Source organism: Acidobacteriota bacterium, assembly GCA_016208495.1.
Lineage (GTDB): Bacteria > Acidobacteriota > Blastocatellia > Chloracidobacteriales > Chloracidobacteriaceae > JACQXX01.
Genome location: JACQXX010000056.1, coordinates 115,344 through 173,014, shown reverse-complemented (window position 1 = coordinate 173,014; position 57,671 = coordinate 115,344). Strand labels below are relative to the sequence as shown.

45 protein-coding genes and 1 tRNA gene (2 of these 46 cut by a window edge) are annotated in these 57,671 nt (G+C 50.2%); 28 read left to right on the top strand and 18 right to left on the bottom strand.

Features of this window, described 5'->3' with window-relative positions; translation table 11 throughout:
• Positions 1–138 carry the 3' portion of a molybdopterin molybdotransferase MoeA gene (locus HY774_10420; protein MBI4748892.1) on the top strand. 1,116 nt of this gene lie to the left of the window's left edge, so only the last 138 of its 1,254 coding nucleotides appear in the window; its start codon lies off the left edge, out of view; it ends in the stop codon at positions 136–138.
• A 237-nt stretch (positions 139–375) separates the two neighbouring features.
• On the opposite strand, the gene HY774_10415 is transcribed toward HY774_10420, so the two are convergent.
• Complete coding sequence (locus tag HY774_10415; GenBank protein MBI4748891.1) at positions 376–1,365, bottom strand: ABC transporter permease; 990 nt, start codon at positions 1,363–1,365, stop codon at positions 376–378.
• Between the two features lie 248 nt (positions 1,366–1,613).
• On the opposite strand from HY774_10415, the gene HY774_10410 reads away from it, so the two are divergent.
• From HY774_10410 to HY774_10395, 4 genes are all read left to right on the top strand, one after another.
• Positions 1,614–3,752: a DnaJ domain-containing protein gene (locus HY774_10410; GenBank protein MBI4748890.1), complete on the top strand. Its 2,139-nt coding sequence runs from the start codon at positions 1,614–1,616 to the stop codon at positions 3,750–3,752.
• Positions 3,753–3,924: 172 nt separating this feature from the next.
• The gene (locus HY774_10405) at positions 3,925–4,902 is read left to right on the top strand and encodes an NDP-sugar synthase (GenBank protein MBI4748889.1); all 978 of its coding nucleotides are present in this window, start codon (positions 3,925–3,927) and stop codon (positions 4,900–4,902) included.
• Positions 4,903–5,163: 261 nt separating this feature from the next.
• The gene (locus tag HY774_10400) at positions 5,164–5,931 is read left to right on the top strand and encodes a glycosyltransferase family 2 protein (protein MBI4748888.1); all 768 of its coding nucleotides are present in this window, start codon (positions 5,164–5,166) and stop codon (positions 5,929–5,931) included.
• A gap of 395 nt (positions 5,932–6,326) precedes the next feature.
• The gene (locus HY774_10395) at positions 6,327–7,946 is read left to right on the top strand and encodes a cytochrome c biogenesis protein ResB (GenBank protein MBI4748887.1); all 1,620 of its coding nucleotides are present in this window, start codon (positions 6,327–6,329) and stop codon (positions 7,944–7,946) included.
• Positions 7,947–8,252: 306 nt separating this feature from the next.
• Here HY774_10395 and HY774_10390 read toward each other — a convergent pair whose 3' ends face one another.
• Positions 8,253–9,035, bottom strand: coding sequence for a guanylyltransferase (locus HY774_10390; GenBank protein ID MBI4748886.1), 783 nt, complete (start codon positions 9,033–9,035; stop codon positions 8,253–8,255).
• Positions 9,036–9,341: 306 nt separating this feature from the next.
• Here HY774_10390 and HY774_10385 point away from each other — a divergent pair, with 306 nt between their 5' ends.
• On the top strand, positions 9,342–10,688 hold the full coding sequence (locus HY774_10385) for an outer membrane protein transport protein (GenBank protein ID MBI4748885.1): 1,347 nt from the start codon (positions 9,342–9,344) through the stop codon (positions 10,686–10,688).
• 124 nt (positions 10,689–10,812) lie between these two features.
• Here HY774_10385 and HY774_10380 read toward each other — a convergent pair whose 3' ends face one another.
• The 4 genes from HY774_10380 to HY774_10365 all read right to left on the bottom strand — a co-directional run bounded on the left by HY774_10380 (position 10,813) and on the right by HY774_10365 (position 15,504).
• A complete protein-coding gene (locus HY774_10380; protein ID MBI4748884.1) occupies positions 10,813–11,100 on the bottom strand; it encodes a hypothetical protein in 288 nt (95 codons plus the stop codon).
• Between the two features lie 124 nt (positions 11,101–11,224).
• Positions 11,225–11,668 (bottom strand): AAA family ATPase, encoded by a 444-nt coding sequence (locus HY774_10375; GenBank protein MBI4748883.1) that lies wholly within the window; start codon positions 11,666–11,668, stop codon positions 11,225–11,227.
• Positions 11,669–11,738: 70 nt separating this feature from the next.
• Positions 11,739–14,282: a hypothetical protein gene (locus tag HY774_10370; protein MBI4748882.1), complete on the bottom strand. Its 2,544-nt coding sequence runs from the start codon at positions 14,280–14,282 to the stop codon at positions 11,739–11,741.
• A gap of 121 nt (positions 14,283–14,403) precedes the next feature.
• A complete protein-coding gene (locus tag HY774_10365; protein ID MBI4748881.1) occupies positions 14,404–15,504 on the bottom strand; it encodes a WGR domain-containing protein in 1,101 nt (366 codons plus the stop codon).
• A gap of 616 nt (positions 15,505–16,120) precedes the next feature.
• Between HY774_10365 and HY774_10360 the strand changes: the two genes are divergently transcribed.
• Positions 16,121–16,810, top strand: coding sequence for a noncanonical pyrimidine nucleotidase, YjjG family (locus HY774_10360; protein ID MBI4748880.1), 690 nt, complete (start codon positions 16,121–16,123; stop codon positions 16,808–16,810).
• A gap of 117 nt (positions 16,811–16,927) precedes the next feature.
• Here HY774_10360 and HY774_10355 read toward each other — a convergent pair whose 3' ends face one another.
• Positions 16,928–17,800 (bottom strand): SEC-C domain-containing protein, encoded by an 873-nt coding sequence (locus tag HY774_10355; protein MBI4748879.1) that lies wholly within the window; start codon positions 17,798–17,800, stop codon positions 16,928–16,930.
• Positions 17,801–18,484: 684 nt separating this feature from the next.
• On the opposite strand from HY774_10355, the gene HY774_10350 reads away from it, so the two are divergent.
• Positions 18,485–19,630 (top strand): ImmA/IrrE family metallo-endopeptidase, encoded by a 1,146-nt coding sequence (locus HY774_10350; GenBank protein MBI4748878.1) that lies wholly within the window; start codon positions 18,485–18,487, stop codon positions 19,628–19,630.
• An 11-nt stretch (positions 19,631–19,641) separates the two neighbouring features.
• Positions 19,642–20,145, top strand: coding sequence for a DUF4411 family protein (locus HY774_10345; GenBank protein MBI4748877.1), 504 nt, complete (start codon positions 19,642–19,644; stop codon positions 20,143–20,145).
• 97 nt (positions 20,146–20,242) lie between these two features.
• On the opposite strand, the gene HY774_10340 is transcribed toward HY774_10345, so the two are convergent.
• Positions 20,243–20,318: transfer RNA gene (locus HY774_10340), tRNA-Phe, on the bottom strand.
• 82 nt (positions 20,319–20,400) lie between these two features.
• Between HY774_10340 and HY774_10335 the strand changes: the two genes are divergently transcribed.
• The 5 genes from HY774_10335 to HY774_10315 all read left to right on the top strand — a co-directional run bounded on the left by HY774_10335 (position 20,401) and on the right by HY774_10315 (position 27,601).
• Positions 20,401–21,411 (top strand): hypothetical protein, encoded by a 1,011-nt coding sequence (locus tag HY774_10335; GenBank protein MBI4748876.1) that lies wholly within the window; start codon positions 20,401–20,403, stop codon positions 21,409–21,411.
• A 126-nt stretch (positions 21,412–21,537) separates the two neighbouring features.
• Entirely contained in the window at positions 21,538–21,771 is a 234-nt protein-coding gene (locus HY774_10330; GenBank protein ID MBI4748875.1) for a zinc ribbon domain-containing protein, read from the top strand.
• A 42-nt stretch (positions 21,772–21,813) separates the two neighbouring features.
• Positions 21,814–24,126 carry a sulfatase-like hydrolase/transferase gene (locus HY774_10325; protein ID MBI4748874.1) on the top strand — a complete coding sequence of 771 codons (2,313 nt, stop codon included), beginning with the start codon at positions 21,814–21,816 and terminating at the stop codon, positions 24,124–24,126.
• A 100-nt stretch (positions 24,127–24,226) separates the two neighbouring features.
• Positions 24,227–25,441, top strand: coding sequence for a delta-aminolevulinic acid dehydratase (locus HY774_10320; GenBank protein ID MBI4748873.1), 1,215 nt, complete (start codon positions 24,227–24,229; stop codon positions 25,439–25,441).
• A gap of 159 nt (positions 25,442–25,600) precedes the next feature.
• Positions 25,601–27,601: a hypothetical protein gene (locus HY774_10315; protein ID MBI4748872.1), complete on the top strand. Its 2,001-nt coding sequence runs from the start codon at positions 25,601–25,603 to the stop codon at positions 27,599–27,601.
• Here HY774_10315 and HY774_10310 read toward each other — a convergent pair.
• Entirely contained in the window at positions 27,594–27,878 is a 285-nt protein-coding gene (locus HY774_10310) for a hypothetical protein (GenBank protein MBI4748871.1), read from the bottom strand. The genes HY774_10315 and HY774_10310 overlap by 8 nt on opposite strands.
• A gap of 590 nt (positions 27,879–28,468) precedes the next feature.
• Complete coding sequence (locus tag HY774_10305; protein MBI4748870.1) at positions 28,469–28,747, bottom strand: hypothetical protein; 279 nt, start codon at positions 28,745–28,747, stop codon at positions 28,469–28,471.
• A 368-nt stretch (positions 28,748–29,115) separates the two neighbouring features.
• Here HY774_10305 and HY774_10300 point away from each other — a divergent pair, with 368 nt between their 5' ends.
• The 5 genes from HY774_10300 to HY774_10280 all read left to right on the top strand — a co-directional run bounded on the left by HY774_10300 (position 29,116) and on the right by HY774_10280 (position 35,552).
• The gene (locus HY774_10300) at positions 29,116–30,552 is read left to right on the top strand and encodes a hypothetical protein (protein MBI4748869.1); all 1,437 of its coding nucleotides are present in this window, start codon (positions 29,116–29,118) and stop codon (positions 30,550–30,552) included.
• A 148-nt stretch (positions 30,553–30,700) separates the two neighbouring features.
• Positions 30,701–32,851 (top strand): MFS transporter, encoded by a 2,151-nt coding sequence (locus HY774_10295; protein MBI4748868.1) that lies wholly within the window; start codon positions 30,701–30,703, stop codon positions 32,849–32,851.
• A 144-nt stretch (positions 32,852–32,995) separates the two neighbouring features.
• Entirely contained in the window at positions 32,996–33,592 is a 597-nt protein-coding gene (locus tag HY774_10290) for a hypothetical protein (protein MBI4748867.1), read from the top strand.
• Between the two features lie 68 nt (positions 33,593–33,660).
• Complete coding sequence (locus HY774_10285) at positions 33,661–34,092, top strand: carboxymuconolactone decarboxylase family protein (protein ID MBI4748866.1); 432 nt, start codon at positions 33,661–33,663, stop codon at positions 34,090–34,092.
• Between the two features lie 182 nt (positions 34,093–34,274).
• Positions 34,275–35,552 (top strand): tetratricopeptide repeat protein, encoded by a 1,278-nt coding sequence (locus tag HY774_10280; GenBank protein MBI4748865.1) that lies wholly within the window; start codon positions 34,275–34,277, stop codon positions 35,550–35,552.
• Positions 35,553–35,649: 97 nt separating this feature from the next.
• Here the strand turns inward: HY774_10280 and HY774_10275 are convergent, their stop codons facing one another.
• Both HY774_10275 and HY774_10270 read right to left on the bottom strand, forming a co-directional pair.
• A complete protein-coding gene (locus tag HY774_10275) occupies positions 35,650–37,026 on the bottom strand; it encodes a PEGA domain-containing protein (GenBank protein ID MBI4748864.1) in 1,377 nt (458 codons plus the stop codon).
• 84 nt (positions 37,027–37,110) lie between these two features.
• Positions 37,111–39,348: an SUMF1/EgtB/PvdO family nonheme iron enzyme gene (locus tag HY774_10270; protein MBI4748863.1), complete on the bottom strand. Its 2,238-nt coding sequence runs from the start codon at positions 39,346–39,348 to the stop codon at positions 37,111–37,113.
• A 216-nt stretch (positions 39,349–39,564) separates the two neighbouring features.
• Here HY774_10270 and HY774_10265 point away from each other — a divergent pair, with 216 nt between their 5' ends.
• Together HY774_10265 and HY774_10260 are read left to right on the top strand one after the other, a co-directional pair.
• Positions 39,565–39,801, top strand: a complete 237-nt coding sequence (locus HY774_10265; GenBank protein ID MBI4748862.1) for a hypothetical protein — start codon at positions 39,565–39,567, stop codon at positions 39,799–39,801.
• Between the two features lie 63 nt (positions 39,802–39,864).
• A complete protein-coding gene (locus HY774_10260; GenBank protein MBI4748861.1) occupies positions 39,865–42,081 on the top strand; it encodes a diguanylate cyclase in 2,217 nt (738 codons plus the stop codon).
• Positions 42,082–42,459: 378 nt separating this feature from the next.
• Here HY774_10260 and HY774_10255 read toward each other — a convergent pair whose 3' ends face one another.
• The 3 genes from HY774_10255 to HY774_10245 all read right to left on the bottom strand — a co-directional run bounded on the left by HY774_10255 (position 42,460) and on the right by HY774_10245 (position 45,800).
• Positions 42,460–43,275: an ABC transporter permease gene (locus tag HY774_10255; protein ID MBI4748860.1), complete on the bottom strand. Its 816-nt coding sequence runs from the start codon at positions 43,273–43,275 to the stop codon at positions 42,460–42,462.
• 79 nt (positions 43,276–43,354) lie between these two features.
• A complete protein-coding gene (locus tag HY774_10250) occupies positions 43,355–45,121 on the bottom strand; it encodes a B12-binding domain-containing radical SAM protein (protein MBI4748859.1) in 1,767 nt (588 codons plus the stop codon).
• 451 nt (positions 45,122–45,572) lie between these two features.
• On the bottom strand, positions 45,573–45,800 hold the full coding sequence (locus HY774_10245) for a hypothetical protein (protein MBI4748858.1): 228 nt from the start codon (positions 45,798–45,800) through the stop codon (positions 45,573–45,575).
• Between the two features lie 108 nt (positions 45,801–45,908).
• Between HY774_10245 and HY774_10240 the strand changes: the two genes are divergently transcribed.
• Together HY774_10240 and HY774_10235 are read left to right on the top strand one after the other, a co-directional pair.
• Positions 45,909–46,445: a CarD family transcriptional regulator gene (locus tag HY774_10240; GenBank protein MBI4748857.1), complete on the top strand. Its 537-nt coding sequence runs from the start codon at positions 45,909–45,911 to the stop codon at positions 46,443–46,445.
• A gap of 74 nt (positions 46,446–46,519) precedes the next feature.
• Positions 46,520–47,845, top strand: coding sequence for an HlyC/CorC family transporter (locus HY774_10235; protein ID MBI4748856.1), 1,326 nt, complete (start codon positions 46,520–46,522; stop codon positions 47,843–47,845).
• A gap of 17 nt (positions 47,846–47,862) precedes the next feature.
• On the opposite strand, the gene HY774_10230 is transcribed toward HY774_10235, so the two are convergent.
• Positions 47,863–48,996: a transglutaminase domain-containing protein gene (locus HY774_10230; protein ID MBI4748855.1), complete on the bottom strand. Its 1,134-nt coding sequence runs from the start codon at positions 48,994–48,996 to the stop codon at positions 47,863–47,865.
• 213 nt (positions 48,997–49,209) lie between these two features.
• Entirely contained in the window at positions 49,210–50,697 is a 1,488-nt protein-coding gene (locus HY774_10225; GenBank protein ID MBI4748854.1) for a hypothetical protein, read from the bottom strand.
• A gap of 438 nt (positions 50,698–51,135) precedes the next feature.
• Between HY774_10225 and HY774_10220 the strand changes: the two genes are divergently transcribed.
• Both HY774_10220 and HY774_10215 read left to right on the top strand, forming a co-directional pair.
• Positions 51,136–53,019, top strand: coding sequence for a HAMP domain-containing histidine kinase (locus tag HY774_10220; GenBank protein ID MBI4748853.1), 1,884 nt, complete (start codon positions 51,136–51,138; stop codon positions 53,017–53,019).
• Complete coding sequence (locus HY774_10215) at positions 52,988–53,680, top strand: response regulator transcription factor (GenBank protein MBI4748852.1); 693 nt, start codon at positions 52,988–52,990, stop codon at positions 53,678–53,680. The genes HY774_10220 and HY774_10215 overlap by 32 nt, the downstream gene beginning before the upstream one ends.
• Before the next feature lie 172 nt (positions 53,681–53,852).
• Here the strand turns inward: HY774_10215 and HY774_10210 are convergent, their stop codons facing one another.
• A complete protein-coding gene (locus tag HY774_10210; GenBank protein ID MBI4748851.1) occupies positions 53,853–54,449 on the bottom strand; it encodes a GTP cyclohydrolase I in 597 nt (198 codons plus the stop codon).
• 92 nt (positions 54,450–54,541) lie between these two features.
• On the opposite strand from HY774_10210, the gene asnS reads away from it, so the two are divergent.
• The 3 genes from asnS to HY774_10195 all read left to right on the top strand — a co-directional run.
• Positions 54,542–55,855, top strand: a complete 1,314-nt coding sequence (asnS, locus tag HY774_10205) for an asparagine--tRNA ligase (GenBank protein MBI4748850.1) — start codon at positions 54,542–54,544, stop codon at positions 55,853–55,855.
• 92 nt (positions 55,856–55,947) lie between these two features.
• Entirely contained in the window at positions 55,948–56,937 is a 990-nt protein-coding gene (locus HY774_10200; GenBank protein MBI4748849.1) for a hypothetical protein, read from the top strand.
• A 626-nt stretch (positions 56,938–57,563) separates the two neighbouring features.
• A protein-coding gene (locus HY774_10195) for an RNA polymerase sigma factor (GenBank protein ID MBI4748848.1) crosses the window boundary here: on the top strand, positions 57,564–57,671 show its start. The gene runs 657 nt beyond the window's last position; only the first 108 of its 765 coding nucleotides appear in the window; it begins with the start codon at positions 57,564–57,566; its stop codon lies beyond the right edge, outside the window.

The window sequence follows — 57,671 nt, the reverse complement described above, 5'->3', positions numbered from 1 at the left end:
ATGGCTTCCCAGGGATCAGGAGTTCTCAGTTCAATGCTGGGGGCTGAAGGTTTGATTTTTCTGGAAGAGGGCACGTCAGTGGTTGCAACTGGCCAAACCGTGCCGGTGTTGCTCATTCGCAATCCGTTCCGGTTTTAGGTTCCGTCAGTAGTCAGTAGTCAGTAGTCAGTAGTCAGTAGTCAGTAGTCAGTAGTCAGTAGTCAGTAGTCGAGTGTTGGGATTTTGGAATTTGTGTCAAGTCTTTTTGGTTCTTATTAAATCATTTCTTTTCAAGGTCTTTGCAAACTGAAATATCTGGGTTTGGTCTACTGACTAATGACTTATCAACTACTGACTACTGACTTATCAACTACTGACTACTGACTTATCAACTTCTCAAGAAACCTTAATTCGTGGATCAAACAGCCGATACAGGACATCGGTCAGGGTGTTGACCACGACGTAGGTCAAAGCAATGATTAACAAGTTTCCCTGGACCTGTTGATATTCACGCTCATTGATTGATTTGACGGTCAAATCTCCCAATCCGGGCCAGGCAAAAATGGTTTCGGTAATGATGGCCCCGGTGAGCAACACCCCAAATTGCAACCCGATAATGGTAATCACTGGAATCATGCCGTTTTTCAGGATGTGCTTATAGAGAACAACCCGTTCCGGCAACCCTTTGGCGCGTGCGGTTCGAACATAATCCTCGTTGAGTTCTTCGAGCACACTGGAACGGACCAGGCGGGTCAGGATTGCGGCCAGTGCGGCTCCAAGCGTAACCGACGGTAATACCAGATGGTCCAGACTTCCGGTTCCGGATACTGGTAGCCAGCCAAGTTCGACCGAAAAAATCAGAATTGCCAGTGGGCCGAGCACAAAATTGGGAAGTGCAATTCCCAGTAACGACCCGGCGGAAATCAGACTATCTGTCCAGGTGCCGCGTCGAACAGCCGAGGTCACTCCCAATGGAATCGCAATCAATACCGCCACAACCATCGCCGCCAGGGCCAACTGCAAAGTGGACGGGTAGCGTTGCACAATTTGGGTGGTGACGCTTTTTCCAGAAAACGTCTGGCCAAAATCACCCCGGAGCAACCCTCGACTCTGGTCAACAGCACCACCTGGGCCAGGTGAGGTTGAGCGCGCACCAAACCAGAGGCGTAAATACTGTTGTCCCAAAGATAAATCCAGACCATGCTGGTGGCGCATTCGCTGAACTTCTTCAGGACGCGCATTGTCTCCCAAATACATCAAAACCGGATCGCCAGGTACCAGGTGGATTAACAGAAACACCAATGTCACCACCGCCCACATTACAGGGACAGCAATGAGCAATCGGCGGCCAAGGGTCAATACAAAAAACTTGAGCAGTGGTGTCATGAAAGCTCGGATCCAGGCAAGTAAGTATATCTTTTTGAAGAGGTTACACAGAATTTCCAGCAAATGCGCGAACAGCAGTGTACTGCGGATGACAGGTTCTGACAACCAGTCCACTGGTTCGGCAACCAGGGTTTCTCGTCAAGCGGAACGGATATAGAAGGTTTCATTGACAGTCAAACAGGCGGTCGTTAGAGTTTGAGAACGACACGTCACAATGCTCCCCTTTCAGTCCATTTGGAATTAGTTGTATGAATGGTAATTTCAGCCGAATTTCATTCCCCGACGTCATTCGCGAACTCCATCTCAAACGCCGTACAGGATTGCTTCGGCTTGTTCAAGATAAAACGTTGCGCGCCATTTTTGTCGAAGAAGGCAAACTGGTGTTTGCCCTTTCCAATTTGCCACAGGAACGACTGGGAGATTTCCTGTTGCGTGAAAACCGCATTTCCCGCGAACAGTATGATCAGGCACTGCTCCATCCCAACAGCAAACAGCGCATGGGGAAAGTCCTGATTGAACTTGGGTTTCTGAGCCCAGAGGAAGCCGATTTTTATACCAAACGCCAGATTACCGAAATCATCCTGGCCAATTTTGGCTGGAGCCAGGGTGAGTTCACCTTTGAAGAAAATACCCGTGCGGCACACGATGTCAAACTCGATTTGTTGACGCCAAATATCATCTTGATGGGAGTGCGAACCATCACGGATGAAAATTTGATTCGTGGTGCCGTGGGCCCAGTCGCTCAGAAAGTTCAAATGTCGATGGAGGCGCCACTCCAACTCATGCAGGCCACACTGGACGGCACCGAAGGGTTTTTACTCTCGCGCATCACAGATTCCCATTCGCTGGACGAACTGGTCACCATGTGCGGCTTGCCCGAAGCCATGGTGTTGCGAGTGATTTATGGTTTGATCTGCGCCGGCATTTTGGACAGTGATTATCCACGCCCAATGATGGATGGCAGCCGCCCGGCGTCAATCCATTCGCAGGCGGCTCCGGCGAGAGCGACACCACCACCGCCACCGTCAAAATCAAGTGCGGCTGCCACGATCCCCGTCTCTGGCCCAAACACCGCTTCACAGCCCCCACTCTCGACACCTTCATCGGCTGAACCCGTGATGGCGGAAAAGGATGCACGTGACGACCTGAAAAAAATCCAGTACATCAATTCGCTCAAGACCACGACCTACTACACGGTGCTTGGGGTTGATCCGTCGGCCCGTGAAGCTGATATCAAAAAGGCATATTATGCCCTGGCTAAGAAATATCACCCAGATCGGTTTCGTCAGTATGGGGCGCCAGATATTTTGACGGATGCCGAGCAGGTCTTTGCCAAGATCGGCGAAGCCTATGAAAAGCTGAAAGATCTTGATTTCCGCCGTCGCTATGATGATTTTCTGGGTGTTGGGGCAAGTAGCGTCACCTCTAGCATGTCGTCGGCTCCGCCACCGCCGCCAACACCATCAGCAACGCATAATCCTTACAAAGCGGCATCATCCGCCCCGAGTAGCCCGCCCCCAACCACTTCAAGTTCCGGTCATGGGTCAAGCGGTTTTGGAAAGCCGATGTCACCACCTCCCGCAGCGTCAAGTTCCGGTCATGGGTCAAGCGGTTTTGGAAAGCCGATGTCACCACCTCCCGCAGCGTCAAGTTCGGGTCATGGGTCAAGCGGTTTTGGAAAGCCGATGTCGCCGGCACCGCCACCTGCCAGCAGCGACGCATCGAGAGTTGGGCACAGTACGAGCAATCAATCCCGGCCAGAAGGTGGCCCGCCCACCAGTAATATGCCCAAACCCAATTTGAGCCCAGCCCCGAGCAGTCCGCCGACCGGAAACATGCCCAAACCTGATTTCGGTTCAACCACAGGTGGGGGTGTCGGGTTTACTTCAGGTTCCGGAACTCCAGTGGCCCCGATGAGCCCACTGGAAGTTGCCCAGCGCAATTACAACTATGGCCGGGCGGCTCTGGAGCGAAAAGACTATCTGCTGGCGACCAAATATCTGCGCGAAGCCATCAAGTACGCCCCTGAGAACGTGTCATATCGCCTGCATCTGGCCGAAGTCTGTTCACAAAATCCAAAGCTTCGAAAAGAAGCTGAAGAGCATTTGCTGCAAGCCGTCAGGATTGATCCACGAAATGTTGATGCGTTGTTGCTGCTTGGAAAAGTCTACAAAAACGGTGGCCTCGATAAGAGTGCCAAAACGCAATTTGAAGCCGTCTTGAAAATTCAACCCAACCACCCGGCTGCCCTTCAAGCTTTAGGCCGCAATGCTGATGAAGAACCAAAGGCTGAAGCTCCGAAACAACCAGGCCCCGAAGCCAAACCAGCCGACAAGCTCAAGGACATTTCAGGCTCGTTTCTCAATCGGCTGTTCCGCAGAGGGTAACGTCTATTCCGGCTGAAGACGTCAGGCTCAGGGCTTGGGGCTCAGGGCTGAAGAAATTGGTTTTATTTCATCCCTCATCCCTTCTTTTGCTCCGAGCTTGCGAGTCTTCAGCCCTCAGCCCTCAACCCAAAGTGGCATTACATTCCTTCCAAACCTCAACTCCTTACACCTTATGCATGCCATGATTTTAGCGGCTGGATTCGGAACTCGCCTCTGGCCGCTCACCATTGATCGCACGAAACCGGCCATTCCCGTTTTAAACCGCCCGCTCATTACCTACACGGTTGATTATCTTCGACAGGCTGGGATTCAGGACCTGGTGGTGAACCTGCACCATCAAGGCGAATCCGTCAGCGAAGCGCTGGGTGATGGCAGCCAGTTAGGATGTCGCATTCAATATAGCGATGAAGCCGATCAAATCCTGGGGACTTCCGGGGCGCTTGACCATGCCCGCCATCTACTGGAACACGATCACTTTGTTGTCATGAACGGCAAGGTGATTACCAATATTGACTTGCGACCAGCCATTGACCTTCATTTCAGCCAGAAAGCACTGGCGACGCTGGTGCTCCGGCCAAATACCAGCCGCGAGCGATTCAGTATGGTTGAAGTTGACCAGCGTGGATGGGTCACCCGATTTGCCGGGTTTCCAGCCCCAAATGACGGAATTGAAGAACCGCTGATGTTTACTGGAATTCAAATCCTGGATCCAGCCATCTTTGAGTTGATTCCACGTGGTGTTTTTTCGCACTCCACCACTGATGTTTACCCCAAAGCCATTGCCCAGGGATTGCCAGTCATAGGCTATGTTTCCCGCAATCCGCACGAATACTGGTATGAATTCAGCACCCTGCGCCGCTATCTCGATCTCAGCCTGCACTTGCAACGTCCGCACAACCAAACCGCTGTCACGGGTGAGGGCTGCCGGATTGACCCGTCCGCCCACATTACTGATTCAGTTATCTGGAAACATGTCCAGATTGGACCAGGCTCCAAAATCCACCGCTCAATTATTGGGGACGATGTCGTGCTTCCGGCTGAGACCAATCTTGAACAGGTGGTCGTGGTAAGAGCTGACAAATTAACGCCCGAAGAATTTGAAAAACACCAGTCCCAAATTCTCCACGGCAACCTGATGATTGAGTTTTAAGTGGAAGAAAAGCGAGTCGCGCACAATAGCGAGTAGCAAGTAGCGAGTAGTCAATCAATCACTGGTAGAATTCGACCTTACCCATTCGAATTCTCAACGCTTAAAAGAGTAATTCTCCTAAATACTTCAAACTAGAAGAGATTTGCTTCATGCCTCATTCTGTCTGATTACTGGCTACTCGCTTTTGTGTGTTATCTGACTACTCGCTCTTGCTTCTGGATTGACTACTCACTACTCACTACTCACTACTCACTCTTCTTCATGCTGTCAGTCACCATCATCACCCACAATGAAGCTCAAAATTTGCCGGACGCACTGGCATCCGTGGCCTGGGCGGATGAAATTGTGGTGGTTGATTCGGAAAGTACTGACCAAACGGTTGAAATTGCCCGTGCGGCTGGCGCCAGAGTCACCATTCATCCGTGGCCAGGGTATGCCGAGCAAAAAAACTTTGCGGAAACTCAGACCAGTCACCCCTGGATTTTGAATCTGGATGCCGATGAGCGCGTCACCCCGGAACTCAAAGAACTGATCTATCAGGTTATCAAGGCTGCAACTCCGACGCATCAGGCATTTTATGTTCGACGGCGTAACTGCTATCTGGATCGGTGGTTACGCCATTCTGGCTGGTATCCGGACTATCAACTCCGGCTCTATCAACGTGGGAGCGGCAAGTGGCGCGGCGATTTTGTTCACGAATCGTTCCACCCACATCAGAAAGCCGGGTATCTGGAAGCGGACCTGTTGCATTATTCGATTCGGTCGCTGACAGAACATCACGAACGACTGGGCCGCTATACCACACTGGCGGCCCAACGTCTCAAAGCAGAAGGAAAACGCGTCTCAATCAGACACATTGCCTTGCTTCCAGCCCTTACCTTTTTCAAATCTTATTTCCTCAAGCTTGGAATTCTGGATGGATTGGCCGGTCTATATGTCAGCTATTTTGCGGCCTACTATGTGTTTTTGAAATATGCCAAACGGTGGGAAGACCAGAGGAATGAGCGAAGTAGTAAAGTAGTGAAGTAGCGAAATAGTGAATAGTCAGACCAAAACGAGTGGCAAGTCATCACCCTGTCACCTGGTCACCTGGTCACCCTGTCATCCTGTCACCTGGTCACCCTGTCATCCGATAAGACCGTGGGCTGCGCACCACGGCTATTAAACGACGACCCTCCGGGCCTGAAATCCTTATCCTGGCGCTTAGGTTCTGTCACCTTGTTCACCTGGTCACCCTGTCATCTGGTCACCCTGTCACCTGGTCACCCTGTCACCCTGTCATTCCACCATATAGGACATCTGTCTTGATCTTCTGACTTCCAGACGTCAATAATCAAATTTCCCCAGGTCCTCAATGTGCGTCCAATGCGTGGAAAGTCCTATCTCGACACGTTCTCATCACTTTACATCAGGTCATTTGTCTTATGTCATCACCAGCCGATACGCTTCCTTCCGTAGACGATCCGAATGAAACACAGCTTGATCTGGAAGGGCCTAAAAAGGCCCAGACCAAAAAAACATCAGGGAAAAGCCCGATTGATGTGTTCCTTGATTTCCTCAGTTCCGTGAAAGTTGGGGTCACCCTGCTCACCATCCTGATTTTGTCCACGGCGATTGGGACCTTTATCATTCAAAAAGGCACAAGTGGGTTTCGCGAGTACTATCAACAACTGTTGCCGGCTGAAAAAACGCTCTATACCTTTCTTGGGTTTTTGGACATTTACCACACCTGGTGGTTTAACCTGCTGCTCTTGACGGTGAGCTTGAACATCATTTTGGCTTCGATTGATTATTTTCCGGCAGCCTGGCGGTATGTGAAAAAACCGGTTCTGAAAATCAACCAGGCGTTTATCAATCGTCAACCCTGGAAAGACTCCGTGGTGGTACCGACTGCATCGGTTGACCTCAATAAAATCAGAGATGCGTTCGAGCATGTTCTATTACCTGGTTGGGCGAAAGGACCGCTCCGTTACCTTTCGAGTATGCGGCTGTATGTCACTGAAAATCCGCATACTAAGAGCACGACGATCCTGGCTGAGCGAGGAGTTTGGAATCGGCTGATGCCGTATGCTATTCACGTGGCCCTGCTCACGATCTTTATTGGCGCTTTTATTGGCGGACAACTTGGCCGCAAAGGTGTGATTCGGCTGGCGCCAGGCGATACAACCAATCGGTTCATTACCCAGAGTCCGGATCCGGCCATTCCGGATGATGAATTCGAAATGCCCTTCACGCTGGTCTGCACGGACATTCAACAGGACCTGCTCAATCCCAAGAAAAACGATCTGAGTGCTCCCAACACACTCGACTGGCACACGAAAGTCCTGTTTCAGTATAAAGGCCAAAATTATGCCGGCCATATCCACCTCAACACGCCGATTGATTTTCGTGGGTATCGGTTCTTCCAGGCCAGCTTTGACAATATCGCCAGCGCTCGCGAAGTTACCTTGTCGCTGACTCCAACCACTGGCGGCACGCCCCAAGAAGTCAAAATCAGCCGTGAGGCGACCAAAGTTCCTGGTGTCGGGACGTTGCGCCTGTCTGATTTTTACCCGGATTTTATGTTCAGCAACGGGCAGGTCGGCACCCAGTCAGGCGATTACAACAACCCGGTGGCTGAACTGGAATGGATCCCGGAATCGGGCGGTGCACCGAGTCTGGTGCTGGCTTTCAACGAAGAAATGGCCAAACAAGTCGAGAACTTACCGGTTGGGAATCGAACACTGGCGGGAAATGTGCGGACCGCGCTCAAGGATTTTGAAAAAGTCTCTCGGGCCCACGTGCTTCAGGTCCAGTATGACCCTGGCGTAGACACCGTCTACATCGGCTCCGCCTTACTGACGCTCTTTCTGTGGATGGTGTTTTTCTTCTCGCACCAGCGTGTTTGGGTTCTGGTTGAATCACGCCCGGATGGCACCAGCCTGATTTCCATTACTGGAAATACCAACCGAAATCGCCCACTCTTTGAACGCACCTTCACCAGGCTGGCGAATTACCTGACAGGGAAAACCACCACACTGCAACCACAACCCGAAGCTGAGTGATGACAGAGTGACAAGGTGACAAGGTGACAAGGTGACAAGGTGACAAGGTGACAAGATGGTAACTTGATGCACACGCTCCTGGATTGACGACTCGCTATTTCGCTATTTCGCTATCTCGCTTTGCCTCATAAGCGCCAGAATAAGGATTTGAGGCCCGCAGGGTCGTTGTTTAATAGCCGTGGTGCGAAGCCCACGGTCACGGCCAGGACGAGCCCCAGGCCCAACGACAGTATCATTCAATACCAACGGAAAAGACACAAGGTTTCTTATCCTGGCGCGTATCTCGCTTTGCCTGGCGATGTCACATTAAACCCGCTCTTTGGGTCCTTCGCTGGCGGCAATTAAGCGTTGCAAAAGCCTGATATAATTGTCTTTCAAAGGCAGATCCAGTTCGACTTTGAGTCGCTGGCGCTCGGCCTGGGCTGGTTCACCGGTGATTGGATTCAAGCCTTGTTTTTGGTAAGTCTCCCAATGAACTCCGACACCGCGCTTTTGCCAGGCGGGAATATCATTGAAATTCACACCGCGCTCAAAGAGGAGTTCGTTCTTTTCGGGTACTGACATCCCAAACAAAGTTTTGGCGGCAGCTTCCGGAGTTTGTCCTTCTTTGCGCAACAGCCAGTAGCAATGTCCGTTGAGCGCGTTGCGATGGGCATCTTCGCTCCGCCAGAGAAAATAATCATACACCTGCTCAAGCCCTGGGAGTTGAGAGACCCGGCAATCGAAACATCCGATTTGCCCGAGCAAAATCGAGAATTTGGCGCTGGCTTCCCCAGCCAGCACGGAGTTGTACTTGCGAAGCTTGCGCTGAAACACATCGGTTTCGCGATGAAAGAGCAATGAAATCTCGTCGCTTTGGGTGTAGCCATAAATAATGCGAAAGCCGCACTGCATCAAATGCTCAACCGTGGCGGTCATCATATCGCGAAAGCGCACATCAAACGGAGCTTCAAAATCACACAATTCGCGAGTCAGACGGGTAAAATTCCGCCCATCCAATCGCGCGACCATAAACAGTCCCGGCAAAACGCAATGGTCGTGGGCTGTTTCAAAAACCCGCATCCTGGTATCCAGCTCATCAAATTTCATTGGCTCAAATTCCTCATCTTTCTGACTTCCACTGCCTTATTTGTCTCACGTTCACCTTCAAAGTGTACTCTCTTTGTTGATTGAACCGCGACCATTCTCAGGGTTATCTTCAACAAACTTCTGGGTGTCACCCTCCTTTCTTCTCAATCTCAAAAAATAGACTTTTTGTGGAATGCGCATTGCTCTAATATCAGTGTCTTGTTCCTGTCAGGGGATTTCCACACATCCTTCCTGCCTGTTTGTCCCCTTTATTCCCAGGAACGGAGTTAGCCATAATCCTTGTGTTGCATTCCGTGGAGAAAAAAAATGAATTCAACTTTTTGTCCTCTTCTGTTGCACAACAAGATCAAACTCTCGATCTTGTTCGCGGGGTTAGGAATACTGCTCTTCCTGGGTACAGGTGAGCAGATCCTGGCTCAAGGTATTAACTACCCGGTGAGTAATCCAGCCGGTACCAGCGGTACCGGAAATGCCCGAACCGATCCAGATAACTTGTTTATCCGCAACAACATTGCGGGCATGACCGAAATTTCAGTCAATGACACCGAAGAAGCCGATGGAAAACTCGGCGATTCCGGCAAAGGTGGCTGGCGGTTCCTGGGTGAATTACAAGGCGCCTATTTTCGATATGAACGAGAGCGAAACGCCGGGCCGCTCCAGGGCGTCAAGAGCAATGCGACGATCTATCCGCCAGGGCTGGCGGGTGAAGTGACCTACACCAGCGGAAATCACAAATATGCATTTGGCGTTGGGGTGTATTCAGTATTTGCCTTCCAAAGCAAAGTCGTAGACCCAGACAGCCTGGGTTCACGCGCCCTGTTTTTTGATTCCAAGGTCGGTTCAACCGATGTGGCTTTTGGTGCGGCGGCTCGACTCAACAAATATGTCTCCGTCGGCGGTAGTTTTATTTTCGGGCGTGGGTTTGTTGACCTCAAAGCCCCAAACGCCGATCTGTTACGGGCTGGAATTGTGCAGGATAGCCGGGTGGATGTGACCGATATCGGCGCTCCTGGATTTAGCATTGGCGTGCATCTTCGCCCAACAGAGAAAGTCAATTTTGGGTTCAACTACAAAAGCCGACGTGAATATGACATGACGGGTGATTTGACAACCGCCATTCCTCGCCCCACCACTGGAGGACTGCAATTGATCCCGTTCACAACCAACATCACAACCCAGTTTAAACTCCCTCAGGTGGTTGAAAGCGGTGTCCAGTTCAAAGCCACCAAGAACTTCACCTTCGTGGCTGACTATCGGTTCTATGATTATCCAAACGCATTGGAAACCGTCGTGGTGAAAAGCGAGCAAAGCGGGCAGCCGCTCCTGTCACAGACGATCAATGCCAAGAATGTGCATTCCGTGCGTTTTGGCTCAATCTACACCGTCAATGACACCACCCGCCTCAATTTTGGGTTGGCGTTTACCTCGGATGGATTCCGTGATCAGTTTATCAATCCTGGATTGATCAATACTGGTGGCATTGATGTCAGCGGCGCCATTTACAAAAAGCTTTTTGGACAATGGTTCAATGTTGGCATCGCTGGTCTCATTGGCCGTGAACGTATTGTCGAACCTCAAGTAAACCCGGCATTTAGCGGAGCTTACCGAGGACATGGCATTATGATCAGCCTTGGGATGCGCCTGCGCAAGTAACCAATTGGGCTGAAGACAGAGGGCTGAGAAAACCAGGGCTGAGGGCTTGGGGCTGAGGGCTGAAGAATTGGTTTTATTTCATCCCTCATCCCTTCGATTGCCCCGAGCTTGCGAGTCTTCAGCCCTAAGTACAAGTCCTCATAAATGGGGGATGGAATTTCGGTGATTCCCAATTGGCTTCCGCCCGGATGGGCGCCGGACAATAGCCGGTGGTTTGCCGCTTTGGGCATACCACCGGAGCTTCGGTCCGCAGTGGTTCGCGCCCGGATGGGCGCTGGAAGCTGGTTTGGGTCCCGGTTTTCGTCGAAGTTTCGGCTGCTGGCTCACGACTCCTGTTCCAGCGCCCATCCGGGCGCGAACCCGTGATGGCGGCTCTGTCCGGTGGCCGCGTATCCAAAGCGACACTTGCCACCGGCTATTTTCCACCGCCCATCCGGGCGAAAACCAATGTTTCTGCTAGCGAGTGGTCGAATTTCATCCCCTATTTATGGGGACTTATACTAAGCCCTGAGCCCTGGTATTTTCAGCCCCAAGCTCTACCCATCTCTCCACGGTTCAACCACAAACCCGCCGTTTTCAATCCTGACAAAAGAGAGTTCATCAAAGCCTTCGGCCAAACTGGGAAGTTCTAATCGTCTGGCGGTGCCGCCAATGCCCTTTTCTGGAATGTGGGCAGTTCCAGTTCGAGTAAGGTTGCGAGCCAGTGCATCCCGAAGCCTCGATTCGAAAAAATATCCAACGACTGAAAAGCCGAATTCCTTTGCCGAGGTAATGTATCTGGCTCGTTCTGCACGAGTTGGATTGGTGTTGTCAATCACAAAGGGTTGCTTTGCTTCAAGGCAGGCATGCAACAGAATGGTTTCACGATGACGGGTTTTGAGCATATCCAGATTGATGCGGATATGGGTATTGAAAAACTTTTCGCGATAAAACGTTGATTTTCCCGTGGCCTGAATGCCAATCAAAATGACTGCCTGCATAGTACTTTCCCTTGTCTCCCTGTCCTCTTGTCACCCTGTCCCCTTGTCCCTTTGTCACCCTGTCCCCTTGTCACCTTGTCATCCGGTACTTGAAATCATAGTTGAGAATGAAATCGAGTTCTTCAGCCGTGAAACCAAATTGGTTGGCTAAAAGCCGATCAATTTCATCCAGAATTGGCTTACAGGCTTTGTACTCAAAGGTTTCGACAGAAAGCCCACTTTTGAGCATAGTGGTTGAAGTTGCCTTGAGCGCATCCAGATAGCATCGTCCCAGCTCGCTCAATGGTTCTTTCAGGTCAGATGGCAGACTGGCAACATTCAAGGGAAAGGCCAGGATGTCACGCCGGTTCAAATTTCGGCAATCTGAAAGGACATTCCAAAACCAGAAAAAGGTTGATGAACTCAAAACCGCAATCGCTGCCAGACAGGTGTCCTTTGATTGAAAACGAAGCTCTTTTAATTCAGATGGTCGCCGGTTCTGCCTGGTTTTCAGATCCATCATATGTGGAATGAAGTCGGTAAACGCAAGAAAATAACCGAATTTCCGCGTGTAGTAGCACCGCTCAACCCCATTCGGAGACAGGCTTTCCCGCATCCTGCCAGATGAAGCCGATACCAGCTTGTGAAACAGATTCACTTCTAAATCACTGCCGAGTTTTTCAAGTGCCTGCGCAAAAACCTGAAAAGGACTGGCTGGCCTGGCGTACCCAATCCGGGTTTCAAACAAATGTTCCCGCTCTTCTTTCCACCAGCGAATGTAAGCCGTGGTATGAATGGTCGTCCCGGTTTGCGCGCCTTTTCGTCCAAGGACAATTGTCAGGCGTTTTTGTGCTCCATCAAAAAGTTGTGCCGGACGATTGGCAAACCAGGCAACCCACAAAAGGTGAAATTGCCGTAACGTCTCGGCCTGGAGCGTTGAAAACCCATCCGTACCAAACATTGAAATCGGGACAATCACCCCCAACCGACCACCAGTTTTCAAAAGCCCATAGGCTCGTTCGAGAACACAGGCATACAAATCCTGGCACGGGAGGGTTGTAAATCCAGATAGCTGATAGTCAATCGTGTGCTTGTTGAGTTTGACGTAGGGCGGATTCCCCAGAATTACCTCAAACCCGCCACAGGCAAACACTTCGGGAAACTCATTAAACCAGTGCACCGGTTTCTGGTGGTTGAGGTCTTTGAGAAAACGATCAGGTTGATCAATTTCGGGAGTTGATGCCGGTGTAACTGATCCAACCAGGGCATTTCCAGTTCGGAGATTCAACCTGATATCGGCCAGTCGCACAGCTTCAGTGATGTCATTTACCTGAGCAAGCAACTTCAAAAACATGCGCTGGCCAGTAACTTCGGTGGCGTCTTCCAGAATATCCACGCCGAAAAGATTTCTGGTCACAATCGAAAAAAGAACAAAGTACGGTTGGCTGGGAAAACACTCAGCCACTTTTTGAACGAGCGCAAAATGACTGAAATATTCAAAATCGGTGGACTGTCCAGGTGGCGGAAGATGAGCCAAAAAGGTCTGCATCCGACTGAAACAGGCGGTATACAACGGCGCCAGCGTTTTGAGTGCCGCCAGCAAAAAATCCCCGGCCCCACAGGTAGGATCAAGGATCGTCAGCCGCTCCAGTGCTTTCCAAAAGGCGAATAAGAATCCAGGCGTTGGACAGTGCTCAATTGCATCCACGGCAAACTGATGAAGGTTCAGGTTTTCAGTAATAAGCTGGTTGATGTCGTGGATGGCGCCAGTTTCCAGTTTTGCTCGGAGCGCGCCATATCGCTGACGTCGGGCAACGACTTCGCGCCAGGTTTCGGTCAGCAAGGCATAGTCGGAAAAGGCTGGTTCATTCCACTGTGTGCGCAACGAAGGATCACCAATGCCTGCCGAAACTGGCTTTGGTAATGAGAGGTGAATTCCTTTTTTGATTGCCGGATAGATATAGCGATCTGGATGTGACGAAAGCAGTTGCCAGAGCTGGCTGTGGGGTTCAAATGCGGTTGGGAACTCTTTTTGGACCTGTTCGAGCAGAAACGGAATGATCGTGGTTTGGCTGATATAGCGGGTTGTGTCGTCTCGGGTGAAATACGCCCCCAACTGCTTTTGATTGATGTGTTGCTCTAACAACCAGCCCAGCACATCCGGAGTCACAACCCAGGGACTCTCTGACCAGTCTCCAGCCATCTGCCATTCAAACTGATCAAAGAACCCAAAAAGCCGTTCAAAAATCGCATCCGGAATCTGAATCGGTTGACGGTAAAAAGTCTCGAATAACGGCCTGCTAAACAGCTCCGTGTGGAGAAACGGCACGTTGCCCAATCTCAACCAGGTTTCTGGCGACCAGTTGGATTCGGGTGTTGAAAGGCCGTCAAAACACAGCGTTTCGAAAAACTCCACAAAGTTGTCTCGCTGGCCTATCTGATTGTGTTGGTTGAGTTTCTGGCGAAGATATTCTTGATTGCCGTCAAGCAATCCTTTCTTCTGGATGAAATACACAACCATCAACCGCGAAACCAGTTGTGAAGCCAATCGGCGGCGTGTTTCATCATTTGCAAGCCCCGTGATTGAAACAGCAAGCGCTTGAAGTTCAGCGGTCAAGCCATCAGAAATCAGCATGGAGAGGTGTGCTTTAAGATTAGAGGTGGATATTTAACTTCGCCACAGAGGACCACAGAGGTATTTTGTGTTTCCTCTGCGGTCCTCTGTGTCCTCTGTGGTTCAAAAATGCTTCCAAATTTTACCCTTCATCATCTTCGATTGGAGCTTTAAATTTCAGTTGTGTCTTCCGGCAATGGCTGTGGTCAATGTCGTCACGTTCACCGAGATACACCGGCTGGTACAGCTTGCCTGATTGGGCGTGGGCATACAGATAGCGGACTTCGACAATTGAGTCGAGCGGTGGAATCTGGAAATTAGGAAGAATCGTCACGCTCCCGGCTTCAACCAGGGTGCCATCATCATCAAGCAGTCCCAGGTTGACGCTCCGTTTTTGGTTATGGCTCACCACGACGCACGACACACTTTCCGTGAATTTGTATTTGAGCTGATTTCCACCCGACGCTGGACGGCCAGCGGCGTAGGGCGCATCGAGCCGCTTGATGACCAGCCCTTCTCTTCCACCAGATTTGAGACGTTGAACCAGCGTTTCTTTTTCCTCTTTCGTCTGTGCCGTCGGAACAATTTCAACCGCCGTGCCAACCAGCCTGGGTTCAAGCTGTTTCAGAAGCCCAATTCGGTCAGCATAGTTCCACGAACGCACATCCTCGGCGCCATCGTCATTCGCTCCGGGACATTGCAAAATATCAAACACAAACAACTTCTCGCCGACGGCTTCTCCATCCAGGATGACCGGCGCTCCGACATTGGCCAGACTCGCCGCAAACGAACTGGGAATCCCCACCACCAAACCTTTCCGGTTGATGCCTTCGACGAGTCCGTTTTCCGAACATCGAATCAGCATCCGTTTCCCGTCGTGCTTTTCCTGAAAGCACCACGCTGGGTCATTCACGAATTTTTCAAGCTCGGCTTCTTCGATTGGATTGAGCAACTGGCACTGGACACCCGAAATGCGGCCTTCATGTTCGGTTTGAACGTAGGCCAGCCCTTCTTCACCGGGGCTATAGCCTTTGCTGGTTTTCTCTGCCAGCAACCGGTTGTAGACATCCTTTGCCTCGGCGTAGGGCACCGGCTTTTGTGTTTTGGTCCCGGTTTTAAGCGTCGAACCACGGCGACCATAGGCAAAATCAACCACATATCCGTCGCCCGATTCTTTCAACTCAATGAAGTAAACCTTGTCCGAAGTTGCATTTCGAAAATACAGCGTGGCTTGCAAATTCATGATTTTGCTCCGTTTGAAATAAGCAGGTTATCGCCACAACCTATAACAATGTAATCAGAAGCATATTCTCTCGAATTGATTGAAAGATTTCAACCAGAAACTTGAAGCCTGAAAGGAAAGACCCAACTGGCAATGTGAAAAAGGATAATCCCGCAACCAGATAAGTACCTTACCGAAAGTTTCCAGACATTTTAACCACGAAAAACACGAAAAACACGAAAAAGATCAACCACTTACCAAACCCAATATCTCAGGAAACTTATGACAAGGTACTTAGTACCATTGTGGAATGAAGCAGTCGTATTAGAAAACAATCAAGTTATTCAAATAAATAAACTTAGCGAACTATTGACGACTGACCACTGACCACTGACTGGTATAAGACAGCTTACATTTCTTGCGTTGCAATCGCCCAAACCACCATACTTGGCAAATTCTCTAACAGCGTTTTGCCATAGTTTTTTTCTGTTTCCCTCAAATCAACTTCAGCAAGAGAAATGGCTAACACTATTTTGCAATGAATCGTTCGTATTAGGAAACAGTCAAATAATTCAATCAACTGAGCTTAGCGAACTACTGACTACTGACTACTGACTACAAACTGGTATAAGCCTTTATGAAAAAACACTATCCCTGGTTATGGTTCGACGCGGACGGCACCCTTTTTGATTACAATCAAGCTGAGCCAATTGCCCTCAAAAATACCTTTGACGCCCTGAACCTGCCCTTTCAAGAGGAGTACCTCGGCATCTATCGGCGGATCAACCAGAAACTCTGGCAGGCACTGGAACGGCGCGAAATCACACCCGCCGCCCTGCATGCCCGACGGTTTGAGTTGTTGATGGAAGCCATCCAACTTGATTCTTCACCCAGCCAGTTTGGCAGCGCGTTTTTAGAACAATTGGCGATTCGTGCCGAACTCATTGATGGGGCTCACGAGGTCCTGCACCGGCTCCAGGAAAAATGTCGAGTGGCAATTGTCACCAACGGGTTGCAGTTCGTTCAACGGAGTCGCATCGCGCTGTCTCCGCTCAAGCAGTACATCACGGAACTGATTATTTCTGAAGAAGTTGGCGTCGCCAAACCTGAAGCTGGATTCTTTGAAGTCGCCGCTGCCCGGACAGGATATCCACCCAAAAACGACGTCTTGATCATCGGTGACAGCCTGACGTCAGATATCCAGGGCGGAGCGGATTTTGGCATTGATACTTGCTGGTTTAACCCGGCGGCACACTCCCGGCCAGACGATGTGCCGATCACCTATGAAATTTCCCACTTGCGGGAACTGCTGGAAGTGCTGGCCTGATACAGTTTGTAGTCAGTAGTCAGTAGTTCACTAAGTTTATTTGATTGAACTATTTGACTATTTTGCAACACCAGGGTCTCGTTGCAAATTGGTATAATATCTGACTTGCCAGATTGGCTAGCGATTGGTTCTCGTCAAACTTTCTCTGATCACATCCATCAGGGTGTAATTGGGATGCCCTTCCCAATGCCTCATCGCCACGATTTGTCGAAGCCGCAACGACATTTCAATGCGTTTAATCCCTTCCTCATAAAAATGAACTGGTAATCGCTCAACCTCAGGCTCTGGCCGGTGCAACAACTCATCAATATATTTTGAAGCTATGGCCCGTTTCAGGTTGGGGTCATCCGTCTGGTCCTGGAGTGCTTTAATTCCTTTGACCAACTCGTCCGGGTCAACCTGAGCTTTTTCATCCAGAGCATCAAAGTACCCAGAAAGCGAATCAGGAATGGAATCAGAGCTATCAAACAACCGGTTCACGATTTCCAGACATTTGATTTCCGCAATCTTCCGCCCAAGGTGTTTGTCAAAAAACAGAATGGCGGCAATCGCTCTTTCAATGGAGCGCACTTCCAGGTGGAGTTCGTTGCCGGAACGGATAAAAAACGAACCGATCACAATCGAACCATCTGAAACAGGAAGTGAAGCATCGGATTTTTTCAACTGAATGGTTCGGGCTTCATAATCAAACAGCCAGGCCCATCGGTTTTGCAGAGGATCAAAGTCAATACACCGTAATTTTGAAAAAGCAGCCCGGAGTTTCGTCTCATCTTTGATTTCATATCGGAGCCTGACGGGCTGATGGAGTTCTCCGGTTTGTGTCGTCCAAAGCCTCTTTCCGTCTGGGTTCGAAGGGTACTGGCCAACGTTTTCGGCCTGTGGCTGCGGAGAACGAGCAAGCAGTGTCGAGGCAACTGGCTTGCCATAGCAACAAACCTTATATTTTTTGCCGCTGCCACACGGACAGGGTTCGTTTCTGCCAATCTTCATACATTTCTCCCTTTTGGATAATCATTTTCGATCAAGAAACGCTGAGACCAGGAGCGCCTGACTGAAAGGTGTTCCTGCTTTTACCGGATTTTGTGTTAGGCCAGATCGGCATTGGAAAGAAAGGGCTGGTCAGTACCGCCTGCCTGAGCGGGTGAGATGAAAAGTAAGCCGGCCCACCCACTAACGCGGGTGGTACTGACTTAGTGGCTCTTCTGGTTTGTCTCCAACACAAAATCCGGTAGAAGCAGGTTGGCAAACCTCAGAGCATCAAATATCAATAAAATCAAATATCCCATAAACTTTTTATTTCCAATAATTTACTACTCAAATATAAAGTTTGAGTTGGCAATTCAAGCTTGTGGTGTGATATTTAATAATCTTGCAATAAATAAATTACAAAGCTATATTTCTGGAATTATAGACACCTATAACACTTTCTAGTAGATCACAGAGCTTCGCAACTGGCCATTTATCCGAACCTCAACCTTTCTGCAATAGGAACTCCATTTGAATAACATGTGGTCAACCAAGCTATAGCTTTTCAGATAAATATTTCCTGGGAGCGCTGGCATCTTGCCGGCAACTGATTGAAGATTAACTGTTTGGTGCCGGCAGGATACCGGCGCTCCCAGGACGAAATCATTTTCTGAAATCCTATATCATCCCAGAAAAACAGATAAAGCCATGATTAGAGTATCCGTCACTCCAGATCTAATACGCTGGGCTCGTGAGCGTTCAGGGCTCACAAAAGATACTCTCGTGAAAAAGTTCCCAAAGTTTCTGAAATGGGAGTCTGGGGAAGAAAATCCTACCTTACACCAACTTGAAGACTTAGCTAAAAAAACTTCAACTCCATTGGGGTACTTCTTTCTTTCTGAACCCCCTGAAGAAAAACTTCCAATCCAAGATTTTCGCACGGTCACTGGAGGTGAGGTAAAACGACCTAGCCCAGATTTACTCGAAACGATTCAAACAATGCAGCGTCGCCAAGGATGGATGCGAGATTATTTAATAGAACAGGGTGAGGAACCATTGAAATTCGTGGGTAGTTCGAGTTTGGACAATAACCCAAATGAAGTTGCACTGAGGATTCGGAGGGTTCTGAAATTACAAAAGGGGTGGGCTCAAGAAAATTCAACCTGGGAGGCAGCCTTTCAGTGCTTGCGATCAGAAACGGAAAACACAGGCATTCTTGTAATTATCAATGGGATTGTGGGCAATAATACTCATCGCAAACTTGACCCAAACGAATTTCGCGGTTTTGTCTTAGTTGATGAGCACGCTCCATTAGTGTTTATAAATGGAGCCGATGGCAAAGCGGCACAAATGTTCACATTAGCCCATGAGTTAGCTCATATTTGGATTGGGCGAGGAGGGATTTTTAATTTTGAACAACTTCAACCAGCGAATGAAGAGGTAGAAATTTTCTGCAATAAAGTAGCAGCGGAATTGCTTGTGCCCGAGCAAGAATTAAGAAGGCATTGGAGTAAAGCCTCACAACATCGAGACCCATTTCAATTTTTGGCTAAGATCTTCAAAGTCAGTCCATTAGTGATAGCCCGGCGCTCTCTCGACCTTGCATTGTTAAACCATCAAAAATTCTTTGATTTTTACCAGCAGTATTTACAAGACGAACGACGTCAAAAAGCTCAGTCTAGCGGTGGTGATTTTTTCGTGCTACAAAATGGGCGCGTTGGTAAACGATTCGGAGCTGCAGTGATTCAGGCAACCAAAGAAGGCCGATTACTTTATCGTGATGCGTATCGGTTAACTGGACTACATGGGAAAACCTTTAACCAGTACGCTCAATCACTTGGGTTTACTTTTTGAGGGTAAACAACATGCCATACTTATTGGATTCAAATGTCTTGATCGATGCTAAAAATCGATACTATGCATTTGATATCTGTCCAGGGTTCTGGAATTGCTTGATCTCCTATCACAAAGATGGGCAAGTATTGAGTATTGATAGAGTTAAACGCGAGTTAGAGAAAGGAAACGATGAGCTTAAGGTTTGGGTAAACACCGAAGTACCAGGATCGTGCTTTGCCTCAACTGATATCCTTGAAGTCGTTAAGGCATTTGGGGATTTAATGAATTGGGTACAATCGCAACCACAGTTCAAATCCGAAGCTAAGGCAGAATTTGCAAGTGTTGCCGATGGGTGGCTGATCGCATATTCAATGGTTTATAGACTTACCCTGGTAACCGACGAAGTCTTTAGGCCAGAAGCAAAGCAACGAGTTCCTATTCCTAACGTCTGTAAAGCGTTTGGAGTGAACTATTTAAATACTTTTGAGATGTTAAGATGCCTGGGAGTGAAGTATTATTGGACAAAAACGTAACAGGTACTTAATTTGGAAAAGTGGATTTCTACACCTTACTAAAAACAAAAAAGCGGCGAGCCTTGTGAGACTCGCCGCTTTTTTTGTTTCTCGTGAATGGTGGCCAGGGACGGAATCGAACCGCCGACACGCGGATTTTCAGTCCGCTGCTCTACCGACTGAGCTACCTGGCCGCATTGAATGAACAAGAAGGAACGCGGATAATACGCAACCGCTCTGGCGCTGTCAATTCCTTTTTTCGAGGCTCCTCCCCATATGAAATTCGAATTTTACCACTCCGGACTCGAGTCCGTACCCAAAATTTCGGTTGATGGGACGGTTCCCAATAGCCTGCATTTCTCGCATTGGAAGGGAAATCAAACGCCTCGCGAACTCAAAGCCGATACTTCGACCGAAATTTGTCTTAACCTCGTCAGCCATCCTGACCGGCTCCGGTTTACGCAAGGTATTGAACTCATTACCAATAATCACTTCGACGCTGACGGCCTGCTTTCCGTTTGGGTCACGCTCACCGGTCCACAGGCGCTCGAACATCGCGACCTTCTGATTGCGACGGCTGAGGCGGGCGATTTTTCGGAATATTCAACCGATGAGGCGGTTCGGTTCTGCATTTTGCTCCAGGGTGGAGACCAGGTCATTCTGGATGAACCAACGCTGTCTCCGCTGGCACAACATCTGGCTGGAAAACCAGTCCCAGATGAAGCCGAAGCCTACAGGGTGTTGCTTCCGGAGCTTGGGTCGGTTCTGAGTCGGGTCAATACTTATGAATTTCTCTGGGGTCCGGCGTGGCGACGGATCGCTGCCGCGCTCGAAAGCTTTGCGAAAGGGCGCTCAACAGTGGTAGAAGATCAGACGGCGCGAATCTCACTCATTGTGCTTGATCCACACATGTATAATGACCATTTGTTTCATCCAGCCAGCGATGTCATTCCTGTCTCAGCTATTTCACACGTCGCGACTGGCGATCTCTTTGTCATCGCCGTCCCATTTGAAAATGGGTGGAGCTATCAGGTTGACTATCCTTACTACTCATGGGCCGAAACAGTTGTCCGCCGCGCCGTTCCACGCCGCGCCCTCAACGACAGCGTGACCCGGTTGCAACAGGCCGAATCAGCACCCAGCGGCACCTGGAAGCAAGATGATTCCGGTCTTTCATCCGCGTTGAAATTTACTGATGCCCAGGGCCACCCCCAGCCGTCACAACTGACACCCGATGAAGTCAGTTCGATTCTGGGTCAGGCTGGGAAAAAAACCACCGCTCAATGACTTACACCAATGCGCAATGAAACCCTCGTGTCAGAAAACGGTTAAACAATTCCATCAAATAGATTGAGCGAACGACTGACGACTGACTACAAACAGGTTTTATTTTTTCAATCGTGAGGAACCTCTATGCCACTGTTTGAATATACCTGCACTGAGTGCAACCATCATTTCGAAGCGCTCGTCAGCGGCGACAGAAAACCTGTCTGCCCATCGTGCAATAGCTCGAACCTCGAAAAAGAACTTTCCCGCTTTGCCGTTTCGACCAAAGGTGGTCAAAGTATGCCACTCCGCAATTTTTCTCCCGGCGCTTGCGGAACGTGCGGCGACCCACGCGGCCCTGGCTCCTGCTCGATGAACTAACCCTTAAATATTTCCCTGAAACCCTGAACCCTGAACCCTGACATGCCTTCTTCTCTTGAAATTGCTCCATTACTTGAACCCGATTCAATGACCGACACCCCTTCCTCCAATATCCCAGAGACATCTCAAGAATTACCAGTATCGCCTGCCTTTGGGCAGGTCTGGCTCTGGTTGTTCAAAGCGGGTGTCGCGGCAGGACTCCTACTTGGAGTTTTGGAAGGAATCGAACGCAACCTGACGCTCTCCAGCTTCTTTCTGTCGGTCTCGGAACGCTTTGCCTTTTTGGGCTTTGGCGCCATTTCGGCATTTGGAACGATGCTGCTCCTGGCGCTGGTTGCGCTCTTACCAGCTTTGGGGAGTGTTGTCAGTCGGCGTGTTCGCGCAGCTTCGATCTGGGTGGAAATCGGAACGCTTACTGGTCTGTACTTTGGCTTGCTAGGCGGAGTGTCGTTCCTGGCGTCGAACTGTATGTATGTGCCCTTTGTCAACTTACTCTATGGTCTGGCGGATAAGGGCTTGCCGCTCAGTGGGCGAATGTCGCGCTATCACCTGATCACCTTTCTTGCTTTCCTGGGCGGCGTCGCGCTTTTGACGGCATTGCTCCAGACATTTGTGCGACGCACCCGCTTTTCACTTTCGCCACGCAATGCGCTGATTGCCGGACTGATTTCGCTGATGGCTGGACTGGCGGCCTACGGTCTGGATGGTCGGTATTTTGTGGGCTACTACGAAGATACCTTCCATAATCCGCTGGCGGTCCTGCAAGTCAGTTTGCTGACCATCGCGTTTCTGTTCCTGCTGCAACTGAGTGTGTTTCATCAGGCCCTGGCTAAAACCCTGTGGATTGTGGTTGGAATGGTCATCCTGCTGGCAGGCTGGGCCGGAATTCGATTTGACCACAATCAGAATGTCAAAGCCCTCATCTGGCGACGAAGCGTGCTGATTCGGCAGTATGTCGGGTTGGCTCAAAAGATAATTGATTTTGACCAGGATGGATTTTCGCCGATTTTAGGTGGCGGTGATACTGATGACCGAAACCCGAATATCAATCCGCTGGCGGTGGAAATTCCAGGAAACGGCATTGACGAAAATATGCTTGGCGGAGACGGGAAGGTCACGGTTCCTTCCGTGGCGCCGGATCTATCCGCGTTTCGAATCCCGGAAACCATTGCCCCAGATGCCCCAAAACGCAATGTGCTCTTTCTTTCCATTGACGCCCTGCGGGCTGACCATATGGGAATTTATGGCTATAACCGGAGCACGTCGCCCAATTTGGATCGCTTTGCTTCACGCGGACTCCTGTTTTTGAACTCCTACTCTCAGGCCAGCAATACCGGTCACTCGTTTTCTTCGATTGCGACCTCCAGCTATGGCGAAGGTATTTTTGACCCAACGGCACCAAACCTTCCGACGACCTTTAAAGAAAACGGCTATCAGACCATTTTCCTGAGCAAACGGATTATGGGGCACTTGCTCCAAAATCGGCGCTGGAGTGTGTATAAGACCATTATTTACCGTGGGATGGATGTTGACGACCAGATCAAAACCGGGCGGAAGTCCTCGGATGCCAAAACCCTGACCGACAAACTGATTGAATTCCTGAAAAAGCACGAAGACGCTGGCGAAGTTGAGGCGCCGTTTTATACCTGGGTGCATTTTACTGATCCGCACGCCCAGTATCAGGCCCATTCAGAGTTTAACTATGGAAGTCGGAATATTGATCTGTATGACGGCGAAATTGCCTATGCCGACTTTCACCTGGGACGCTTGTTTTCCTACCTTGAAAGTTCAGGATTGCTCGATCATACCATCGTGATGATCACCGCCGATCACGGTGAAGCATTTGGCGAACATGGTGAATATTTCCATGCGTCACGGCCTTATCGCGAACAGATCCATGTTCCGTTGATTGTTCGGGCACCTGGCATTGAACCCCGCCGCGTTGAAACACCGGTCGGCTCACTCGACATTGCCTCGACCGCGCTTGCCTTTGCTGGAGTGAAAATTCCGGCTAGTTTTCAAGGACTCAGCCTCCTCCAACTGGCGCGTGCCCAGAATCCGCCTTCCCGACTCTTGATCAGTGAAACCCCCCGCAATTTGACCGAACCGAGTTTTCTGGCCTGGGGGGTGACTGACACCACCCATCCTGAATGGCGGCTCATTTACGACGCCAAAGGAAACACCTGGGAATTGTACAACCTGAAAGAGGACCCGGAAGAGCGCCGCAACTTGATTGACCAGCGACCAGCCGAAGCAGCCCGGCTCAAACAGGCATTTGGCGAGTGGATGGACCGTCAATCACAGCATCCCCGGTACCGCCGCTGGAGCGCTGCGGAGAAGAATGACGGAGAATGAAGAAAAACCGGGTTCCGGGTTCGAAAAAACTACCCATTCAAATTCAAGCCCATTTTCTTCAGCCCCAAGCCCTGAGCCCGAGGATTTTTCAGCCCCAACTATGAATCTGACCGACGTTCAGCACCATTTTGACCGACTGGCCGACTATTGCATCCAGGAAAACTGGTGTGGGCATGATCCTTATGATGGATTGAATGCCACCCTCTGGCAGTACATACCACTTCCGGGGAAACTGGCCCGGATTGCCTGGATTCAATTGTGCAAGCGTTCGCCAATCAATTTCCGATCCGTGGTTGGTGTCGCGAAATGCGCAAATCCAAAAGGACATGGGCTGGCGGTTCGGGCTTTGCTGAGACGGGCTGCCTGGGCCGCATCACAAGGCGAGGCTCCAAAGCGATTTGAAGATCACGCCCGTGCGTTGCTCGCCGAACTTGATGGAATGCGCTCGACTGGATGCAGCGGCACCGCCTGGGGCTACCCGTTTGACTGGCAATCTCGCGCTTTTTTCGTTCCACAAGGGTCACCCTCCGTTGTCTGCACCACGTTTGTGGCTCAGGCGTATCTCGATGCGTATGAGCGGTTTGGTGACACCAGGTATCTCGATACAGCCCGTCAGGCGTGTGATTTTATTCTCAAAGATCTGGCCCGGACACCAGACCAACACGACCCATCTACTTTCTGCTTTAGTTATACCCAGCTTGACCAAACCCGCGTGCATAACGCCAGTTTGCTCGGCGCGGCCCTGCTGGCACGAGTGTATTCCTTCACGCAGGAACCGGCACTCCGGAAAGCCGCAATGGGAGCAGCCAGATTCAGCATTCGTCACCAGCGAAAGGATGGTTCGTGGCCCTATGGTGAAGCTTCGAACCAGCAATGGATTGACAGTTTCCACACCGGGTTCAATCTCATCTGTCTGGATGAAATTCGCCGGTTTGCCGATTTCCCCGAAGCCGCTCAGGCCATTGACCAGGGCTTTCATTTTTATTGTCGGTTCTTTTTCTTGCCGGATGGGAAGCCAAAGTACTACCACAACCGCCTGTATCCGATTGATATCCATGCCGCCGCCCAGGCGTTTGTGACACTGGCACAATTGAAGCATCAGGACGCGTTAGCCCAGGAACGCCTCGAATCGTGCCTTGATTGGACGCTCAAAAATATGCGTTCTCCTAAAGGTTACTTTTACTTTCAAAAGACACCGCTATACACTAATCGAATCTCTTATCTTCGCTGGTCACAAACCTGGATGCTCTTTGGTCTTTCGGCTCTGTTGAAGGCTGAAAAATCCTCGGGCTCAGGGCTCAGGGCTTGGGGCTGAAGAAAGCAAAAGCTTCTATCTTCGAATTGATTTCATTCTCAATTCTTCATTTCTGGTTTTTGGTGGCTGACTCTTCTTCGAAAGTGTTGATTTCTAACCACTAACCACTAACCACTAACCACCAGTGGTTTCTTCATTCTTCATTCCGTGGAGGATTCGATGCGTCCACTTCCCCCCTTTCGCGTTCTTCGTGTTTTTACAGTGCTGGTGTTGGTTACCCTGGCGGCACACCTGTGGAACAACTTCCTTCCCTGGGTATCAGCTCAGGGAGACATGGTCGTGACCACCACCACGGATAATGGAGACAATGCCAATCCAACTCCAGGCTCGCTCCGATTTGCATTGGCCAAAATCACCTCTGGCAACCGGATCGTGTTTAATGTCCCACGCACTGACCCCGGCTTTTCAAATGGAACCGTCATCTTTCGACCGCCAGTTCAATATCCGGCACTCAATGCGAGCGATGTCACCATTGACGGCACCATCCAGACCACAATGGTGGGAGATACCAACCCTCAGGGACCGGAAATTTTTATCAGTGGTGAACGTGGCCTCAATGCCGGGCTGCTTGTTTCCACGAGCCGGAATACCATCCGTGGATTAGGCGTCATCAATTTTCGAGGGGGAGATGGAGCTGTTGGAATCGCCTTTGAAGGTGAAGGGGCTTCGTCCAATAAAGTTTTCGGATGCTTTATTGGGATTGGCCCGGATGGGGTCCAAAGCGCTCCCAACACGCGCGGGGTCATCATCAATGAAAGTAACGGGAATCAGATCGGTGGACCCGCCGCAACGGAGCGCAATGTCATTTCTGGAAATACTGAAATTGGTATCCAGGTTTCTGGCTTTCAAACCCAGGGGAATTTGATTCAAAACAATCTGATTGGTCCGGCGGCAAATGGCGAGGCTGCCGTGACGGGTACTGGGAATCAAAGGATTGCCGGAATCAGTGTTGAAGGGCTTGAAACACAAATCATCGGAAATGTGATTTCCGGAAATGGAGGCATCCAGGGTGGTGATGGGTTGGTGATGACTGGCGACAAAAACACAGTCACTGGAAATCGGATTGGTACCAATCTGACAGGGACCACAGCCATTCCAAATGGATTGGATGGCATCACGGTCGGCGGTTCGGCAAATAGAATCGGAGGGTTGGTCGCAGGCGAAGGGAATCAGGTTTCAGGCAATGGCCGCAATGGCATCTTTGTCGGCTTCACTGAAAAAGCAACCGCCAACCTCATCCAGGGCAACCTCATCGGGGTGGATGCCACAGGCCAAACAGCTTTGGCGAACGATGGATTTGGGGTCATTTTTCTTGACGGTGCCAACAGCAATCTGGTTGGGGGCAATGAGAGTGGCGCCGGCAATGTGATTGCCTTTAATCGGCGGGCAGGAGTTGGCGTGATCAACAATGTTCAGGATTCACCAACCACCAGAAATCGAATTGCACGCAACTCCATTTTTAAAAACGCAGAACTAGGCATTGATTTGGGAATCAATGGTGTCACCGCCAATGATCTGGGTGATGAAGACGAAGGCGCCAACGAACTCATGAACTTTGCCGCCCTGCAGACCTTTGAGACGATTTCCAGTACTCAACTCCGCGTTACCGGCCAATCGAATTTGGGAAGTCAGGTCGAAATTTTTGTGGCGGATCCTGATCCATCAGGGTTTGGTCAGGGGAAACAGTTTGTGACGTCGTTTAATATGGACAAGGAAACACTTTTTAACGTCACCATCACGATTCCGGCTGGAGCCCAGGCATTGACCGCCACTGCGACGGATGACAAAGGCAACACCTCTGAATTTTGCCGCAATCTGGTCTTGAATTCGGAACCGCCACCGCCGGACGATACAACACCGCCTCAAGTCACGGTTCTTTCACCCAACGGAAAAGAAAAAGTGAAATCTGCCCAGCCGTTTGCCATCAACTGGTCATCGGATGACAATGTCGCGGTCACAACCCATTCGATTCTGCTTTCAACCGATGGTGGCGCCACTTTCCCCATCACCGTGGTGACTGGGCTTGAAGGCTCAGCCCGATCTTTCATCTGGTCCGAAAGTAAACCCAAAGCCAAGCAAGCCCGAATCAAAATTGTTGCCCGTGATGCGGCTGGAAATACTGGTGAAGACGCCAGTAACGCCAATTTTAAGATCAAATAGCCACGGCTGGAGCAACCAGTTTATCCCGGTTGGCCAAACAAAAATCCACAAATTTATCCTCGGAAACAATCAATCTGACGGGAAAAGGAAGCGTGCTGTACGCCAGCTTGCACACTGGCTGCAGCACGTTGTCATTTTGGGCGGCGGTGAGAACGCCCGGTTTGATATGTTTCTGAAACACATGTTGAATTTTGGGTAAATATTGATTCAGCACGTTCTGGGTTTGATTAACTACCGTTTCAGATGAAGGAAGGTTGGTTTTTTGAAAGAAACTCATGGAAGCAAGCGACCTCACAATTTAAATTTGATGAATGGGTGCTCTTCCAAGTTCAAATACTATGCCAGAAACTGCTGGTTGTTTTTTAGGGGGATTAAATGGCGTTTTCCGATAGCAGTTCTTAAATGAACAACTCTGCTTCTACCGGATTTTGTGTTGCGGACAAATCAGGAGTGCCAGGAAGTCAGTACCACCCGCGTCAGTGGGTGGGTCAGATGGCTTCCAATCCCACCCGCTCATGCGGGTGGTACTGACAAGTCCTTTATTTTCAACACCGGCCTGGCCCAACACAAAATCCGGTAGAAGCAGGAACAACCTACCAGATATGCTCTGGAAATCATTTGAATTCAAGAATTTCTTGTACTTCATTCAACTGAAAACTGCTATAACCTGAAAATAAAGGACTGGTCAGAATGCCAGGAATCTGTGAGTGGGTTGAACAATTCAAGATCACGGTTGTAGTCCCCTGTAGACACAAACTAAATTAAATCAATTTCATGGCACTCAATCAAAATTCAAGCTCAGCCAATGATATTTTTGTCTTTATGCCAGCCTGATTCTTTCCATTCCTACTGTACGAGGATTTAAAATTAGGGCCGACGGCGGTGAGTTCGATTCGGTTGAAAGCGAGTTACCTGATTAGGATTGGTCAGTGTGTGGTCAACAGTCGGTGTCCCATTGCCTGAACCTGTGTCCATTTGGGCATCACAGACAAGCGGAGAGGCAGAAACTACAAGGGTTTGGTTGCAAGGGACTTCCCTCTCTCTACGATGGTGGATGGTGTTTAAAATCAATCCTTTGATCCAATATGACTGGCTCATATCCAGCAACACTTCGCCGGTTTCCTGTGACAAATCAATAATTTTCATAATTGTTCGGATCCTATAGGAAAACTCAATCTGCCTGTGGAGAAACGAATTACCCATTTTTGGCTTGTCCCAGTAGTGATGAGAATCAAAAATTCATTACATATTGTTTCAGAAATTGGGAATATTTTTTTGAAATCACTGGGAACTGCAGAACAGCCTACTTTTTTGACCAAAATCAGCCGTCCCATCAGTTGTACGTTACACATCCCACCTTCTTCCAACTTCACCGGAAAGCAACTTTTCATTCAGGCTGTAAACACTCTATGAGACTTCCCCTTGTGCTGTTTTTCTTCTGTTTTTGGACTGGGTCCTTACTCTGTTTGGGTCAACAACCGCCACCCCCCTCAGGTGGCCCGTGGGAACGTGATTTGTGGATTACCCGCAGCACCGACGGCACCCAGTTTGAACCAGCCACCCTGCTGACCGAACGGGCGGGCGTTCCCTGTGTCATCCAGGATAAGACTGGACGCTATCTCGCTGTTTTTCAGTGGTTTCCGCTCGATACGGAACATCAGGCGTATTTTGACAAAGTTGCGGTGATGATCTCGGAAGACGGCCAAACCTGGTTGGAGCCCCAACCAGTTCAAATCCAGGGATTTCCATCAAATTTACAACGGCCCTACGACCCAACCCTGGTCGTGCTGCCGGATGGCCGATTTCGGCTGTATTACACGTCGCACCTGCTCGGTCAACCTGGCGGGGAAATACCGGTTTCCGCATTCTTTTCAGCGATTTCCAGTGATGGCATTCACTATCAATTTGAAGAAGGCATCCGGTTTGGCGTGGAAGGGAAACGACTGTTTGACTGTGCGGTGCTCCAGCTTGGCGAGCAGTGGCATCTGTGTGCACCCGCCGGGCGGCCCGAAGATGGCGCCTTACACGCGATTTCAACCGATGGATTAAACTTCACCCAGGCCACAACCATTCCTTCTGTTAATGGAGTCAATTGGACTGGAAATCTGGTGGCGGTTCAAAACGGCATGCGGTTTTATGGGACCAGCTCAGGTCGTGGGAGCTGGTGGTCATTTTCCGAGGATGGGTTTCAATGGACAGCGCCAACCTTTACCAACACCATGGGCGGAGATCCAGGTATCGTCACAATGGGCAACCAGTTGACAATGATTTATGTCGGCCCTGACACGAATAAAATCACGGATCCTCGCTTTGTGATGAGATCACCGGCTTCGGGGCTTGAGGTGAACACCAGCGCGACAACTCAACTGGAGATTGAATGGATGGTGCTCCCTAATCAAACCGTTTTGACCACCCAAACTCTGACACTGGTTGAAAATCGGAATGGCGCGCTGGTTGAGTCACTCATTGCCTCGGGACTTTCGGGAAACGTTCGACGATTTATGGTCGCCTTGCCCGCTGGAAAAATCGCCAATGAAGCCTATGTGGAAATAGAAGCCGTTGACTCAACCGGTCGCGAAATCACTGGGCGGTCAGGAACATTTTCAATTGGAACGGCTGAAGAACCTCCGCCACCTGACACGCAATCTCCAGTCATCACAAACGTCACCCTTTCAAAAACCAGGGTGAAACGCAAAGTGGACCCGGAACTGGTGATTGGCTGGCAATCTTCGGATAACGTGGGGGTACAATCGCATGATCTCCGCTATGCCAGCGACGCAGTCACCTTTTCAACCGTCATTGTGAGTGGGCTGGCCGGGAATGCTCAGACTTTTTCCTGGACCGTTCCCCGTTCATTGCCAAAAACCTCAACTGGGGTCATTCAAGTGCAGGCCAAAGACGCCGCTGGAAATAGCAGCCAGGCCAAAAGTGTCACGGTGCGAATCAAGTGAACAAATTCGTGGGTGATTGAGTTTTGAGATTTTACAATTTGCGTGTTGATTTCCCTCTCAGAAAGAATGCTTCATTCGTCAGCACGCAAATTGCGATTTTTTCTCCACCTCAACCACCAACCAGCACCAGACACTAAAACCAGCACTTATGACGTCCCCTGTCTCGGAGTCTTCCGAACCGATTCCTACTTCACGCTTTGCCGTTCTGGCAGCCTGTTTACTCATCCTTGTTGCGCTGATTGACTCGCAGGTCGTCGGCGCCATCACCCCGCAAATCGCCTTTGGCCTCCACGCGGCCAAGCCCACGGTGGCGGCCAGCGTGACTGGGTATTCGCTGGCTGCGGCTGCCGTGGCCCTCGGATTAGGCCGCTACAGTCGCCGAATCCGCCCAGGCACCTGGCTTCCGATTGCCGCCTTGATTTTTTCAGCCGCCAGCCTTCTTGCTGCTTTTGCCCCCCACGTTTCCGTTTTTTTTCTGGCGCGGTCGCTTGCCGGGCTGGCGGGCGGGTTGATTTCGGCACTGGCTATTGCGGCTCTCGCCAATGCTTCGAGTTATGCCAAACGCGGAAAGCAAATGAGCGGCGTGGCTGTCAGTTACTTTCTGGCGCCAGTGTTGGGGGTTCCGCTTGGAACGTACCTGACGGGACTGTATAGCTGGCGTGTGGTGTTTGGCGTTTCAGCCGTACTCGTCGCCCTGGCGGGTCTGCTGGTACGAATGTTTCCCTTGCCTGATAGCGGGCTGGGGCATTCATCGGCCCCGGCTGCCGGATCCACTGAACCCACACCTGTCTCTCCGTTGAAAACCCTCTGGGAAATGGCCACCCGTTCCCGTTCGACGGCAGTTGGAATCATCAGCGCCTTTTTTGTTTCTGGTGGGCTGGTTGGGTTTACCACCTACCTTGGAACATGGCTCTCAGATGCGTTTCATACCACTTCCAATCAGGTGGGCTTAATTTATGCCACGGCAGGACTTGGAGCGGTTGTCGGTGGAGCCATTGGCGGTGTGATGGCTGACCGGTTTGGCAAACAACAGGTCGCCGTCCGCAGCAGCCTGGGAATGGTTGTATTGCTGCTGATCGTGCCCACGTTTCACTGGAGTACGACCCTTTTTATTCTGATTGGACTGGCGGCTTTTCTGGCTTCGCTCCGGGTTGCTCCCCTTCAGGCACTCATCACCGAACTCGTCAAACCTGAAGAACGCGCCGCATATGTGGCACTCCGAAACGGGTCTTCTCAGCTTGGAATTGCAACTGCTGCCGTTGCTGGGGCCGAACTTTACCGAGGATTTGGCTTTGTGGGCGTGGGTTTATTTTGTGCCGGGTTAACGCTTCTGGCCTGGAAGAGCATTCAGTGGGTTCACGATCCACAGGCCAGACTTGACCACCGCCATCAGGAACTCACCTTTGGCTACCGTGTAATGCGGGCCGGAATTCGAGTTACGCTCATGCTGGCTATCTTTATTTTCTTGATTGTGCCGTATTTGCTCAGTTTATTTATTACCAAACCACCCACCCGTCCTGACGAGCGGAATCGAAAAGACACGCCAGCGGTGCATGGCGCTTCGTTTGAGAATGTAACCTTTACCGCTTCTGATCGAAATCAAGTTTCCGGCTGGTATCTCCCCAACACAAGCACCAATACCACGTTTATCATTGCTCATGGCCAGTTTCGATCCAGGTATGAAGGGCTGCAGCGCGGGGTTGATTTCTGGAAAGCCGGGAACAGCGTGCTCCTCTTTGACATGCGCCATCACGGACAAAGCCGGGCAGAGTTTTCGTCAATTGGGTTTTATGAACGGCGGGACATCCTGGCGGCAATTGAGTATGTCAGAACGCGTACGCCGCAAACCCAGATTGTCCTTCTGGGAATTTCAATGGGTGCGGCGTCAACGCTGATGGCCGCCGCCGAAGCCCAAAACATCCGGGCGGTGATTGCGGAGAGTAGCTTTCTTTCCCTGCGGGATGCGGTATACCATCACGTCTCAATGATGAACCTCCCGACGTTTCCCTTTGCACCGATTTTATTATGGATCACAGCCTGGCGGCTGGGGTTTGCTCCGGACGACTATGACGTTCGGGCAGCCGTGGGCCAAATCTCCTGTCCAATTTTATTTATTGGCAGTGGCGAAGATACCCGCATGCCGAATGAAACTGTGTTGGAGCCGCTCTTTACCGCCGCCCGCAACCCGCTTAAACAAAAGTTCATTGTCGCGGGTGCCCGCCACGGCCACGCCTATGAAGTCGCCCCTCGGGAGTATCAAAAAATTGTGGCTCAATTTCTCAGAAGTATCAGTATGTAAAAAACTTAGCCCAACATGTAAGCATTTTGTAAAAAGCCTTTTGAGGCGCAACCGGATATTGCATTTCCACGTACCGCGCGATATCCACACATCAAACCAATCACACACACGTCTATTCGTCAAAATCAGAAAGGATTTCCACAGATGAAGTCTGCACACTCAAGTCTCGTGCGTTCGGCAATATTTGCCTTGATCATCACCATTTGCACCTCATTTACTGCCGTTGCCCTCGCTAAACAGGACAAACGGAAAGCAACCAAAATTCAAAGCGCTACCGCCGCTGTTGGGAAAAACAAAACTGGCGTTGAAGTTCGCTACCTGAATCTGCCCTGGGGCGAAACAACCTTTGGGTATATTGAAAACGGCGGAAATCAATACTACAGCAAGCGTACCTGGCCGTTTGCCCACCTGAAACTTGGCGTCAAAGCCAAATTTAACGGCACAGAAATCGTTCCTGGCGATTATGTGATGTACATCACGCCGAAAAACGGTGAGACCCCAATGACCCTCTCGATTGCCTCCTTCAAACCCAATAGCACCGGAACGTTCTTGCAGGATGGCAATGTGTTTACCGAAACCCCCAAAGATGTGGTTGAAGTTGCCAAGAAAGCGGTGACTTTCGAAAAAGGTGACACCTTGATTGATGAATTGAAAATTGATCTGGCATCTGACAAAAGCGATGTCGCATTCAAGGTGCACTATGGCAACCGGTTGATGACCGAAAAACTGAACCTTAAATAGGTTTGTGTTCCGGCATGTTGATGTTCCAGGCCGCCTTTTCCGTTCGAATTTCAGGAGACTTTTTAGTTATGAGTAAAATCAACGTCGCAGAATTACCCGTGAATGGCACTCCGGTTGACAAAGAAGCCCAGTCAGAACCATTGATTCCAGTTACCAACACTGAATCAACATCCTACTCAATGCTTGAGCCACGGATGAAGAAAGTGTACGGCGCTTATTATAAAGAGCTGTACTTCACCCCGGAGCGCCGGGTATTGTCCCCGAAAGTCCAGGAATTGATCTCCATTGCGGCCTCTCTCGTTGCCAAGTGCGAAGGCTGTATTGACGGCCATATGAAAAAAGCCCTCGAACTTGGCGCCACCAAAGAAGAAATCAGCGAAACCATCTGCATCGCGGCAGCAATCAATGCGGCATCCATTATTGATCTGAGTGATGGCACCGCCGCCCGGCTGGGGTTAAACCACTTTCCCAGCAAACCACGTCCGAAGCAGGAAGAGTAAGATTTCCCCACTCAACCGCTGTTTATCACACCAATTTTCCACACCCGACCTTGCTTATCAGGCAGTCAATTGACTGCCTGACCAGGGTCGTGGTGCGTTTCAAAACAGGCCAAAACTCGTAGTGTTCGCACCAACCTGGTCATAACCGACCACGACACATCTTCAGAGAAGAGGACTCAGTCATGAAAGCAGTAACCCTGTATCGTTCCCTCGGCATGCTCGCTCTGACACTCATGCTCGGAACCGTTTCCGTTTGGGCAGCCCCCGCAGGCGGCAGCAAATTTAATCACACGACCAAATCCAAAGAAGCCAAACAGTATTTTGATCAGGCAATTCTGGCCCTTGAAAATTACGCCCTCCCCCCACAAATCAATAAACTGGCCAAGAAAGCCATTGATCTCGACCCAGACTATGCCCTGGCCACTTATATTTATGGTGTGACGATGACTCCGCCACAGGATCCAGTTCCAGTCGTTCAAAAAGCATTTGATCTTGGCAAAAAAGCCTCGGATGGCGAACGTCGGTATCTGGAAGCGGTTCAACTGATCCGCCAACAAAAAGCGACGGAAGCTCTGCCGATTCTCAAAGAACTCGCAACCCAATTTCCAGATGAACGCATGGTTCAAATGATGCTGGGGCAGGTCTCGGTCAATACAGGAAACCGCGCCGATGCAAAGGCAGCCTTTGAAAAAGCACGTCAACTCGACGCCAGCACAGCCCGGGTTCATGGATTTCTGGGAAATGTGGCGCTGATGGACGGTCAATTCAGCCAGGCCCGTGAACTCTTTAAAGCAGCCCTGAGCAAAAAAGCACCTGGTGCGATGCCGTTTAATGCCCACTATGGTCTGGTGTACGCCGATGTGTATGAAGGAAAACACGAAAAGGCGATCAAACACCTGGAAGCCTTTTATGCCGAGTACATCAAATCGGAAGCACCTAAATTTTTCCCGCCAGTGTTTATCTGGAATTCGATTGGCCGAATCAACCTTGAATCTGGTAATGCGGAAGCGGCGATCAAAGCCTATGAAAAAGGCTATGAAAGCGTCCCAGGCAGCAATTTGAATGAAGATGACAAGAAAACCTGGTTTGGCCGCATGCATCATGGACGTGCCCGGGCACTGGCGAAACTTGGAAAATATGATGAAGCCTGGAAGGAAGCTGAATTGATCAAGAAAATGATCGAGGAAGGTGGTGATAAGGGCAAACAATACTGGACGTCATACCACTATGTGGCAGGGTATATCAAACTTGAAAAAGGTGAGATTCCAGCCGCGGTTGAACATCTGAAACAGGCCGATCAAACCGACCAGTTCCATCGGTTATTGCTGGCTCGCGCCTATGAAAAATCAGGCGACAAGGAAAATGCCAAACTCATCTACACGGAGCTGGCAAAACAGCCATTGCCAAACCTGGAAACAGCCCTCGCTTATCCCGAAGCCAAGAAAAAGCTCAAAGGATAACCCGTCAGTCTAAAGACTGAGAATTGTAAAACGAAAGGGAACTCACAGGTGTGAGTTCCCTTTTCGTTTTCTTCCAGTTGAGTATGGAACGAAATCCTTACTTTGCATCCAGAGGTTTAATAAAAAACGCATTGACCTGGAATTCTTCTCCCTGCACAGTTCGGAAGCCAAAATTCCCGAGTTTAAAGCTGTTTTGTGGGTCTTCTAAAAAACCAAGCGGCATCACTTGACCAGCATCGGGCCCGGAACTGGGAATCAGTTCGTGTTTGATCCGGTTGCCGCGAACTTCAATATGCACGTGGTAATACAAATTTGGTTTGATGTCGGTCAAAATTGGGGGCGCTTCAATTGGTTTGTCCAGATCCAGTTGCCCGTTGCGAGAAACATAGCCCCGAAACTCACCTGGATACTTCCCGCCTGGGCCCGAAAGATAAAATACATAGGCATTGGTGGTGCGTGCCCGGACCACCCACGAAGCCCCTTTCCCATTTAAGAACTGGATATCGAAGTCCACATCAAAGTCACGATACACCTTGTCCATTGGCTGCCCGGTGCCTTCGCCTTTGACGACGAGCCCTTTGTTAACCGTCCAGCCAGCAGGGGCTTCCCACTTGCCAAGCCCAGCGTTAAACCGGTCGCTGAATTCAGCCGAAGACGGAATCGGTGTCAGGTCAATCTTGAGTGATTTTTCCCCAACCGCCAGAGTTTCGGTCAATTTGGTCTCAAAGTAATCATCTTTGACCACGCGAATCGTACGCACGCCCGGTCGAACATTTGGAATCACCAGCGAGCCATCCGGGGTGATCGTTCCCCGATCAGCGTCATCCACATACACGGTCGCCCCAACTACCGACGCAATCGTAACTTTGACCAGTGCTGCAATCAGAGGAGGGCTAACAACATTACCATTTGGGTCATCTGGCCGAACCTCAACTTTGTCTTCCCAGGGCATCCAGTCGGCATGTTCAATGCGCAAGGTGTGCGTCCCGGTCGCGAGCTTTGGAAATGTGATTTGTTTCCCATCAACCTGCAGGTCTTCAAGTTTGACGGGCTGGGTATCGAGCATCAAACTGGCGCCTTCAGGAACACCGGCCAATACCAGCGGGGCAAATTTGGCCACCAACCGGACCGGTAAAACTTCGGTTTTATTCACCTGTGGCCGGTATGATTTGACAAACGGCTCATACTCAGGTTTGCGGACTTCGATCTGGTAGGTGCGGTTGGGAGTAAATTCAAGAATGAGAGAGCCGGTCGAATCGGAAACCCCAGACTTGTCGCCGTTGACGTAAACTTCGGCTTCGGCTGGGGTGGTTGAAATGGCCAAGTTCGTCTTTCCAACCCGAGGTTTGGGAGGTGGAGTATTGGGTTTGCCAGGATTGCGGACAACAAGTACTGGTTTTTGCCCGTAAACCGGTACCGTGCAGATAAAAACCAGAAATATAAATACAGATCGAAGCATGAGAAGGTAAAACAACTTAGACTCCTACAATATTTTACAAAGAAAAACTGATTCGACACAGCATTAACACGTTAGAAATTCCATCAAATTGTCCTCAACCTATTTCTGGTCTTTCGGCAAATCAAGTACAAGTCTAAATCCAATATAAGGTTGCCTTACCGTTGGTTGATCCCATTGCCGGTATGTTGTGGTTGCATTGGTTTTTACTCCCCAAAAATTTGAACCACGAGTGATCTTTAATTGACGTTTCCCCAGATTTGGGTCTGGAGGGGCCTTACTTTGAGGATATGGCGAGTAATCAGTTGCTGCCCACTCCGAAACGTTCCCAGCCATTCCCAAAACCCCAAAGGCACTTTTGTCGTCTGCGTGTTTGGGTGAATTGATTTCAAGTGGGCGCTTTAGACTTAATTCAAAGGTATTGGCATTATCTGTGTAGAAGGTATTCCCCCAAGGATAAATCCGCTGATCATCTGAACGAGCCGCATACTCCCATTCAGCCTCAGTCGGGAGCCGATAGGAAAGCCCTGTTTTCTTCGCCAACCACTCACAATATTTGGTGGCATCCTCCCATGAAACATTTGTTACAGGTAAGTTCTCTTCGCCTGGGGCATAGCGGTTGTCTTTCCAGTTTGATGGGGCTGGGTACCCGCTGTCTTTAATAAACTCAGCATACTCTTTGCATGTGACTTCATATTTCCCAATAGCAAAATCTTTTACTGAAACCTGGTGTGCCGGAGTTTCATCCAGAGGAACACCCGGTCCAGGATTCCGCCCCATCATAAATGTCCCACCTTTGATTTCAACCATGTTTTCAGGCAATACAAATTTGGGAGGCTGAGGAGGTGGCTCAGGAGTAATGGTAGCGGCTGGTTTTAACAATACTGAGCTGGGAAGCACCATCAATACACCAGTTACCAGTGCGACGAACATGATAGTCGCGATTGCAATATTCCGGATGGAAAAAATCGTGCTGATCGGATTTGGCACCGGCACATCCGCTGAGGAAATGGATCCCACTGGTGATCGGGGTGGCTGATGGGGTGCCCCCATTTTGAGTGTTCCACCAGAGTGCTCAATCAGTTGAGGTTTGGCAGTGGCTGGAACATAAGCTTCGGCTTTGGCCAGTGAACTCGACGATGCAATCAACGTGCCGCTTTCTTCACGAGGTACCGTGCGCGGTTTTTCCTGAATTTTGACCGGTGCCGCCCGATTGGCTATCGTTTCACGTGGCACCCCATCCTGGGTATGCCAGACTGAAATCGCATCCGAAGTTTCAGCGTGTCCGAGCGGACTGCTCATCAAACTGGTCTGAATGGCGGGAGCATCGGTGGTTTCGGCCCGATCTTCTTCAACCAGGGCCGGGCTACTGAGCATTGAGGTGTGAAAGGCAATCCCCTCCCCTTCCAAATTGGCGGTTGAAACTACATCGTTGCCAGCACAGGCGGCTTCGAGTTCCTGTGCAAACTGGCCAGCCGTGGATGGGCGATTATCGGGTCGTTTGGAGAGCGCCCGCAGCACAACCTTTTCCAGTTCACGCGGAATATTCGGATTGACGATATAGAGTGGTCGCGGCTCTTCATTGATATGTTTGAGCACAATGCCAAGCGAGGTCGGCGCATTAAACGGAAGTTCGCCAGATAACAACTCATAGGCGATGACCCCAAGACTATACACATCCGACCGTGAATCTAATTCCAACCCGTGGCATTGCTCGGGTGACATATAGTGGGGTGTTCCAATCAACATTCCAGCCTCAGTCAAGCTGGCATGCGAGGGTTCCCCCTTATCGCGAAGTTTGGCAATCCCAAAATCAAGAACTTTAACCAGTTCCTTCCCATCCGCTTCACGCTTGAGAAAAATGTTGTCGGGTTTGAGATCACGGTGAATCACGCCTCGTTTGTGAGCCGCGTCAACTGCCGCACAGGCTTCCGACAAAATCTCAATTGCTTCAGCCGCGGTCATGGTATGACGGTAAATTCGATCCCGGAGGGACTCGCCTTCGAGATATTCCATGACCAAATAAGCGGTATTGTCGGGCAAGACCCCAAAATCCATCACCGCAGTGGCATTCGGATGATTGATTCGCACCGCGGCCCGAGCTTCACGTTTGAACCGTTCAAGAATTGATGGATCTTCCGTGAGGTTATGATGCAGGAATTTGATCGCCACATCCACATCCATATGGACGTGATGCGCTCGATAGACGGCCCCCATCCCCCCTTCACCAAGCTTGGCCAGTATCTGATACTTTCCGTCAAACACAGTTCCGATCAGCGGATCAGTGGTCAGTGATGCAGATGGGGGCACAGGGCGAGTGGATTGATCATCGTTTGTCATGGAAGTCAGACCTTCAGTGATGATTGGGATTTGGGGTAGTGGAATAGCCGATTATCCGCTGAAACAACAGTTGCTGTCAAAGCCTGTACCAGTCTCCCTCGCCTCCTTCGAAGTTTGGGAATGAAGAATTGAGAATTGAGAATAAATTTTACCTCTACTGAAAGTCCTTCTATCACCCTGTCACCTGTCACCCTGTCACCCTGTCACCCTGTCACTGTGTCACCCTGTCACCTTGTCACCCTGTCACCTTGTCACCTTGTCACCTTGTCACCTTGTCACCCTGTCACCCTGTCACCTTGTCACTGTGTCACCTTGTCACCTTGTCACCCTGTCACCTTGTCACCCTGTCACCTTGTCACTTTGTCAGGTTTCCGAAATCAATTGCCAAAACCCAGGTATCCAACACGAAGGCTTGCGCTCCATCCAGGAAAATCGCTAGAGTTGTCCGCATAACCACAAGTCATTCATTCAACCATTCTTCAGCTCCAAAAGCCGTTCCCACTACTTCATTTCTTTATGCCTGCAGAAGCCCGAACTCAAAAGGTGCCGTTCTCTGTCCGCAAACGTGTGTTGTTAATGGGAACCAGTGTCGAAGTGGCCTCTCACCTGCAGCGAACTCTGCGTCGGAGCAAAGTTTTACAATTGCATGTCATTACTCAAAGTGCTGCTCTGGTGGCGACGCTGGCGGATGAAACTTTTGACTATGTCCTGGCTGATCTGACCCTGGGGTACGAAGCCATTTGGGACGATCTGTTGTACCTGCGCCAAAAACTCCCTGAAGTTCCGGTCGTGGGATTGCTCAATCATCCCACTCCGGCGCTTGAATCACGCGCCCGCCAGGAAGGAGTATTGACCTTTCTGACCCCTCCGTTTACCAGCCAGGCAATTCGAAAAACTCTGACCATTGCCACTGACCGGCTGTCAGACCATGTCGCTTTCCACCGAAGCCTGGCCTATATCGAGGCCAGTAGCCAGATTCATGCCTCTTTGAACCTCAAGGAAGTAGTTGAAGCTGTCGTGCGAGGGCTCACTCGCCTGACTCCTTGTCAAAAAATCCGCATTCTGCTCAGCGAAATTGACCTGGAAAAACCGGCGCTGGGTTTTGAAGCCACCTTTTCAGAACTGGGTCGCCCTACCATCCGACCATTGGACCGCGATGAAGCCTCGATTGAACTGGCAACGGCTTCGCTCCAGAAAGAAACGCTGTATCAGGAAAACATTTTGACGGTGCCGATCAGATGCGAAGAAGATCAGGTTGGATCCATGAGCCTGCGTCACCCGCGCAGCCTGCGCCTGAAAGACCATGAAATTCAGTTGATTGAGAATCTGGCCCGCCATCTGGCCATCGGGGTGCGCAATGCCCAGCGCTATGATGCCATGCACCACAGTCATAACCAGATTTTTCTGATCAATGAAGTTGGCCGCCAGGTTGCCAGTTGCCTCGAATTTGACACCATTCTGACGGATATCGTGGATCATGTCCGCCGGTACTTCAATTATGACATTGTCGCACTCTATCTCCCGATTCTGGCCGGACCACAAGGGCAAAATCACTATCTAGCCAGTCGAATTGGAAACGATGTTGTCATCCGGGCTTCAGTGCTCGATGGGGACCTGGGATTGATTCACTATGTGATGAATACCCAACAAACGGTGATTTGCCACGACCTCCATCGCCAAACCAACTGGAAGGGATATCACACCGGGTCGCGCTCAAAGCTGGTTTCACCGATCTGGATGGAGGGAAATATCGCCGGCACGCTTGAATTTGAAAGCCTTGACCCGCATGCCTTTGATTCGACTGACCGCCGCGTCGCTGAAGACATTGCGATGCAGATTTCAGTTGCCGTCCGCAATACGCGGCTTTATCACGATGCCCAGGCCGCTCGCGAATATTTGCAAACGGTGCTTGATGTTGCCGTTGATACGGCCATTATCTCGACCGACACCCAGGGCCACATTATTACCTTCAGCCGTGGCGCGGAGATTCTGTTTGGCCGAAGCACTGAGGAGATGGTTGGGAATCAGGTGGCACCGCTCTTTGATGAATCGAGTGCTAAGGCCACGATTGAAGAACTCTTCCGAACCCAGTCAGATGAACCGTGGGAATCGGATGTTCGGCTGGTGCGGCACAATGGTGAAACCTTTTTCGCCTATGTCACGGTCCGTCCGCTCCGGGCACGCCAGAGCCCTGGCTATTTGTTCCTCTTACTGGATATCACCCAACGGTTGAACTTGCAGGAGCGTCTCCACCGCCTGAGTATTACCGACGAACTCACTGGACTCTATAACAAGCGCTATTTCACAACGCTCCTCCCCCGGGAAATTTCCCGAAGCGAACGCCAGCGAAGCCCTCTGGTTTTGTGTTATTTCGATCTTGATGGATTTAAAAAGTTTAATGACAGTAAAGGACACGTGCAGGGTGATCTGTTACTGAAATGGATTGGTGGATTGGTCCAACAGGCCATTCGGCGCAATGTTGACCTGCCATTTCGGTACGGTGGCGATGAATTTGTCCTGATCCTGCCTGGCACCCGTGCCAAAGATGCCGCTCAGGTCGGGGAGCGCATCCGGGCAGCGGTTGAACGCCAGTATCACGGCGAAGTGACCGTCAGTTTTGGAGTTGCTGAATTTTGTGGTGAAACCGCCGATGAACTCACAACCAAAGCTGATCATATTATGTATCAGGCCAAACACGCTGGCGGGAATAAGGTGTGCGTGGCCGAAGACTGACCCTTTGGGAATGAAGAGAGTGGTTAGTGATTAGTGATTAGGGAACAGGTTCGTTCTCTCCAGTGCTCCCCCGCTTCGCCCGCGCCCCTGCGGGGCGCGGGCGAAGCGGGGAGCCACAAGGGGTGGCCTTTGGATCCGGTGGTAGGCCCAAAGCGGCCAACCGACCGGCTATCCGAACGGCACCGCTTCGCGGTGCAAGACCAAAACCTGGACGTGGCAGAACGCGCCCCAGGACCTTATTTTTTAACGCTCCCTTAGTTCCTGGGGCTTGGGGCTTGGGGCTTGGGGCTTGGGGCTTGGGGCTTGGGGCTTGGGGCTTGGGGCTTGGGGCTTCTTCGAAAATATTGATTTCTAACCACTAACCACTAACCACTCTTTTCAGCCTCGTTCCTTCTGCTTCGGATCGAGCCATTCACGCAAGCCGTCGCCGATAAAGTTAAACCCGAGCACGGATAGCGTCACCATCATTCCCGGAAAAATTGTCAGATGAATCCCTGAAGCAAAGTGCAGTCGGGCATCATTGAGCATCGCCCCCCAACTTGGAGTGGGAGGAGGGACACCCAATCCCAAAAAACTCAAACTGGCTTCCGACAAAATGGCCCCGGCCATTCCAAGACTTGCCTGCACAATGAGTGGCTGGATCGAATTGGGCAAAATATGCTTAAAAATAATGCGGGCATCACTGGCCCCCAGCGCGCGAGCCGCCGTGACAAAGTCGTATTCGCGGACTTTGAGGACCTGTCCCCGGATTAACCGGGCATACCCAACCCAGCCAATCACACACAGGGCCAGAATCAGGTTATTGAGGCTGGCACCCAGAAAAGCCACCATGGCAATTGCGAGCAGGATTCCCGGAAAGGCCAGAAAGATATTAAAGACAAATCCAGAGATAATTTGATCAACCCATCCACCATAGTAGCCGGCAATCATTCCGATAATCGTACCCACCACCGATGAAATCACCACCACAATCATGCCGACTTTGAGTGAAATCCGAGCCCCATACACAACCCGGGCCATCACATCGCGCCCGTTTTCATCGAGTCCCATTGGGTGGTCAACTGATGGGGGGGCAAAACTCTGCTCCAGGTTTTGACTGACGGCACGATCCTCTGGAATGAAGAACGGAGACAAGACCGCCACCAGTACCAGGACAATCACAATTGCGAGTCCAACTTTTCCGATGAAATTCATGAGTTTTTCAAAAGAAACAACAAGGGCGCACCACACGTGCGCCCTTGTCAACTCTGGTCAAGCCACTGGTGGATTCCACTTAATCCCCAGCGTTTGACGCCTGAAAGAGGTTTTCAGAAAGAACCGGCAATCCTGAATTGGCTTTCTTCAGGGGTACCGGGGCGGGTTGTGCCTGCGAAGCATCCATCAACCCCAAACCACGTGCGCTTTCATAGGCCGGGATGATTTCAGTTTCAAACGGTTTGAGTCCTTTCGGATCACGTTTCTTATTTGAAAAGTCAAGATGGAGGTGCTTGCGCAACATCCGTTCCGGGAACCCGGCAAACCGGTAAAGCGGATACTTGATCCCTTCACCAAACAGTTTCTTGCCCAGCATTTTGTAATAAAGTGGAACTCCCATCGAATATTTGTAGCGTTCAAACGTTCCACCACGATAAAACTCGATATTGTACTTCCAGCAGGTAAAGAAAAATTCCCACTGTAAGTCTGACATTTCAATCAGCTTGGCGCTTTCTTTCCCCTTCATGCGGGAATCTTCAAGCGGCACAAACCAGGTTGGAACAAACATTCCCTTAGCATCGCGCAGATCATACAGCAAATCGAGCGATGCTTTAGTGTCCTCAGCCGTTTCACCCGGCAACCCGATGATGAAAGTACAGAACGGGAACCAGTTATTCCGATTGAGGATTTCCATCCCCTTCAAAATAACGTCGCGCCACTGATGGGCTTTGTACGGATAGGCTTTCCCCTTCATGTATTTGTCAAAGAGTCGAGGAGAGCCGGTTTCAAGCCCAATAATCGGATCAACGATACACTTGTTCGGGTCGGTTGATTCGTGATGTTTCAGGTGTGAATAGGGGACACAAAGCGGGGAGAGTCGCTCAATCACGGTTGGGTCTTTGACGACCGGGGCCATGGTGATGTGGGTTAACTGCAGTGTTTCAACCCCTGGAACGGCTTTGACACTGCGGAACAGATTTTCCAGCGCCGGGACATTGGTGACAAAGTTCGGCAACTGTTCATAGAGGAACATATCCTCTGAGGTCAGCATAATTTCAGTGGCGCCTTCGCTGACGTTGGCGTGAACGCTGGCCATGATGTGATCCATGGGGAATGACCGCCCGACTTTGGTGGCTGGCCCGCAAAACTGGCAGCCCCGCCCACAGCCTCGGGTAATTTCCACGACCCCAAACGTCGAGCGATGGCGAACCACCGGAATTTCATCCACTGTCGGCTGCATGTTCTTTGGAACATTGATGATACGGGGAAGCGTCGGGTCACCGGCAATAATTCGCTGGAAAAGATCGCCGAAAACCCGTTCGACTTCGCCGGTAATTAAATAATCGACATGAAATTCATCCAACCGGTTCGCGGTCTCAATCTGCCAGGCCCCAGGGCCACCGATCACAATCTTTGGCTTGTACTTTTGAATGACTGGATGGGTAACGATTTTGAGGAATTCAGCCGCATTGAGCGGCATCAGATTTGGCCCGCCCAGCTTTGAGTACACATCCGTGGCATATGAAATACCCAGCGGATTATGGGCGTGAATGGCAAGCACCCTGGTTTCTGGCCCGACAAATTTCTCCAGGTGTTCAACATAGCAGGTGACCACATCATCTTCTGAATAGTTGCGTAAGAGCAGTGTTTCCACCACCCGGAGGCCATTGGGTACATATTTTGCACGCCCATCAGGCCAGGATTCATTCATCAGAGAGTCAGGGTTAATGAAGGTTTTGCTGAACTTTTGAGGGATCGTCGCCGACAACATTTGTTGCCAAATGCTGTGCTTGAATTCGCTCGCCTCGCTCGCTGAAGCGGTGAGAACAATTAATGGTGAACCCACAGAGGTCACTCCTCACTTTTAGTTAAAGATGTCCGATATATCAATGGCACGCAAGTACCAGCATGAGTGATCACCACCTGGCTGCGACCAATTGCTTCTGTTTGGTTTGGGTACCGGAGCGGAAAGATAGAGAAGCAGTGACCACTTTTACCCACCGGGTGAAGCTCTGTCAATATGAAAATTCGCCCCCCCAAAGCCCCAGCGCTTTTTCAGTCATCATCCTTCCTGTGAAAAAGCCCAACTCAGCTTCACTTTTCTTACAGTTGACCAATGCCATCAAGAAAAGGTAAACTGCCTACCGGCTTTTTGTGACCTTTTACGTGCAGTTTTACTGTGCCCATGAAAGCCAAACATCTTCAAGTCAAGATCCTTTCGTCGTGCCATTCCGAGTTCCATGATCTACCCAGCCAATATCAAGGTCTTCGCATTTTTCCGTAGGACTTTCTCTTTTTCATGCTCTCATTGTAAGAGGCATGCCGGGAGCCAACTCAGCCGTGGGTTTTCTTCCTGGGTGTATAATTGGAATCACCTCTGTTCTTAACGAAGGCTTGGCATCGTGGAAGCCATCGGTGGCGCGGTCGGGAGCAAATCCAGACAGGATACCCGTGGCAAGTGTTTTCACCAAACGATAGACATTTTTCATCCAGGTATCAGGCACCATCAGGGCTTGAAGACGCACAACAATTTCTTGAACACCTGGCTTTTGACCAGAGTGCTATTCTTTTCGGTATTTGAGGAATCTCGACGCCTTCGACACGTCGAGATGTATCAAGAAAGGTAGGTAAGTGTGGGATTCAAAGTCGGAGACAAAGTGATTTATCCCAACCATGGAATCGGTGTTGTTGAGGCCATTAACCAGCGGGTCTTTGATGGCTCCCAACTTGAGTTTTATCAACTGCGCTTGCACGAAAATAATGTGGTCGTGAACGTGGCGGTAGACAAAGCAGATGAAATCGGGATTCGGGGGTTGATCAAAACCAATGAAGGTGAAAAGTTGCTGAAATTACTGTCAGCCAATTTCACCACGCCACCGTCTGATTGGAAGGATCGGTTTAAGGAATTCTCAGAAAAAATGCGAACGGGCGACATTTTTAGTGTGGCCGAAATCCTCAAGCATCTCACATATCTGAGCCAATCAAAGCCATTGTCTTTCCGCGAAAAGCGCATGCTCGAGCGGGCCCGGTTTCTCGTGGTGACCGAACTGGCGATGGTTTCCAATAAAGCCGAGGACAAAGTCTCTGAAGTCGTCGAAACGGCACTCAAGAAGGCCTGCCTCAAGCATGAAGAAGAAGCGGCTGCCCGCGTGGCAACCGCCGCAGTTTAGGGCATCACACAGTTCGGCAATTTATGCCCCCTTAGTCAATGAGTGATTCTCTTGTTATAACTGGTCTGAAATTTATGAGCATTGGCGGGCTTGTGCTCGCCAATGCTTTCTTTGTTGCGGCTGAATTTTCACTGGTCGCCGTCCGCCGGTCACGAATTGAAACCCTGGCTGAAAGCGGCAACCGTCAGGCACGTACGACCCTTGAGGTCCTCAACAACCTCGATGCGGTGATTTCCTCCACCCAACTCGGAATTACACTCGCCAGCCTTGGGCTTGGCTGGCTGGGCGAAAGCACCCTCGCCCACATGTTTGAACCGCTCTTTCAAATGGCGCTGACATCGCTGATGGTCGCCTCACTCTCCGCCCATGCCTTTGCCGCCGCCCTCTCGTTTATCATTATTACGTTCCTGCATATTGTGCTCGGGGAACTCGCCCCGAAATCAATTGCGCTTGAGCGCACCGAACGTGTCGCCCTGGTTATTTCAGCCCCACTTCAGTTCTTCTATCGTGTCTTTCGACCCTTTATCTGGCTGCTCAATGCCTGTGGGATGATTGTCCTGAAACTCTTTGGCATGCACGGGGCAGGTGGCCACCAATCGGTGTACACCGAAGAAGAAATCCGCCAACTGGTCTCCCTGAGCCATCAAAGCGGCCACCTGAATGCCGACGAACGCGAACTCATCCATAATATTTTTCATTTCACCAGTTCGGTTGTCCGCGAAATCATGGTGCCACGTCAGGCCGTTGCGAGCATCGAAATTGGCGCCACGCGGGATCAGGTGCTCAAGTCCCTTGAGGAGTCAGGGTACTCACGCCTTCCAGTTTATGAAAAACAACCCGATAACATCATCGGTGTGATTCATAGCAAAGACCTGCTTCCGATTTTACTGACTGGCAAGCGGCTGGAGCTGGCCTCAGTGATGCGCAAACCAGTCTTTATTCCAGATACTGCCCATCTGAGCGAGGCCATGCGCCAGATGCGAATTTCCAAAACTCAGCTTGCGATTGTGGTTGATGAACACGGAAGTGTCGCTGGAATTATCACCCTTGAAGATTTGCTCGAAGAAATCGTCGGCGATATCCAGGATGAACACGATGTGGAAGGTGAGGAAGCTGTCTTCTGGCCGCAACCTGACGGGACGGTTTTGATTGACGGAGGCATCTCGATTCGTGAAGCCAACCGCAAGCTTGACCTGCACTTACCCGAATCTGATGATTACACCACGCTGGCCGGCTTCCTGATGACTGAAGCGGGAAAGCTGCTTGGCAAGGAAGATATTGTTACGTTTCAAGGTGCCACTTTTGTCGTGGAGGAAATCGAAGGTCGTCGAATTTCGCGGGTTCGGCTCCACCCGTCACCAACCCAGCCTGAGAACTCGCTCGCTCCGGCTGGAAATTAACTCAGCCTATGAGAATTTCAGTTCCCCCCTGCCTTCCCTCCAGACTGGTCAAAGTAGAACAGATGGTGCATCCCGGAAGCATAAATATCTGGCATCCAGATCTCAATCCCTTCAAATTCACGAGGTTCCACCAGAAAGACATACAGTGAGTTGGAGGGATCTGGGGTCCAGGCAAAAGCACTTCGGCGGGCTTTGGGAATCAGGGCTTTGACAATTTCCGGGGTAATTAAATGGGACTGGTGACGAAGTTGTTCATAGCTCGCAACTGAACCCGTGTCATTTAAGAACTTGATCCCATAGGTGGCATCATACACATGCCACGCCTGGTCATAATACACTTCAACCACCGCATGGAAATTTGAAGTTGCCCCGGCGTTACGCAGGTGCAACACCCGCGCCGGATAGCCGCCGGCCTGGGCCAGCGTTGCCATCGCAATTGCCAGGGGGCCACAAAACTTTGATCCGCGCTCGAGCATCTGCCGGGGCGAAGAAAATTCCGCCGTGGACTCATCAAAATTCAATTTCGCGGCCACAAAGATATTGAGAGCATCAATCTTTTCGGCTGACGAAGCTTTTCCTTCGGTCAATTTTTCAAACAACCGCCGGTAATACCCATCATTCTCCACATCATATTTGAGCTGACTGATGGAATTGCGACCTAAAATGTCAGGTTCATTGATGATGCTGGCCGTTTGCAGGGAAATCGGTCCCAGGTGAAATCCACGTCCAGTCCGGTTGTCAGGTACCGCAACGGAACACACCTGCGGCGGGCGATTTGGGTCCGTCACCAGTAAATCAATTGTGGCCCCCGGGTAACACCATTCTTCAGGTAACTGAAATTCACCGCTCTCATTCGTCAGACTGGCCCATCCAGAAGGTGAATCCAGCACTTCGACGACAGCATTGGGCCGATCAATTTTCCCATAAAGTGTTACTAATTGAGGATTTAGCCCACTCCACCTGGCAAGTTGCAAGCGAGTTCGGGTGACACCTTTTTTCAGAACGTACTGGCAGTGAGTTGCCCAGGGTAATCCCGGCATTAACGCCACACTCACCACCAGCAGGCAACACAGACCACTCCAGAGCAGCCATCTGACCGCTGCTGACCAGATCAATCGGATCGGGGAATTTCGAAAAGTCCACTGCATCATCATCTCACCTTATCAGGAAACTGTTGGTCAGTTGTCAGTCGTCAGTCGTCGAGCGTTAGCATTTTGAATTGCCTGTCAAGTGGATTTGGTTCTATTTGAATCAGTTAGGAACAATTCTTTTCAAGAATTCCACGGATTCAACGATCCGGGTTTTATCTACTGACGACTGACGACTGACTTATCAACTACTGACGACTGACCAATGATCTAAACTTAGAATTCTGCAATTGCCAGACCACGATTGCGGCCCCTGTGGAGATCCTTCCAAAACACAGATTGCATTCGCAGGGCATCGAGTTGTCTGTCACATCCCCCACCAAGATGAGTCCAGAGTATCAATATTCGTCGGTGGCGAGGAATTTCTTCGGTTCCGAGAAGCACATTGCGCACTGGCATCCCTTCGGGCAATGTTTGAACCTGGGCTACGGAACACGGATGAACCCAAATAGTCTCAACTGGTGCTTGCCGGATGGTTGACAACATCGGACGCAGATTTTCAGGTGGTTCACTGGCGATGAATTTGATAAACGAAAGCGTTGTAGCCAGTGCCATAACTGCCACAAAACCAGTCAGGAGACCTTCGCGAACACAGGCTCTTGAAACAAAATGTTGAACGCACAACACACCTTCAAGTGCCAAAATCTGAATATGAATCAGTGTAAACAAGGTCAATCGCCCAGGACTCAGCGGGTACTGAAACCACAAACTGGCGGCGACAAGTCCGATCAACACCATCAAACTGCCACAGGATCGGGTTTCCCATCCTGGATCCAGAGCCGTTTTTGGTGACAGGCACTGATACACCACCCAGTACACACCGCAAAGCTGCAATGGGATTAAACCAACCAGAATCAGTGGTTTCGTGCTGTACCAGCCCCAGAAAAAACGCCCCAGAAGCTTAAGTGCAGGTACAACCCCTTCAACCAGTTGAGCTTGTAAAATTGAATTACTCCAGTAGGCCGTGACAGCCTGCATATCGTGACGGGCAAAATGATAATCGGTGCTCCAAATCCACCACCAGCCAGCCAGACTTGAAAGAACCAGAATGGCCACACCAGAGAAATGAAGCTTCCAGGTTGACCTCTGACCCGTCCCAACATACCACCCGCTTACCCGAGCCGCCAGACACACCGGATAGGTAAATGAACAAGCACAGAGTAGTCCAAACCCTATCAATCCGAGCTTTTTCTTCCCGCCCCGTAATCCGTCTTCCCAAAACTCATCCCCCACCCAAACCGGCAACAACCCCAGCAAAACATCGAAGGTGTATTGTTTCAACTGAGCTGACTGTTCGAGCCAGAAGGTGGCCCCCAGCAGCAGCAACCCACTCAAGACATTCAAGGTATTTGATCTGGTCGAACGCATCGCCAGCAACCGTGCCCACAACAAAGTCCCAACCAGAAAGCAAAGAAACGGCAATAATCGTAAGCTATGGGTTTGAAAACCAAAGGCTTCGCGCACCATGGCAATACACATCAAATAGAGTCGAGGGAACTGTTGACCGTAGTCAAGCCGTGAAAAGAGCGTCTCAACGGATGGCAATCGGAGCGAAGAAGCCACAAAAGCTTCATCAAGCCAAAACGAAGCATCCGTAAAATATCGCCACATCCCAGCCATCACAACTGCCAGCGCACCTCCCCATACCCCAATCCATTTCTGTTCAGGAAGAATTATTTTATAAACAGTAGCCTGGACTTTCATTGTGGAGTATCAGCCTCGCTTTTTTGAAAACCTGGTGGGTTGAGAGAGAAAAAAAGCCCAGTTTGGTGAGAACTGGGCTTGAAAGACACAACAACAAGACTCGGGAGAGAGCTTGCAACGTCGAGTCTCAATCGCACTTGTCAGTTTGTGGTGAACCTTCCTGGTGCGAAACGGACTATAGCGGGTTTTCTCAAGGGAGTTGTTAAGAGGCGGAAAAGATTTTGTTAAGGATGTAAAATCTTCTATCCCACAGGTTTCCAGGTTTTGTGCCTGTGATAGTATCTGGTCCTGAAATAGATAAAAGTGTTGGGTTTGATTCGATGCTCAGTCGCTTGATTCCACCATTTTTGCGCTTCAACTCACGGTTGTAGCGAGTTAAGCACTTTATTCAAGCAAACTTAGCGAAACCACAAACTCCTGACTGAAAGTGGTCACGTTATGAAATACAAACCTTCGCCAATCCTGATTGTACTGGTGTTGCTGATGGCCTTGCTGGGGATTCTGGCAACGCTTCAGTACCGATGGATTGGCCAGGTTACTGAAAGCGAACGAACTCGCCTCCAGGCCAGCTTGCAAAGCGATGCCGCCCATCTGGCCGAGGATTTTGACCGGGAAATCACACGTATTTTTCTGGCATTTCAGATGGAGGCCGTTCCACTGAATCGGCAAGCCTGGAACGCCTATGCCGAACGCTATCATCAATGGAGTGTGACGTCGCCGTATCCAGATCTGGTTGATCAGGTCTATGTGGTCAATGCCAATTCACGTGGGCGACTCAATCTGGTCCGCTTTGATTCATCCACTCAGACCTTTGTCAAAGATCACTGGCCAGAGGATTTAAGCGAGTTACGCCGGACCTTGCGCCAGCAATTGCGCCAAACGAAATCCAAATCTGGACACGTCTTTTCCTATAATGTTCCTTCGATTGTTGAAACCATCCCGGCACTGGTCATTCCACTTTCCAATTTGCAACTTACCCCTGACGCGCATGGGTTCACGGTTTCATCGCTGACGGGATACACCATCGTCAAACTCAATCAGCATGCCATTCAAAAAGAACTGATTCCATCGTTAATCCGAAACGATTTGCATAACGGCGAACAGAGCGGCTATGAAGTCGTGATTTTTAGCCGCAAAAACCCCCGAAATATTGTGTATCAAACCTCATCCGCAAAACTTTCCGGTCTTGAGCAGGGAGACGCCAATGCCAATATTTTGAGCGTGCAAGTCCAGAAATTTGGACATCTGTTGCGGGAAAGCCAGTTACTGATCAACAGTGTGAAAAAGAAGGATCCGGATGCCGCCTCATCCAAAACCCCAATTTCAGTCAATGTCCTGAATCAAGTTTCTGGGGAAGTATTTGTCAGGGCAATGCCTCCAATCAGTGACGAAAGTGGCTATTGGCGACTGGTCATCCGACATCAATCCGGATCGCTTGAGCAAATGATTGCCCACACCCGGCGGCGCAACCTGGGGGTCAGTTTTGGCATTCTGGTGCTGCTCGGCGTGAGTGTTGCCATTGTTCTGATTGCCGCCCGGCGATCCCAACAACTGGCCCGCCAGCAAATGGAGTTTGTGGCCGCAGTGTCACACGAACTCCGCACTCCGTTGGCTGTCATTTGTTCCGCGGCTGAAAATCTGGCTGATGGAGTGGTGTGGAATCCGCAGCGGGTGGTGCAATATGGCACATTGATTCGCCGTGAAGGCCGCCGCTTGACCGAAATGGTCGAACAGGTACTGGAACTGGCTGGTGTCCATTCCGGTCGGAAAACCTATCACCTGGCGCCGGTTGACGTTCGCACCCTGGTTGAGAGCGCGCTTGTTCCCTATGCCCCACTTTTAGACGAAGGGAACTTTTCGGTGGAAGTGGAACTTGAACCAGACCTGCCTTTTCTCCACGGCGACATAGCGGCATTGCGAAGGGCGCTCCAAAATTTGCTAAGCAATGCGATGAAGTACAGCGGCGCTCATCACTGGCTGCGAATTACTGCCCAATTGCACAAGATTGAACCCCGGGCGGAAATCTGGCTGGCCGTCACCGACAAAGGGGTTGGGATCAAGCCCAGTGATATACCGCATCTCTTTGATCAGTTTTTTCGAAGCTCAGAAGCCGTCGAAGCCCAAATTCACGGGAGTGGTCTTGGGCTCAGCCTGGTCAAACATATTGTCGAAGCCCACGGCGGTCATATCAGCGTTCAAAGTCACCCTGGCCAGGGAAGCACTTTTACGTTGCATCTTCCAATAACTTCCGTGGAGACACCTGAGAAACCGGATTTGATTGAGGACGTCTATGAGCCAACACATTTTGCTTATCGAAGATGAGCCGGGTCTGGTCCTGACATTGACTGATCGTCTGGAAAGTGAAGGATACACCCTTGAAACGGCGCAGGATGGGGAAACAGGTCTCCAACTGGCAAAAGCCAAACCATTTGACGCCATTATCCTTGATATCATGCTTCCGCGTAAAAATGGATTTGACGTTTGCCGCGATTTGCGACAACACGGGGATCGAACGCCGATTTTGATGCTGACAGCTCGGGGACAGGTCGTGGACAAGGTCGTCGGACTCAAACTCGGCGCCGATGATTATCTCACCAAACCATTTGAAATGATGGAATTACTTGCCAGGGTCGAGGCATTGCTTCGCCGGGTTCAACCAAATGCCAATCAATCAAGCGTGGCCGAAACCTTCAAATTTGATGCCATTCAGGTTGATTTCAAGCGAGCTGAAGTCCGGCGAAACAAACTTCCGGTTGAGTTGTCCGCTCGTGAATTCAAGTTACTGCAGTACTTGATTGAGAACCGGGGCCGAACCATCTCGCGGGATGAACTCTTAGACGAAGTCTGGGGCTATAATGCCATGCCTTCCACCCGAACGGTTGACGTCCATGTGGCCTGGCTTCGGCAAAAACTTGAACCCAACCCGCGTCACCCACGCTTTATTCTGACCGTTCATGGGCTGGGCTATAAATTTGCTGGATGAAAGAAGAATGAAGAAAGTGGTTAATGGTTAGTGCTTGGTTCCTTGTTCTTCTTCGAAAGTATTGATTTCTAAGCTAAGCACCAGGTACTAACCACTAACCACTAACCACTAACCACTAAATTAACCACTAACCACTAACCACTAACCACTTTCTTCATTCTTCATTCTTCATTCATCGGAGTCGGGTAAAAAACATCTGCCGCCAGAAATCTTCTTCAAAGCATCCTCGGGCCACAAAACACTCAACCACGCCTTTAGTTTTGGCACCGCGCATTTCCATACACATCTGACGCGCTGTCAGGTACACCATCACACCACGGGGGCGGCAGGCAGCGACCAATCCATCAGCCAGTTGAACAGCGAGGCGCTCTTGTAGTTGAGGCCGACGAGCATAGAACTCAAGCAACTTGGCTGGTGACCCAATCCCAATCCCCAGTTCATGAGGGACATAGGCAATATGGGCTTCGCCAAAAAATGGGGTCAGGTGATGGGCGCACATCGAGTGATAGGCTAAATCCTTGATCAGGACGCATTGTCCAGCCATTTCCTGGGCTGGAAACGTCGCCACAACTGGCGGTGCGGCGTGCGAAAGATACGGAGCCAAAAACTCCATCCAGAATTCCGCCACGTTCTCGGGGGTTCGGGCCAGATGTTCATCCGCCACGGCAGTGAGATGGAGCGACTTCAGAGCGGCACGCAGGTGATGACTAACCACTTGTGAGACGATTGGGTGGGTTTCATTTTCTATTTGCTCAAGTTCTTCAGACATGTTATTTCTCGACTCCCTGAAAACGAGGGCAATCCTGACCATTTTTTACTGCCCTCAACGAAATTCCGCACTTCAACTGGAAATCAAAGCTCATGAAACAAACTTATATTGCTGACATCGCTCAACATCTGGGGCAAGAAGTCACCATCCGCGGTTGGCTTTACAACTCACGCTCCAGCGGAAAGCTGCAGTTTTTAGAAGTCCGTGATGGAACGGGTCTCATCCAGACGATTGTGTTCAAAAAAGCCGTTTCTGAAACGGTGTGGGAAACGGCTGAAAAGCTCACCCAGGAATCTTCAATTATTGTGACTGGGGTGCCGCGCGAACATCCCAAACGACCCGGCGTGTATGAACTGGACGTGCAAAACATTGAACTGGTCCAGCTTACCGAAAATTATCCGATTACGCCAAAAGAACATGGGGTTGAGTTTTTGATGGACCATCGCCATTTGTGGCTTCGGTCACGCCGTCAACATGCCATTTTGCGGGTGCGCCATGAAATTGTGAAAGCCGTGCGCGATTTTTTTGATTCAAACGGATTTATTCTGGCCGACACCCCAATCCTGACTCCAGCCGCTTGCGAAGGCACCACGACTCTTTTTGAAGTTGACTATTTTGATGATAACAAAGCCTATCTGACCCAATCAGGCCAGCTTTACAATGAAGCCACCGCCGCGGCATTTGGCAAAACTTATTGCTTTGGCCCGACCTTCCGGGCTGAAAAGTCCAAGACTCGTCGTCACCTGACCGAATTTTGGATGGTCGAGCCGGAAGTTGCGTATGCCGACCTGAATGACATCATGGATCTGGCTGAAGAATTTCTGTGCTTTGTGGTGGGACGGGTGCTGACCAACCGCCGACCTGAACTGGAAATATTGGAACGAGATATCTCAAAACTGGAACATATCAAACGGCCATTTCCCCGACTTCACTATGATGATGCTGTCAAAATGCTGCATCAAGGGTTTGACGAAGGTAAACTTCCGACCCGGTTTGAATGGGGTGGAGATTTTGGGGCACCGGATGAAACCTATATCTCTGGACACTTTGATTGCCCGGTTTTTGTCCACCGGTATCCAGCCAAGATCAAAGCCTTTTATATGGAAGAAGATCCAGAACGGCCAGACCTGTCTTTATCCGTTGATGTGTTGGCGCCAGAAGGCTATGGTGAAATTATCGGCGGCGGCCAGCGCATGCAGTCACTGGAACGTCTGTGCGAGCGCATTGCCGAGCACGAACTCCCCCAGGAGGCATTTGATTGGTACCTGGATTTGCGCAAATATGGGTCTGTTCCCCACGCTGGCTTTGGAATGGGGATTGAGCGATGTGTGACCTGGCTCTGCGGTATTGAACATGTCCGCGAGACAATTCCTTTTCCACGGATGCTCTACCGGCTCAAACCATAATCTTCAACCTTCAATTCTTTGAAAGAGGTTTTGCTATGAACGTAAACCATCAGGTTGTATCAAGGCGGGTTTTACTTCTCCGTACCAGATGTATGGTTGTGATTTTGATCTGCGGTCTCTGTGTATCCCCGCTCTTACAGCCTGGATCCGTTTCTGCCCAAACCCCAAAACCTCTTTCACCAAAAGAAACCGTGCGCCGATTTTATGATTTGCTGAGACAGAAAAAATATGTCGAAGCCTTTCAATACAGCGTCTATTCCCCAGCGGTTGAATCACTCTCACCTGCCCAGTTCAAATTTCTTGAAACCGACTTTCTGGCAATGGCAGAAGCAATTCCAGAAAACGTTACCCTCAAGGGAGAGCAAATCACCGGCTCTTTTGCCACCGTGTACTTAACAACAGATCAGCCACAAAACAGTTCGAAAGAAATAGTGACAGTTGTGAATGATAAAGATAATCCGATGGGCGTGTTGAAAACCGAGTCATCTGGCAAGGTTGTTCAACCCGGACAGGATTTGTTGGAAGAACGTACCAAAAATGCTCAGATCAAACCGACGGTCACGCAAACTTCCAACGACTCTAAGTCCAAAACCGGAATTATTAAAGCTGAAAGTCAACCAGTCACGGAATCTTCCAATGTGCTGCCTGTCAATCTGATTCTGGTGGATGGTCAATGGAAAATTGGCGATGCTGAAACACAGGCGCTGGTCAACACTTTCAAAGACCAGTACTTCTTTTACGAGCGGGACGGTGCTTTCCAGCAAATGCAGGCAAACGAAGGCAGCATCTATAATCTGATCTCCACTCTGGCAAACGTTGAAATGGTCTACGCCCGCTCAAACAACGGCTTTTGTGCGTCTATCCCTGAATTAATTAAAGAGGGGATCCTGCAGGAAAACCTGAACGCCATGCAAATTTTCGGCTATCGCTATGAAGTTGTGCTTTCAGCCGACCGGACCTCATTTGCAATCTATGCCGAGCCAATCAACTACCCACTGACAGGCCGCTTTTCATATTTTGCCGATCAAGCTGGCGTCCAGGTAAAGGAACTCAACGGTTCGCGCTTACAGCCGGGTAAATAAACGACTCTGATTCCACTCTCCCCCTCCTCGTATAAGCGCCAGGATAAGGAAATCTGAGCCGTTTGAGACACAGAGCTGGGGAGACACGGAGACAATTCACCAGGTTTGTCAGGTTGAATCAGTTCCGATTGAGAGCGGGCGAAGGCGACCAGTTGTTTGTTCTCCCGGCCTCCCTGTTTCCCGGTCCCCTTGTCCAGATCGGACATTGTTCCCTTATCCTGGCGCTTATCCCCCTCCTCGGCGGGCTTTTCTTCCAACTCCCATCATCACAATTTGAGCCGCACCTGTCTGTGTATGAAATGCAGACAGGTGCTATCCCATATCGTGTATTGAGGCGAAAGTCACTACACGAAACACGGCGTGGATCCGACCTCAGTAGGGCTGTTTGGTCAGTAGGGTTGCCTGTGTCATCCGGAATGTAAGTATTCACTAACTTTTTCTTTTTTCTGTAATCCACTGAGAAATCAGCCATTTAGCCAGTATACGACTCAATACCCATAAATTTTTTTCCGGATTTCATCAGTTTTTTGAGATTTGTGCATCAGGTTTGCACTAGGTAAGACCACTGGCTAATAAACACACACACTTATTTTGATGGTTTTTATTTCACATCGGAGGAAAACAATATGAAACAGGCTCTATTGAACACGATTGAATACACTGTTAATCCACCCGCTTTTTCACAAATGATGATTGAACCAATCGAAATGAACGCTGAGCCTGAATCAGTTGAA

What these genes read in the sequence shown, in the direction of transcription:
- HY774_10220 (MBI4748853.1), top strand. Translation starts at nt 51,136, where the DNA reads ATGAAATACAAACCTTCGCCAATCCTGATTGTACTGGTGTTGCTGATG.
- HY774_10235 (MBI4748856.1), top strand. Translation starts at nt 46,520, where the DNA reads ATGAGCATTGGCGGGCTTGTGCTCGCCAATGCTTTCTTTGTTGCGGCT.
- HY774_10365 (MBI4748881.1), bottom strand. Translation starts at nt 15,504, where the DNA reads ATGAATTTGCAAGCCACGCTGTATTTTCGAAATGCAACTTCGGACAAG.
- HY774_10280 (MBI4748865.1), top strand. Translation starts at nt 34,275, where the DNA reads ATGAAAGCAGTAACCCTGTATCGTTCCCTCGGCATGCTCGCTCTGACA.
- HY774_10335 (MBI4748876.1), top strand. Translation starts at nt 20,401, where the DNA reads ATGAAATTCGAATTTTACCACTCCGGACTCGAGTCCGTACCCAAAATT.
- HY774_10395 (MBI4748887.1), top strand. Translation starts at nt 6,327, where the DNA reads ATGTCATCACCAGCCGATACGCTTCCTTCCGTAGACGATCCGAATGAA.
- HY774_10255 (MBI4748860.1), bottom strand. Translation starts at nt 43,275, where the DNA reads ATGAATTTCATCGGAAAAGTTGGACTCGCAATTGTGATTGTCCTGGTA.
- HY774_10330 (MBI4748875.1), top strand. Translation starts at nt 21,538, where the DNA reads ATGCCACTGTTTGAATATACCTGCACTGAGTGCAACCATCATTTCGAA.
- HY774_10320 (MBI4748873.1), top strand. Translation starts at nt 24,227, where the DNA reads ATGAATCTGACCGACGTTCAGCACCATTTTGACCGACTGGCCGACTAT.
- HY774_10345 (MBI4748877.1), top strand. Translation starts at nt 19,642, where the DNA reads ATGCCATACTTATTGGATTCAAATGTCTTGATCGATGCTAAAAATCGA.
- HY774_10230 (MBI4748855.1), bottom strand. Translation starts at nt 48,996, where the DNA reads ATGATGCAGTGGACTTTTCGAAATTCCCCGATCCGATTGATCTGGTCA.
- HY774_10210 (MBI4748851.1), bottom strand. Translation starts at nt 54,449, where the DNA reads ATGTCTGAAGAACTTGAGCAAATAGAAAATGAAACCCACCCAATCGTC.
- HY774_10200 (MBI4748849.1), top strand. Translation starts at nt 55,948, where the DNA reads ATGGTTGTGATTTTGATCTGCGGTCTCTGTGTATCCCCGCTCTTACAG.
- HY774_10285 (MBI4748866.1), top strand. Translation starts at nt 33,661, where the DNA reads ATGAGTAAAATCAACGTCGCAGAATTACCCGTGAATGGCACTCCGGTT.
- HY774_10225 (MBI4748854.1), bottom strand. Translation starts at nt 50,697, where the DNA reads ATGAAAGTCCAGGCTACTGTTTATAAAATAATTCTTCCTGAACAGAAA.
- HY774_10370 (MBI4748882.1), bottom strand. Translation starts at nt 14,282, where the DNA reads ATGCTGATTTCTGATGGCTTGACCGCTGAACTTCAAGCGCTTGCTGTT.
- asnS (MBI4748850.1), top strand. Translation starts at nt 54,542, where the DNA reads ATGAAACAAACTTATATTGCTGACATCGCTCAACATCTGGGGCAAGAA.
- HY774_10260 (MBI4748861.1), top strand. Translation starts at nt 39,865, where the DNA reads ATGCCTGCAGAAGCCCGAACTCAAAAGGTGCCGTTCTCTGTCCGCAAA.
- HY774_10390 (MBI4748886.1), bottom strand. Translation starts at nt 9,035, where the DNA reads ATGAAATTTGATGAGCTGGATACCAGGATGCGGGTTTTTGAAACAGCC.
- HY774_10415 (MBI4748891.1), bottom strand. Translation starts at nt 1,365, where the DNA reads ATGACACCACTGCTCAAGTTTTTTGTATTGACCCTTGGCCGCCGATTG.
- HY774_10375 (MBI4748883.1), bottom strand. Translation starts at nt 11,668, where the DNA reads ATGCAGGCAGTCATTTTGATTGGCATTCAGGCCACGGGAAAATCAACG.
- HY774_10350 (MBI4748878.1), top strand. Translation starts at nt 18,485, where the DNA reads ATGATTAGAGTATCCGTCACTCCAGATCTAATACGCTGGGCTCGTGAG.
- HY774_10270 (MBI4748863.1), bottom strand. Translation starts at nt 39,348, where the DNA reads ATGACAAACGATGATCAATCCACTCGCCCTGTGCCCCCATCTGCATCA.
- HY774_10355 (MBI4748879.1), bottom strand. Translation starts at nt 17,800, where the DNA reads ATGAAGATTGGCAGAAACGAACCCTGTCCGTGTGGCAGCGGCAAAAAA.
- HY774_10410 (MBI4748890.1), top strand. Translation starts at nt 1,614, where the DNA reads ATGAATGGTAATTTCAGCCGAATTTCATTCCCCGACGTCATTCGCGAA.
- HY774_10405 (MBI4748889.1), top strand. Translation starts at nt 3,925, where the DNA reads ATGCATGCCATGATTTTAGCGGCTGGATTCGGAACTCGCCTCTGGCCG.
- HY774_10400 (MBI4748888.1), top strand. Translation starts at nt 5,164, where the DNA reads ATGCTGTCAGTCACCATCATCACCCACAATGAAGCTCAAAATTTGCCG.
- HY774_10290 (MBI4748867.1), top strand. Translation starts at nt 32,996, where the DNA reads ATGAAGTCTGCACACTCAAGTCTCGTGCGTTCGGCAATATTTGCCTTG.
- HY774_10310 (MBI4748871.1), bottom strand. Translation starts at nt 27,878, where the DNA reads ATGAGTTTCTTTCAAAAAACCAACCTTCCTTCATCTGAAACGGTAGTT.
- HY774_10215 (MBI4748852.1), top strand. Translation starts at nt 52,988, where the DNA reads ATGAGCCAACACATTTTGCTTATCGAAGATGAGCCGGGTCTGGTCCTG.
- HY774_10305 (MBI4748870.1), bottom strand. Translation starts at nt 28,747, where the DNA reads ATGAAAATTATTGATTTGTCACAGGAAACCGGCGAAGTGTTGCTGGAT.
- HY774_10315 (MBI4748872.1), top strand. Translation starts at nt 25,601, where the DNA reads ATGCGTCCACTTCCCCCCTTTCGCGTTCTTCGTGTTTTTACAGTGCTG.
- HY774_10385 (MBI4748885.1), top strand. Translation starts at nt 9,342, where the DNA reads ATGAATTCAACTTTTTGTCCTCTTCTGTTGCACAACAAGATCAAACTC.
- HY774_10325 (MBI4748874.1), top strand. Translation starts at nt 21,814, where the DNA reads ATGCCTTCTTCTCTTGAAATTGCTCCATTACTTGAACCCGATTCAATG.
- HY774_10295 (MBI4748868.1), top strand. Translation starts at nt 30,701, where the DNA reads ATGACGTCCCCTGTCTCGGAGTCTTCCGAACCGATTCCTACTTCACGC.
- HY774_10360 (MBI4748880.1), top strand. Translation starts at nt 16,121, where the DNA reads ATGAAAAAACACTATCCCTGGTTATGGTTCGACGCGGACGGCACCCTT.